The organism is Luedemannella flava, from assembly GCF_039528515.1.
Taxonomy (GTDB): Bacteria; Actinomycetota; Actinomycetes; order Mycobacteriales; family Micromonosporaceae; genus Luedemannella; species Luedemannella flava.
The window spans coordinates 1-50,954 of the sequence record NZ_BAAALT010000064.1 but is presented as its reverse complement, the minus strand read 5'-3'; the positions used below and the strand labels follow the sequence as shown (position 1 = coordinate 50,954).

Below are 50,954 nucleotides of genomic sequence, written 5' to 3'. Positions count from 1 at the left end.
ACGATCGACCCGTGCAACCTGCAGTTGCTCTACCAGGGCAAGTCCCCGAGCGCGGGCGGTGACTACAACAACCTGCCGTGGCGCCCGGGCGTCCTGACCCTGCAGCGGTAGTCAGCACAACCAGCGAAACCGTGGCCGGCGCTCCGACCCCCTGTGGGAGCGCCGGCCACCTCGAATGCGCTCACCACGAAAGAGGCTGAACATGCGTACTCGCACGCGATGGCTCATCGCCGCGACACTCACCGCAGCTCTGGGCGTCACCGGCGTGGTGGCGAACCTGAGCGTCGCCAGCGCCGAGTCCAACGGCGGCGTTCGCGTCATGCCGCTCGGTGACTCGATCACCGAGGGCACCCAGGTTCCCGGGGGATACCGGATCGGCCTGTGGCAACGGATGGCCGCCGCCGGCTACCGGGTCGACCTCGTCGGCTCGCAGTACAACGGGCCGTCATCGCTCTGGGACCACGACCACGAGGGGCACCCAGGTTGGCGTATCGACCAGATCGACGCCAACATCAGCCGGTGGCTGGGCTCCTACCAGCCGCGCACCGTGCTGCTGCACATCGGCACGAACGACGTACTGCAGAACTACAACGTCTCCGGCGCGCCGGGGCGCCTGTCGACGCTGATCGACCGCATCACGTCCGCGGTGCCGAACGCCGACGTGTTCGTCGCCACCATCATCCCGCTGTCGAACTACGGGCAGGAGCAGGCCGCCCGCACCTTCAACGCGACGATTCCCGGCATCGTGCAGAGCAAGGTGAGCGCGGGTAAGCGCGTGCACCTCGTCGACATGCACTCCGCGCTGACCACCGCCGATCTCATCGACGGCATCCACCCCACGGCGACCGGCTACGACAAGATGGCCGCGACCTGGTACGCGGCTCTGCAGAAGGTCCCCGGCAGCATCGGCAACGGCGGCTCGACCGGCGGCCCGACCAGTGGCCCGGCCACCGGCTCCGGCACGACGACGCTCGTGGGCGTGGCCTCAGGCAAGTGCCTGGACGTGCCGGGCAGCAACACGACGAACGGCACCCAGCCGATCATCTGGGCCTGCAGCGGCGCGTCCAACCAGCGGTGGACCCTCAACAACCAGACCCTGCAGGCGCTGGGCAAGTGTCTGGACGCGCCGACGGGTGCCGCCGCCGGGTCGAAGGTGCAGCTATGGGACTGCAGTGGCGGGCCCAACCAACGGTGGAACCTCAACTCCAACGGCACGATCAGCAGCGTGTCGTCCGGCTTGTGCCTGGACGTCTCCGGCGCCTCCACCGCGAACGGAGCGACCGTCATCCTCTGGACGTGCACCGGCGCCGGCAACCAACGGTGGAACCGGGTCTAGTGCCCTGACCAACCTACGAATATCCCGTTGCGAACGGGGTAGACAGCCCAGATGGCCGAGCTGACGTCGTACTGGACAGCAACGAGCGCCACCACCGATCACCCGAGGCTGGCCGCGGACATCGAGGTCGACGTCGCGGTGATCGGTGGTGGCATTGCCGGCATCTGCACCGCCTGGGAACTGGCCCGGGCGGGGCGGGGCGTTGTCGTGCTGGAGGCCGACCGGGTGGCGGCCTCCACCACGGGGAACACCACGGCCAAGGTCAGCGCCGCGCACGGCCTCGTCTACGACCGGCTGCGTTCGTCGATGGGCGCCGAGGTCGCCCGGCTCTACGCGAGCGCCCAGCTCGACGCCCTCGGACGGGTACGCGAGACGGTCGCCGATCTCGGCATCGCCTGCGACCTGGAGGAGCGGGCGTCGTACTGCTACGTGACCGATCCCGGGCAGGTCGGTCCGCTGCGGGACGAGGCCGACGCCGCCTCGGCGGCCGGCCTGCCGGCCTCGCTGGTCACCGCGACGGGGCTGCCCTTCGCGGTGGCCGCCGCGGTGCGCGTGGACGGGCAGGCGCAGTTCCATCCGCGCGGCTACCTGCTCGCGCTCGCCGACGACCTGGTCGCGCGGGGCGGTCAGATCGTGGAGCGGACCCGCGTCACGTCGATGGACGCAGGCGAGCCCTGCCGGCTCGTCACCGAGGCCGGCGCCACCGTCACCGCGACCGACGTCGTCGTGGCGACGCACTACCCCTTCGTGGACCGGGTCGGGCTGTTCAGCCGCCTGAAACCGCGCCGGGAGCTGGTCGTGGCCGGCACGATACCGGCTGACGCGGACCCCGAGGGCATGTACCTGACCACCGAGGAGAACACCCGCTCGGTACGCACCGCACCGTACCGGGAGGGACAGCGGTTGCTGATCGTGACCGGTGAGCACTTCACGCCCGGGGACGGGGACGTCGAGAGCCGGTGGGCGCGGCTGGCCGACTGGGCGACGGCGAACTTCGGTGTCGAGGGCCTGTCGTACCGGTGGGCGGCGCAGGACAACCTCACGCCGGACCGGATGCCGTTCGTCGGGGCACTGCCGCACGGGAAGGACCACGCGTACGTCGCGACCGGGTTCAACGCGTGGGGCATGACCAACGGGGTGATGGCCGGTCGGTTGCTGGCGGCACTGTTGACGGGCCGGTCGCTGCCGTGGGCCCCCACCTTCGACCCAAGCCGGGTACGCCCGCTCGTCGAAGGACCGGCGGTCGTGCGTGCCAACACGGCCGTGGCCGCGCACTTCGTCGGCGACCGCATGACCACCGGCGCGGGCTCGGTAGCTGAGCTACCGGCCGGGGCGGGCGCGGTGATCCGGGTCGACGGGCAGCGCCGCGCCGTGTACCGCGACGACGCCGGTCAGCTGCACGCGGTGTCCGCGACCTGCACGCATCTCGGCTGCACGGTCGCGTTCAACGACGCGGAACGCACGTGGGACTGCCCGTGCCACGGCTCCCGCTTCGACCCCGACGGGGCGGTCCTCCACGGCCCGGCCACCACCGCCCTGCCACCCGCGCCGGAGGACCTCACGTCCCGCTGACCAGCACGATCTCGTTGCCTTCGGGGTCGGCGACCCGCCAGCGACCCTCGGACTCGTCGAGGAGCCGGCCACCGGCTGCGACGATCGTGGCGAGGCGCGCCTGCGGGAGGTCCGACGGCACCGCGAGCTCGACGTGAATGCGGTTACGCTGCCGGCGCCGTTCCGTCTCCGAAGCGTCGATCTGTTGGAAGACCAGCACCGGGTTCAGCCGCCGCGGGTCGTGGATGTCGCTGGTTTCGGTCCGCCGGTCGGGGGTGTACCCGAGCGCGGCGACCCAGAACGCGCGGACCGCGGCGACGTCCGCGGCGTCGAGGAAGAGCTGGACGAAGCGCGGCAGCCCCGGATCCGCAGTGGCCCCGAGCTCGCGCGCAGCGCTCTGGAGGTCTGCGGCGAGGTCGGTGAAGTCGAGCCCGAGGCCATGGGCGTCGGCCTCCCACCGGTCCTTACCGCTGTCGATGATCACGAGCCCGGGGCGAAGGTCGATCAGCAGCGGGAAGCCCGCGTCGTCGGCCAGTGTCGCGGCCGCGGCGGCCAGGTCACGCTGCTGCGTCGGCGAGGCGACGCGGTAGCACGCCATCGCGCTGAACACCGCCTGCCAGTCGGCTGTCCCGGTCGTCTCGCCGAGCGCCGCGCCCGGCACCAGGTCGACCTCGTTGCCGTCAGGGTCGGCGTGGCGGACCCCGTACGGTCCCGACGCCTCACCAGGACCCGCCTGCTCGACCGCCGCGGCCGGGCGTACCACGTCGAGGTGGATGCGGTTGCGCAACGGCCGTGGTTCGGTCGACTGCCGGATCCGTATCGCGGGGTCGCGCCGGAGCGGATCCGTCAGACCGCCGTCGTCCCCCGGCGCATAGTCGAGTACGCGCTGCCAGAACGGCCTCACCAGGGACGGGTCCCCGGACTCGAACACGACGCTCAGGTGCTGCGGCACGGTGGGGTCCCCGGCCAGCCCGAGATCCCGCGCGGCCGCCGACACCGCCGCGGCGTGCTCGTCCGAGTCGAGGCGCACCCGGACGCCTGTCGCGCGCACGTCGACAACGACCTCGGCCGGCAGCGCCACGACGCGCCCGGCCAGCGCGGCCCCCTCGATCAGCGAAGGCGCGTCGAACCATGCCGTCGCGACGCCGTCGACCACCCGCCAGTCCGTACCGATCGCCATGCCCGGCACTGTAGAGCCCATTCCGGATGATCGCCTTCCCTCGGCCATGGAACCGGCGGGGGATCGGTCGGGTGACGGCGGTGTGGGCGGCTCGTTGGTCAACGGGAGTGACGGCCACCGTTCGCGGGAGGCGCCATGATGCGGATACGGCTGGCCGCGGTGGTCCTACTGGTCGTGGGTGTGCCGGCAGGTGCGGCAGCCGCGCCGCCATCGGGCGCGATGGTGGCGGCCGCCGACCGGGAGATCGTGTTTCCCGTTGAGGGAACGGCTACGTACGGCACGCTGCACGTGCCGCGCCACCGCGTCGGGCAGCGGTTGGTGGCGGCGCTGCTGCTGCAGGGCGGTGGGCTGGTGGACCGCAACGGCGACCTGCCGCCGGAGCGGGTCTGGCGCACCGGGGCGCAGCTCGCCGCGGCGCTGGGCCGCGACGGGGTGATGACCCTGCGGTTCGACAAGTACGGCGCCGGACGCACCGGTGCCGTCCGCGACGTCGACTACCCCGCGCTCGTACGTCAGGCGGCGGCCGCCTACCAGGTGCTGCGCGACCGGCCGGAAACGGACCGGGCCCGGATGCTGATCGCGGGGCACAGCGAGGGCAGCCTGACCGCACTGCTGGTGGCCACGGGTGCGACCCGGCCGCGGCCCGCCGGCCTCGTGCTGTTCGAGCCGACGTCGCTGCGCTTTCTCGACCAGGTCCGGCGGCAGTCGCACGCCCGGGTCGCGGGGTTGGTAAGCAGGGGCGACCTCGCGCGTCGTCGGCAGCGCGTCGTCGTCGCCGCGATCGACCGCGCCGTGGCGGACCTGCGGGCGGGCCGGCGTCCCGCCCTCGCGGGGCTGCCGGCCGGAATGGCGGCGATGTTCGCGTCGATCCGCGACGCGGGCGCCCGCTACGTCGTCACCGCCGACGCGGTCGACCCGCTGACCGTGGCCCGCCGGGTCCGACCCGGCACGCGCGTGCTGCTCACCTGTGGGACCCGCGAGGTGACCGTCAGCTGCGCCCAGACCCGTCACCTCGCGGCCGTCCTGCGTCAGGCGCGGACGGCCGGTCCGGGCCGGGTCGTGATCCGCGGGACGGACCACTTCCTGTCGATCAGGCGGCGCCCGGGCGTCGTGGCGGCGCCGGTGTTGGCCCGGCTGCACGACTTCGTCACCGATGGGCGGTACGGGTCCTCGCAAGGTGCCGCCGGCCTGCGGAATCTGGCACTCTTGGTCGTCCCATACGTGGCGCGCCCGCCGTGGGCCGTGGAGAGGAGCCGCCGATGCCGGAGACCAGCACCGAGGGGTACGTTGCCGACGAGGCGAACGTGCAGGGCCTGGTGCGCAACCTCTGCGCGTACGCGTTGAGTGAGCCCGACCCGCTGCAACGCTACGACGACCTCACCCACCAGCAGGTCCTCTTCGAGGGGGTGGTGGCCGCGATCCGGCTGGCGCGCGGCCGTGCGTTGGCCGACGCGCTGGTGGACGGTATGCCGGTCGACCAGGTGGCGCAGAAGACCAACCTGAGGACCGCGCCGAAGGTCCGCAAGCTCATCGCCGACGCGGGCGAGACCGAACGGGTGAAGCAGGCCAGCGCGGCGGCGAGGCGGAAAGGGCGGAAGACCGCGCCCAAGCCACCTGACCTGCTGGAAGTGCTGGCCCAGCTGCCGGTGCCCGCCGGACGGCGGTTGCTCACCGCAGACGAGCGGGCGGCCCTGATGCTGCCGGAGTCGGCGAAGCCCCGACCGGCCAGGGCGGCGAGCGGGTCGCGCCGTCCCCGCGTCCGAGCCACCGAGGCGCCCGCGCCGCGGTGACTAGGCTGGCGCCATGGCTGACCTGCTCGCCCGCGTACGGGCGATCTGCGTGGCGTTTCCCGAGGTGACCGAGCGGCCCAGCCACGGCGCGCCGACCTGGTTCGTGCGGGACCGCAAGACGTTCGTGATGTTGTGGGCCGACGGTCACCACGACAACGGGTTCCCCCACCTGTGGTGTGCCGCGCCGTCAGGCGCGCAACAGGAGCTCATCGCCTCCGACGGGCAACGCTTCTTCCGGCCGCCGTACGTGGGTCATCGCGGCTGGGTCGGCGTGCGCCTGGACGGTGACGTGGACTGGGCCGAGATCGGCGAGGTCTGCGAGGACGCCTACCGGACCATCGCGCCCGCGTCGCTCGTCGCGCGACTGGGGCCCGACGCCTGATCCGCTCCCCGGCCCGGTCAGGTGACCCGGTAGGCGCGGTAGTGGACGCGGTCGGCGTCGCGGATGGCCGACGCGATGAAGATCGACTGTTGGAGGGTGTCGAGGGATGGCGCCGCGGATTCCAGGTGGACGCTCATGCGGAAGTAGTACGTGCTGGCGTCGACCGGGGCACCCTCGAGGAGTGCCTGCAGGACGTCGGGTGGTCCGCTGCGCACGCCGAAGGTCCGGATGTTCACGTACTCGCCCTCGGGGGTCTGGGCGGTGTAGCGGGCGGAGATCTCGACGGCGCCGTCGGGGCGCACCAGTTGCCAGTCGCCGCCTCCGGGCAGGATGTCGGCGGTGAACAGGCCGTGGACGTGGCCGCCGGTGACGGGGACGACGCGGCGGTGGCCGGCGCGGGTGTTGCCGTGGTCCTGCAGCGGGGCCAGGTGGACCTCGACGTCGAAGGCCGGAGCCAGGCCGGGAGTGGGTGCGGTGGCGGTCATCGCGTTTCCTTCGGGCCGGGGTGGGTGGGCTGACGCCGGACGGTGATGGCGTCGCGCAGTCGTTCCAGGGCCGGGACCGCGCCAGCGAGGGCACGCCGGTCGGCGGCGGGCAGGGTCGCGACCGCGTCGGCGACCAGGGCGGTGCCGGCGCGGTCGAAGCGGTCGAACAGGTCCAGCGCCTTCGCGGAGGCGGCGACCGCGACCTGACGTCGATCGTCGGAGCGCGGACTGCGGGTGATCAGATCCGCGGATTCCATGACGCGCAACAGGTTGCTGATCGTGGGGCGGCTCAGTCCCAGCCGCTGCGCGAGTTCGCCGGGGGTCGCGGCCGTGCCGCGGGGCAGTACTCGGATGATCTCGATCTGCGGGTCGGGGATCTCCGGCAGGCGTTCGGCGGTGCGGGCGGCGGCCAGCAGCGTACGCCGCAGCGGTGAGATGACGGCGGCGAGCCGGGCCGCGTCCACGGTGCTCACGGTCGACCCGGTGGGGTCAGCGAGGCGCGGCTGTTGAGCGCGTCGGGATGGAACCCGGCGGCCCGTTTGTAGGAGGCCGCGATGTCGGCCAACTCGCCGGGACCGAAGACGTCGCCGATGTCGGCGAACCCGTCGGGTGCGCGTTCGTGGGCCAGCACCATGACCTGCTCGGGGCCTTGGCGGCGGTTGCTCAGAACCAGGGCGGTGGTCGCCGGCCGCCGGTCGGCCTCATACCCGGCCAGGGCCCGGGCGATGTCCGGGGTGGTGGCGAGGTGCCAGGCGAGGGTCCGGGCGTCGAGGATGGCCTGCGACGCGCCGTTGGATCCGTTGGGGTACATCGGGTGGGCGGCGTCGCCGAGCAGGGTCGTGCGGCCGTGGGTCCAGCTGTCGATGGGGTCGCGGTCGACCATCGGGTACTCGAGGATCTGTTCGGCGGCGGCGATGACGGCCGGCACGTCCAGCCAGTCGAAGCGCCAGCCGGTGAACATCTCGACGATCGGACCCGGGTCGACGGCCCGGTTCCAGTCGGCGGTCTGCTGCGCGCCGTCGTCGCGGCGTTCGGCGATGAAGTTGACCCGCGCGGTGCCGTCGGGGTCGGGCGGGCTGAGGGGGTACGCGACGAACTTCTGCTGGCCGTCCCCGGCCATGATCATTGTTCGTCCGTCGAGATAGGACGGAACGCGGGCGGTGCCACGCCACAAGGTCAGCCCGTTCCACTTCGGCGGCCCCTCATCAGGGTGGCGCTGTCGGCGCAGGGCGGAGTGGATGCCGTCGGCCCCGACGATCACGTCCGCCTCGACGCGCACAGGCCCGTCGGCGGTGTCGAAGCAGGCGATGTCGCGGTGGTCGCCGTGTTCGACGGCCGTCAGCGAGTGCCCGGTGCGTACGGCGTCGGCGCCGAGGCGTTCGCGTACGGCGTCGAGGAGCATCCCCTGCAGCCGGCCGCGGTAGACCGACACCTGCGGCCACCGGTAGCCGGCCTCCAGGCCGCGTGGCTCCGTCCAGATCTGCTGCCCGTGCCGGTTGAAGTAGGCCAGCGTGCTGGGGGCGACGCCCAGCGTCGCGACGAGGTCGCCGAGACCGAGCTCGGTCAGTTCCCGCACCGCGTGGGGGAGCAGGTTGATGCCGACACCCAGCGGTCGCAGCTCGCTGACCCGTTCGTAGACGGTCACGTCGCTGATTCCGGCCGCGTGCAGGCTCAGGGCGGTGGTGAGGCCGCCGATGCCGGCACCGGCGATCACGATCGTCATCGGTCGTCCTTCGGTCCGAACGCGGTCCTCATAGTTTTGATACAAAACCATCGGTCGGTCAAGACCCCGCCCCGGAACATCGACAGCAGCCGCTTGACGCACATCATACGTGTGATCTATGTTCCACGGCATGACCCGCGCCGCCCGGTACCTCGGTGCCCGTACGCTCGCCGTCGCGGAGGCCCGCCCGGTGCCGCCCGCGCCCGGACAGGTGCGCATCGACGTGGCGTACACCGGCATCTGCGGCACGGACCTGCACATCCTGCACGGCGCGATGGACCATCGGGTACGCGTGCCGGCCGTCATCGGGCACGAGATGTCCGGTCGGATCGCCGAACTGGGCGAGGGCGTACGCGGCCACGCGGTCGGCGACCCCGTGACGGTGATGCCACTGGACTGGTGTGGGCAGTGCCCCGCCTGCCGGGTCGGCCACACCCACATCTGCCACCGGCTCAACTTCATCGGCGTCGACTCCACCGGCTCGATGCAGGGTTCCTGGACCGTGCCGGCGACCATCCTGGTGCCCCTGCCGGCGGACCTGGCGCTCGAGCACGCGGCGCTCATCGAGCCGACCGCGGTGGCGGTCCACGACGTGCGCCGCTCCCGCCTCGCCGCCGGCGAGCACGCCGTCGTCATCGGGGCCGGCCCCGTCGGCCTGCTCATCGCCACGGTGGCGCGGGCCCGCGGCGCGGCGGTGACCGTGCTGGAACTGGACGCGCACCGACGTGCCGTCGCCGCCGGCCTCGGGCTGACCACGGTGGACCCCGCGGCCGTGGATGTCGCCCGACAGGTGCGCGAGCAGACCGGCGACGCCGGCGCCGACGTGGTGTTCGAGGTCTCCGGCTCCGCCGCCGCCGTGCGCACCGCCACCGATCTGTTGGCCGTGCGTGGGCGCCTGGTCATGGTGGCGATCCATTCGCGGCCGCGTGAGGTGGATCTGCACCGCGTCTTCTGGCGGGAGCTGGAGATGATCGGCGTCCGGGTGTACCAGCGCGATGACTACGAGGAGGCGATCCGGCTGGTCCGCGACGGGCATGTGCCGTCGGACCGGTTGATCTCCCGCATCGTGGCGCTCGACGACGTCGCCGAGGCGTTCGAGGCCCTGGAGGCCGGCGGCGACGTCAAGATCCTGCTCGACTGCGGGGGAGCCCGGTGAAGCTGTTCGACCTGTCCGGCCGGTTGGCCGTCGTGACCGGCTGTCGTCGCGGCATTGGGCTCGCCATGGCCGAGGCGCTCGCCGCGGCCGGTGCGGACATCGTCGGCGTGAGCGCGGCGCTGGAGGACCACGGCAGCGAGGCGGCCGGGCGGGTGGCGGCGCACGGACGTGCGTTCCTGCCCCGCCGCGCGGACCTGTCCGACCGGACCCAGGTCCGGGAGCTCGTGGGCTGGCTCGGCGGGTTGGACCGGCCAGTCGACATCCTGGTCAACAATGCCGGGACCATCCGCCGGGCGCCCGCGGCCACGCACACCGACGAGGACTGGGACCACGTGCTCGAGGTGAACCTCACCGCGCAGTTCGTGCTCGCCCGCGAGCTCGGCCGCGGCATGGTGGGCCGGGGTGCGGGGCGCATCATCTTCACCGCGTCGATGTTGAGCTTCCAGGGGGGCATCACGGTGCCCGGCTACGCCGCCGCCAAGTCGGGCATCGCGGGCATCACCCGGGCACTGGCCAACGAGTGGGCCGCCAGCGGCGTCAACGTCAACGCGATCGCCCCCGGTTACATCGCCACCGACAACACCCGCGCGCTCCAGGACGACCCGGAGCGCAACCGCGCGATCCTCGGCCGGATCCCCGCCGGTCGATGGGGGCTGCCGCAGGACCTCGCCGGTGTGACCGTGTTCCTGGCCTCGGACGCCGCGGCCTACGTCAACGGCGCCATCATCCCGGTCGACGGCGGCTGGCTCGCCCGCTGACCGACTTCGGGGGTGGGCCGTTCGTTACGGCAACAGCGCTCCGGTCCCACTATGCGGGCGGGATTGTTATCGACGGTATACCGCGCGATCGATCGGGTGGAGTCCTCCGCATATACTGAGCGCCTGTTGTAAGGCCATCGGAGGACATATGGCGGCATCGCAGCGATCAACCGCCAGCGCTCTGTCGCCTCCGGCCTGGGCACGGCGCCCCGCCAACCTCGCCAGCGCGCTGACCGCCGAGCTGGTGGAGCGGATCGTCCGGGGTCAGTATGAGCCCGGTACGCCCCTTCCGCCCGAGCCCGCCCTCAGCGAGACCTTCTCCGTGAGCCGCACGGTGGTGCGCGAAGCCGTGAAGATGCTTCAGGAGAAGGGCCTGGTCCAGGTCCGCCACGGGGCGGGCACGACGGTGACCTCACCGACCATGTGGAACATGCTGGACGAGCTGGTCCTGGCCGCGAGCATCGCGGAGGACGAGGGCCTGTCGATCCTCGACGATCTGGTCGCCACCCGGCGCGTGCTGGAGTCGGACATGGCCAACGTGGCCGCCCGGCTGGCCACCGAGGACCTCATCGCGGCCCTCCGGGCGCAGGTCGAGCGGATGGACGAGCTGGTCAGCGACCATGTCACCTACGCCGTGCACGACCGGACCTTCCACGATCTGATCATGCAGGCGTCCGGCAACCGCCTCGCCCGCGCGGTCGTGCGCGCGCTGGAGAGCCAGGTCCTCAACACCGCCCGGTACATGGGCCGGCGCGAACGTGCCCTGTGCGAGGCGTCCAACCAGGGCCACCGGCGCATCTACGAGCGCATTGCCGCGCACGACCCCACCGGTGCCGCGGAAGCGATGTTCAACCACATCACGGAGGCCTGGCTCGTGCGCCGCGGCGAACCCGGCGGCCCGGGTCGGCTCGAGCGTTAGCCGCGTTGTCATCAGGAACCCGGCAACGCGCTATTCGCATCCATTGACATCATACGTCTTATGACCTAGCTTGGTCGTCACCTAGCGGACGGCCGGGTCCGGCCACCTTCTCGAAAGGTGAGCAAAAGATGAACCAGCGAGCACTGTGGTCGGTCGCCGTCGTGGCGGCGCTGGCCTTGACGGGCTGTGGAAGTGCCTCAGGAACCGATAAGTCCAACGGCGAGAGCGGCAAGCTCGTCGTCTGGGACTGGAAGTCCAGCGACAAGACCGCGGCCAACTACGTCGAGAAGGCGAAGGCCGACTTCGCGAAGAAGCACCCCGGCGTGTCCGTCGAGTTCGTGGCGCAGCCGTTCGATCAGTACTACACGCTGCTCGGGACGGCGATCCAGTCGGGCAAGGGTCCGGACGTCATGATGTTCAACGGGGGCGGCCAGCTCCGTGACCGGGTGGACGCGCTCGTTGCTCTCGACGACTACGTCGCCCCCGACAGGCAGCGGCTGGCCGGGTGGGACGCGTTCAGCAAGGCCGGCAAGATCTACGGCGCGCCGGTGACCCTGCAGGGTCACCCCATCTACTACAACAAGACGCTGTACCAGAAGGCCGGCCTCGACGCGGACAAGCCGCCGACGACGTGGACCGGGTTCGTCAGCGACTGCGCCGCCATCAAGAAGGCGACCGGCGCGACGTGCTTCGCGCTGGGCAACAAGGAGGGCATCGGCATCCAGTTCTGGCTCTCCGCGCTGGGCTCCGGCGTGCTGACCCCCCAGGAGTACGACGCCTGGATCGCCGGCAAGCGCGACTGGACCTCCCCGAACGTGAAGCGGATCTTCCAGCTGTGGAAGGAGGCGAACGACGCCGGCCTGAACAACAAGGGCGCCAACTCCACCACGATGTTCACCGACATCTTCAGCGTCTTCGACACCGCCAAGGCGGCCAACATCATCGGGCTGATGTCCGACATCGGCCACTGGAAGGACTTCGGTGAGTTCCTGGGGGCACAGAACGTCGGGGTGATGGTCTCACCCGTGGTGACCGAGGGCTCGACGCCCAGCCTCCCCTTCGACGGCGGCATCGGGTACGCCGTGGCGAAGTGGACGAAGGACCCGGCCGTCGCCGCCGACCTCGTGCGCTCGCTGACCACCACCGACGCTCTGCAGGCGTTCTACAAGGACGCCGGCGCGATCGCCTCCGATACGACGATCTCCACAGCGGACGCCGGACCCGCGGTCGCGACCATCGTGTCAGCGCTCAAGACCGGCAAGCCCGCGCTGCATGTCGCGCTGTCCTCGAAGACGATCGACCTGATGGGCAAGCTGTCGCAGCAGATCCTCGAGGGGTCGGTGACCGTCGACGACGCGCTCAAGCAGCTCGCCGCCTCGGACAAGGCCTGACCCTGTGCCCCTCGGAGAAACGCCGTCGTTGGTCCGCCCCGCCCCGGCGGGGCGGACCAACGACGCGGACGGGACGCCCCGCCGGGCCCGACGACCGCTGGGCGATCGGCTCGCGCCCTTCGTCCTGCTCCTGCCCGCGATCCTGATCATCCTGGTATTCCGGCTGTGGCCGTTGGCGCTCGGCGTGAACTTCTCCTTCACCGGCGACGGCGACCGGGACGGGACTTCGGTCGGGTTCGACAACTACGTCGAACTGTTCGACGACCCGGTGTTCCGCATCGCCCTGCGCAACGTCGGGTGGCTGGTGCTGCTGCTGCCCGTCGCCGTCGCGATCCCGGGCCTGTTGGCGACCTTCATCTTCCTCCGGGTGCCCGGACACCGGTTCTACCGCAGCGTCTACTTCTTCCCCGCCGTGCTGTCGCCGGTGATCGTCGGTTCGATCTTCAACCTGCTCCTGGCCTTCGACGGGCCGCTCAACCGGGTGCTCGGGGCGGTGGGGATCGCGCCGGTGGACTGGCTCGGCGACTCGAAAGTCGCGATCTTCACCGTGGTCGGCGTCCACGTGTGGGCCACGTTCGGCATGGCGCTGGTGGTCTTCCTCGCCGGGTTCGCGACGTTGGACCCGGCGCTGCTGGACGCGGCGCGCTCGGACGGCGCGTCCCTGCCGCAGGTGATCCGGCACGTGATCGTGCCGGGTCTGTCCCGCACGATCCAGTTCGTCTTCGTGACGACCATGATCGGGATGCTGACGTCGATGTTCGGCCTGATCTTCGTGATGACGAGCGGCGGGCCCGGCGGGTCGACCTACCTGCCTGAGTACTACATCTGGATCCAACAGGGTCAGCTGAACCGGCCCGCGCTGGCCTCCGCCGCGTCGACCGTCCTGTTCCTGCTGATGCTCGTCGTCGGTCTCGCGCAGGTCGCCCTGCTGCGGCGGTCGGGGAGGGAGGACTGATGCGCGGTGCCCGGATCGGCCGGTGGGTTGTCGCCGGGTTGATGACCGCGCTCGCGTTGGCCACCATCTATCCGCTGCTGTTCACCGCCAACGCCGCCATGAAGACCCGCCACGAGTACATCCTGGACAGGTTCTCGCCGGCGACCTCGGTGCGCTGGGAGAACCTGGCCACCGCGTGGACGAGCGCGGGCATGGCCCGCTACCTCGCCAACTCGTTCATCGTCGTCACCGGGGCCGTCCTGCTGCTCCTCCTGTTCGGGTCCATGGCCGGCTTCGCGTTGAGCCATGTGCGCTTCCGGGGGTCACGGGCGTTGTTCCTGGGCTGCCTCGCGGCACTCTTCGTGCCGTTTCAGGTGATCATGGTGCCGCTCGTGCGCACCATGGCGGACGTCGGCCTGGTCGACACCTATCCGGGCCTGATCCTGGCCTACGTCGCGCAGTTCCTGCCGTTCACGATCTTTCTGATGACGACGTACTACAGCGGTGTCCCGGCGGACCTCGTCGACGCCGCCCGCATCGACGGGAACAGCCTGTACGGCGTCTACCGCCGGATCATGCTGCCCATCGGCGCGCCCGCGCTGCTGTCCGTCGGCGTTCTCGACGCGTTGTTCTGCTGGAACGACGTGCTCATCGCGCTGCTGATGATGCCGTCCGCCGAGCACCGGACCCTCATGGTCGGGGTGACCGTCCTGCGCGGGCAGTACTCCGCTGACATCCCCACCTTCGCCTCGGGCGTCCTCATCGCCGCGGTACCCGTACTGGCGGTCTATCTGTTCTTCCAGCGCCGGATCGCCGACGCCGTCACCGCTGGTTCAACGAAGGGCTGACATGCGAATCACTGGGTTTCACGCCCTGACGACCGTGCACGACTGGGGCCGGGCCGTTGGCGACGCCAACGGGGTCGTCCCCGACGGCGTCACGGCCATGCCGCTCGTCGTGGTGACCACGGACGAAGGGATCAACGGCGTCGGGCTGGGCCCGCACGTCGAGCTGGCGGAGATCTTCACCGCCATCGAGGGCGAGGACCCGCGCTCCGTGACGGCCCTGTACGACCGGATGCTGCGGCACAGCTTCAAGGCCGGTCACGCGGGCGCCGTCTTCGGCACGATCGGCGCGCTGGACACCGCGCTGTGGGACATCAAGGCGCAGGCGGCGGGCGAGCCACTGTGGCGCCTGCTGGGTGGGCGCGACCCCAGAGTGCCGGCGTACGCGTCAGGCCTCGACATCGGCCTGACCGACGATGAGCTGGTCGACCTTTACCGGGCGTACGCCGAACTGGGCCTGCGGACGGCCAAGATCAAGGGAGGCCTTGACGTCGAACGCGACCGCCACCGGCTGACCCTGGTGCGCGACGTGCTCACCGAGGCCGGCCGGGGGAAGCGGCCCGGACTCATGCTCGACGCCAACGAGACGTGGAGCCGCAAGCAGGCGGTCCGCTACGTCGGCGAGCTGGAGCGGACGCTCGACCTCATCTGGGTCGAGGAACCCGTCCGCCGTTGGGACGCCGAGGGTCACGCCGCGGTGGGACGGTCGATCCGCGCGTCGGTCGCCACCGGGGAGAACCTGAGCGGGCTGGAACAGTACCGCCACCTCCTGTCCGCCGGCGCGGTCGACATCGTCCAGGCGGCCGCGGTGTGGGGCGTGACCCACTTCCTGCGCGTCGCGGCCCTCGCCCATGCCCACGACCTGCCGGTCAGCCCGATCGGCACGACTCCGATCGGTCTGCTGCACGCCGCGACCTCGGTGCCCAACCACATCGCCAGCGAGCTGCAGATCCTGCGGCCCCCGGTCGGCGTGACCGTCGACGTGCACGTCGAGGACGGCGCGTTCGTTCTCGGCGACTCCGCGGGGCTGGGCGTCCGCGTCGACGAGGACGCGATCCACGCCTGCGAGCGCCGGCCGACCACGCCGACGTTCGACGGGCCCGGCGTCCGTCCGGAGCGGGCGGGACACCGACTGCTCGCGGCGTCCTGAGACGGCGCCTCATCCGCCGGGCCGGGCCGGGGTCGGCTTCCGGTTCAGCAGGGCGTGGAACTCCGCGTCGGACCCGGCCAGGAGGGCGTCGTGCACCCGGTGGTACGTCTCATAACTGCGGTTCGCCGGCCACTGCTCGTCCATGAACACGCGCGGCAGGCGGGGGTCCACCCGCAGCAAGGCCAGCCAGTCCGCCACCAGCATCGCGCGCATGCTGAGGGCGGCGCGGCCGTTCATCGACAGCGGGCCGGTCCAGGTCTCGATGAAGCTGAGGTGCTCGCCGCGGATGGCCTCGATATCCCAGGCCGCCCGGACGCTCTCCGCGACGGGGTAGCCGGGCAGCTCCCTGGCGTGGAAGGCCAGAACGGCGTTGGGCGGCAGGTCCCCGCGCAACGGTTCCAGGGCGGCCGCGAGATCAACTTTGCCGGGTGCGAGCCAGAGCCCGTCGCGCAGTGGCGCGAACCCGGCCCACGTCAGGGTGGACCGGAGGCGATGCCGCAGCGTGCGGTGCTCCTCGGGAATGGAGAAGGTCACGAGTGTCCAGCCGCTGCCCACCGGATCGAACGGATGCGAGCTGTGCACGCGCCCGGCGCCTTCCCTCAGCACCGCGGTGCCGTGCTCCGTGAGCGAGAAGAGGATCTCCCGTCCGCTACGGGTCCGTTCGAGGAAGCCGGAGGCGACGAGGCGGTCCAGGGTGGCGCGGGTCGCGGGGGCCGCTACGCCCGCCCCGTCGAGCACGTTGATGAGGATGCTCGCACGGATCGGGCCGGGATCGGCGTCGAGGACGTGCTCGCCCAGGAACGCGAAGATGAGCTGCCTCGGCTGACGACTCCGCACGGTCATGCCGTTCCCGCCAACAGCTTGATCAACGAGGTTCCTTCGCCCGCTTGATCTGACCGTATACATGCGTACGGAGCTCGGTGAACCGCGGCAGCGCCCGGGTCGTGATCTGATCCCGGTCAGCGGGGAGGTCGACGTCCAGGGTCTCCTGAACGCGCGTCGGGGACGCGGACAGGACCAGAACGCGTTCGCCCAGGTACACCGACTCGTCGATGTCGTGGGTGACGAACAGGACCGACACGCCCCGGGTTCGGTGCAGGTCACGGACGAGATCCTCCAGGTCCGCGCGGGTCTGCGCGTCGACCGCGGCGAAGGGCTCATCCATGATCAGGATTTCCGGCTCGTAGGCGATGGCGCGGGCGATCGCGACCCGCTGCTGCATGCCGCCCGACAACTGCCAGGGGTGGCTCTTCGCGGCGTGGGCCAGGCCGACCGCCTCCAGCGAGTCGGTGACGAGCCGGGCGCGCTGGGTGCGGGTGAGCTTCTTGTGCCGCAGCGGAAGCTCGACGTTGCCCCGCACGGTCAGCCAGGGGTAGAGGCTCCGGCCGTACTCCTGGAAGACCAGTGCCATCGACGGCGTCGGTCCGGTGACGCGTACGCCGTCCATCGTGACCTGGCCGCCGCTGGGCCGCAGCAGGCCGGCGATGCACTTGAGCAGCGTCGTCTTGCCGCACCCGGACGGGCCCACGATGCAGAGCAGCTCACCCGCGTCCATCGTGAAGCTCAGGTCCCCGATGGCCTCGACGCCGCCCTTCGCCGACTCGTAGACCTTGCGCAGGTTGTCCACCCGCAACATGGGGTTCCGCTCAGCCACGCTCGACCTCCCGCATGCCGTGATACCAACGGAGGACCCGACGCTCGACGACGCCGAAGACGACCGCGAGCAGCACGCCGGTCAGCCCGAGCAGCACGATGCCACTCCAGCTCTCGGCGATGAGGAAGTTGCGTTGGAAATAGACGATCCGGTAGCCGAGGCCGGATGACGAGGCGAACATCTCCGAGATGACCATCAGGATCAACGCGACCGACAGGCCCTGTCGCGTACCGGTGAAGATGCGTGGGCTGGCCGCCGGCAGCACGACGAACCACAGCCGTTGCCACCAGGTGATCCGGAACGACGCGGCGGTCTCCGTCATGACGCTGTCGGTGCCCCGTACGCCGTCGATGGTGTTCAGCAGGATGGGCCACACCGCGCCCGAGACGATGACCGCGATCTTCATGGTGTCGGTGATGCCGAGCAGCAGCATGACGATCGGGATGAGGGCCGGGGGCGGGACGGCGCGGAAGAACTCCAGCACCGGTTCGGTGAGGTCGCGCAGCCACGGCAGGAGGCCGATGACGGTGCCGGCGGTGACGCCGAGCACGATGGACGCGACGATGCCGATGCCGAGCCGGTAGAGGCTCGGCAGCACCTCGTCGGCGAACGCGGGGCCGATCCAGCTGTCGGCGAACGCCCGGCCGACCGTCAGCGGGTCCGGGTAGAACTTCTCGGCGCCGACCGCCTCATCGGGCTTCCTGGCCACGAGCGCCCAGACCACGAGGATCAACGCCGGCAGGCCGACCGCGAACGCGATGCTCGCGGTGATGCTCCTGACCCGGGCAGCCAAGGCACTCATCGGGCTTCCTCCCCGCGGACCGATTGGTGCCAGTGCAGCGCCCGGCGCTCGATGAGGCGGAAGACCGCGTTGACGGTGATGCCGAGCAGACCCGCGACCACGACAAAGGCGTAGAGGCCCGCCGCGTCGCCGGGCGTCGAGCGGGACAACATGATGAGCGTGCCCAACCCCGGGTTGCCGATGACCATCTCGGCGGTGATGGCGAGGATCAGCGCCACGGACGCGGCCAGGCGCAGACCCGTCATCACGTACGGCAGGGCCGTGGGCAGGACCAGCATCGTCAGCCGTTCGGTCGGCGTCAGCCCGAAGGCGCGGGCGGTGTCGCGGGCGACCACGTCGACGTCCGCGACGCCGTAGAGGACCTGGACGAACATCTGCCAGAACGACGCGTAGACGGTGATGATCAGTGCCGCCTCGATGCTGATGCCCTGGATGATCACGGCGATGGGCACGATGGCCACCGACGGGACGGGCCGCAGGAACTCCACCGTGGTGTGCGTGGCGCGCCGCAGGAACGGCACCAGGCCGATGACCGTGCCGAGCACGAGAGCCGCGACGGTCGCCATGGTCAGGCCGATCGCCCACGCCTGCATCGTGAGGCCGAGTCGACGCCAGAAGGCCAGGTCCACGACCTCCTGCGCGAGCCGTGCCCCGACGTCGGTGACGTACGGCAGGTACTCCCGGTCGACCACGTCGAGCATCGGCATCAGTTGCCAGATGGTCAGGAAACCGAGCAGGCCGATGGCGCCGAGCACCGGCCGACGGGCGCGCGGTTCAGAGAACATGTCGCTCCACGATGGTGCGCGTCCTCCTCCGGGGCGTACCGGAGGAGGACGCGTCGGGCGGTGGCTACTTCTGTTGGACGAGCCGGTCGAGGTTCGGCGACTTCGGGAGCACCTTGTACTTGACGGCGAGGTCGATCAGTTTCTGCAGGCTCGCCTTGTCGATCGTCCAGGTGTAGTCGGGCAGGCGCAACGAGTCGGCGACCGCCGGCGGCAGCGAGGTCATCTTGGCCTTGAGCGCCTGGCGTAGGGCCGCGTTGTTCGCCGGGTCCTTCGCCCACGCGAGGGTTTCCTTCATCGCCGCGGCGAAGTCGTTGACCAGCGCCGGCTGCTCGGTCGTGAGCTTCGCGGTGGTGAACGCGGTCAACGTGGGCAGACCGGGGATCGTCTTCTGGTAGGGCGCCACGATGAAGGTGTCCCCACGTGCCTTGAGCTGCGACACGAAGGGCTCGGTCACCCAGCCGGCGTCGATGTTCCCCGCCTGGAGCTGGGCCGGCACGTCGGGAAACGCGACCTCGACGAACTTGATGGTGCTGGGGTCGCCGCCGTCCTGAGCCACGGACTCCATGATGGTCACGTCCCCGGCGGCCCCGAGGCTGTTGACGGAGACCTTGCGACCGGCCAGATCCCTGGGGCGGGTGATGCCGGACGCCTTGGCCGCGACGACCGCGTTGATGTCGTCTCCACCGGCATAGGACGAGGCGTAGTTCCCGACGATCACCACACCGAGGTCCTGAAGATCCGCGCGGAACGGTCCGAACGGCTGCCCGATCGCGAACTCGAGGTCACCCTTGGTCAGGGCAGGGATGGCGAGCGCGCCGCCCTGGGCCGGCAGCACCTCCACCTCGAGGCCGTGACGCGCGAAGATGCCCTGCGAGATGCCGGCCCAGAGAGCGGCGGTCTCGGCGATGGGCAGGGCCGCGACGCGTACATGGCGCAGACCGGGGCTGGTGGTGGCACTGGTCGTCGGCGAGTCGGAGTCCGTGCATCCACTGAGGCCGATCGCCATGGTGGCGATCAGGGAAAGAGCAAGAACCTTCTTCATAGGAGGCCCTTCCAAGGGACGTGTTGGTGGCCAATCGTGGGCTCAGCCCGGACCGAAAGTCAAGGTTTCCCGAACGCTCGTCATGATTCGGTTGAACGACGACGGTGGACGGAAACCCAGTAACATCCGCGCCATGCCTGAGCTGCTCTACCAACTTGCCCCCGAGCGGGTCGAGCGGGCCCGGGTCAGAGACTTCCAGCGCTGGCTGGCGACCGAGCGGCAGCGTGAGTTCCCGACCTACGCCGAACTGCACGCGTGGTCGGTGTCCGATCTGGAGGGCTTCTGGGCGGCGGTCTGGCAGTACTTCGAAGTCCGCGCGTCCACGCCGTACGACCAGGTGCTGAGCGGGCGGACGATGCCGGGCGCCCGCTGGTTCGCAGGCGCCACCCTCAACTACGCCCAGCACTGCTTCGGCCGACCCGAGGACGCGGACGTCGTCGCCGTGACCGCCTGGTCGCAGACCCGGGCGCCCGTGCAGCTGACCTTCGCCGAACTCGCCGAGCAGGTGCGCCGGCTGCGCGACGGCCTGCGCCGCCTGGGGGTGCGGCGCGGCGACCGGGTGGTCGGCTACCTACCCAACTGTCCCGAGGCGCTCATCGCCTTCCTCGCGACCGCCAGCCTGGGGGCCATCTGGGCCAGCTGCGCGCCCGAGTTCGGTCCGCACAGCGTCGTCGACCGGTTCGCCCAGATCGAACCGACCGTCATGTTCGCCGTCGCGGGTTACACCTACGGCGATGAGCACCTCGACCGACGTCGCGAGGTCGCCCAGGTCCGTGCCCGGATGCCGTCACTGCGGCACGTCGTGCAGGTCCCGTACGGAGCGCACGACCTCGCCGGCGCGCTCGCCTGGGCCGACCTGACGGCGCCCACGCGGTCGCCGTTGGAGTTCGAGCCGGTGCCGTTCGACCACCCGCTCTACGTCCTGTTCTCGTCCGGCACGACCGGTCCGGCGAAGGCGATCGTGCACGGCCACGGCGGCATTCTGCTGGAGCATCTGAAGAGCCTGGGCCTGCACTGGGATCTCGGGCCGGGCGACCGGTTGCTCTGGTTCACCACGACCGCCTGGATGTTGTGGAACCTGCTGGTCTCCGCGCCGCTCGTGCGGGCCTCGCTCGTGATGATCGACGGAAACCCGCTGTACCCCGACGTTGCGGAGCAGTGGCGCGTGGCGGAGCAGACCGGCGCCACGCTCATGGGTGCGAGCCCGGGCTACCTGATGGCGTGCCGCAAGGCGGGCCTGCGCCCGGCGCGCGAGTTCGATCTGTCCCGGCTGCGGCAGATCGGCGTGGCGGGCAGTCCGTTTCCCGCCGAAGGCTTCCGGTGGGTGGCTGAGCAGTTCGGCGACGCGGTGCTGCTCAACGTGGGCAGCGGTGGCACGGATGTCTGCACCGGCCTGGTCCAGGCCTCGCCCCTGCTGCCTGTCTGGGCCGGCGAGATGTCGGGACCGAGCCTCGGGGTGGACGTCAGGGCTTTCGACGAACGTGGCCGCACCGTGGTCGGTGAGCTCGGCGAGCTCGTCATCACGTCGCCGATGCCGTCCATGCCCGTCGGTCTGTGGGGCGACGCCGACGGCAGCCGGCTGTGGGAGTCGTACTTCTCGGACTACCCGGGCGCGTTCCGGTTCGGTGACTGGTGCCGCTTCTCGACCGCCGGGACCTGCGTCATCACAGGCCGTTCCGACGCCACCCTCAACCGCGGGGGAGTACGTCTGGGCACGGGGGAGTTCTACCAGGTGCTGCAGGACCTCCCAGGGGTGGCGGACAGCGTCGTGGTGCACCTGGAGGACGCCGCCGGCGGGCCCGGCGAGCTGCTGCTGTTCGTGGTGCCGCAACCGGGCGTCACCGTCGACGACGACCTGCGCCGGCGGCTCGCGGACGAGATCCGCGCGGCTCTGTCGCCCCGCCACGTTCCGGACGACGTCGTCGCCGTACCGGCGATCCCCTACTCCCGTACCGGCAAGAAGTTGGAGGTACCCGTCAAGAAGATCCTGCGCGGCGCCGACCCTCGGGCCGTGGCGTCCCCGGACGCCCTGCTCGACCCCGGTGCGCTCGACGCGTTCGTCGCGTACTACCGCGAGCGGCGGCACGTCGGGCCATGAGGGCCGCGGCTCCGCGCCCGGCCCTTCGCCGGTAGTTTCATCCCCGCCGAAATCAGCGACAGCAGGTACTCCCGCCACCACCGGACCGGAGACCGACGTCGTCGAGTTCGCCGTACGGACGGGCCACCAGCGCCATTGACGGGCGTCAGTTCGGTCCTTAACGTCGGACGTCGTACGTCTTTCGTGGCAATGCCTTTTTTCAGCGCGAAGACGGGACTGCGACGGGTCGGACCGTCGTCGATCGAGGAGGAATCGCACTGATGAACGACGTTCCCGTTCGCCCGAGACGCCGTGCCGGCGGTCGCGCCCGGCTGCTGGTCGGCGGTGCCTGCGCCATGGTGATCGCCGTGTCCTCGGTGGCCATGGCCACCTTCGCCCACGCCGATCTCCCCGGCCCGGCCGGGACCACATTGAAGGCCGCCGCCGAGCGGAGCGGCCGGTACTTCGGCTTTGCCATGGGGGCGGACCGCCTCAACGACTCAGGCTTCCAGACGATCGCGCGTCGCGAGTTCGACATGTTGACGGCCGTCAACGAGATGAAGCCCGACGCGACCGAGCCGAGCCAGGGTCGGTTCGACTTCAGCAGGGGTGACGCGCTCTACAACTGGGCCGTCCAGAACGGCATGCGGGTGCGTGGTCACACCCTCGCCTGGCACGCGCAGCAGCCGAGCTTCTGGCGCAATCTGAGTGGCAGCGCCCTGCGCTCCGCGATGATCAGCCACATCAACGGTGTCCTGGCCCACTACAAAGGCAAGATCTTCCAGTGGGACGTGGTCAACGAGGCCTTCGAGGAGAACGGCAGCCGGCGGTCGTCGAATCTGCAGGCGACCGGCAACGACTGGATCGAAGCGGCGTTCCGGGCCGCCCGCACCGCCGACCCGGCCGCGCAGTTGTGCTACAACGACTACAACATCGAGAACTGGACCTACGGCAAGACGCAGGGCGTCTACCGCATGATCCAGGACTTCAAGTCCCGTGGCGTGCCGATCGACTGCGTCGGCCTGCAGACCCACTTCACCGGGGGTAGCTCGCTGCCGGGCAACTTCCAGCAGACGCTGTCGAGCTTCGCCGCCCTCGGGGTGGACGTGGTGCTGACCGAGGTCGACGTCACGAACGCGTCGAGCAGTCAGTACCAGGGGCTGACCCAGGCGTGCATGAACGTCCCCCGCTGCCTCGGCATCACGACGTGGGGCGTACGCGACAGTGACTCCTGGCGCAGCAACGAGAGCCCGCTGCTGTTCGACAGCGGCAGCAACAAGAAGGCCGCGTACACGTCGGTCCTCAACGCACTCAACGCCGCCTCCACCACGGTGCCGGGGACGACCACGCCGACCAGCGGCACGCCGCCGACGAGCGTGCCGCCGAGCAGCAGGCCGCCGACGAGCACGCCGCCGACGAGTACGCCGCCGACCAGCAGGCCGCCGACCAGTGCGCCGCCCGTCACCGGGCAGTGGAGCGCCTGCACCGCGACATTCCGCATGGTCAACAGCTGGGGCGGTGGCTACCAGGGCGAGGTCATCGTGACCAACAACGGCTCTGCCGCGCTCAGCGGCTGGACCGTGCGGCTGACGCTGGCCAGCGGGCAGACCCTCGCCCAGGTCTGGAACGGCGTCAACACCGGCACCAGCGGCGCGATCAGCGTCCGCAACGCCTCGTACAACGGCACCGTCGGCGGGAACGCCGCGACCAACTTCGGCTTCCTGGTCAACGGGAGTACCAACGCGGCGCCCGGCAACATCTCGTGCACCAGCCCCTGACCGACGCACTTCGTAGCAGGACGCTGGCAGGGCCCGGAGCCACCCGCTCCGGGCCCTGTGCCGTCGTGGCTGGCAGGGCAAGGAAGCCCATTGACGGTTATCAGTTGAAGCCCTAGCGTCAGACATCTTACGTCTTACCTCGTTCAGGGAGTTTGCGAATGTCCGGACGTAGATCTGTGATGGGGGCTGTCGTGGCCGTCGCCGTGCTCCTCTCCGCCGTACTGGCAGGTGCATTTATGAGCTCAACGCCGGCCTCGGGCGCGACCCAGGCGACCTACTACGTCGCGCCCAACGGCAACGACGCGGATCCGGGAACGCTCACCTCGCCGTTCAGGACCCTGCAGCGCGCCCGGGACGTCGTCCGGACGGTCAACGCGAACATGACCGGCGACATCTACGTGTACCTGCGGGGCGGGAGCTATCCGGTCAGCAGCACCGTCGAGTTCGGTCCCGCTGACTCCGGCACCAACGGCTTCCGCGTTGTGTACGCCGCGTACCCGAACGAGCGGCCGGTCCTCGAGGGCGGCGTCCAGGTGACCGGCTGGACGCAGCACAGCGGCAACATCTGGAAAGCCCCGCTCGACCGGAGCAACAAGCTGCGCGCGCTCTATGTCAACAACAAGCGGGCCTACATGGCCTCGAAAACGGTAGGTTCGGCCGGCTGCCACGGGACGTACAACATCACGGCCGGGCAGGCCGCGTGGGCCTGGGAGTCCGGGTCTCAGTGTGACGGCGCCAGATACAGCCTGTCTGACTTCCCGTCCATCGCCCGCAACCAGGACGATATCGAGATCGAGACGGCGACGACCTGGACCACGGCCATCGTGGGCGTCCGCCAGGTCACCAGCGACGGCTCGAACCGGATAGCGCTGTTCCAGCAGCCGGGCGCGGCCATCGCGCAGGGTGCGTACAACGGCAACGCCCAGGTCGGCGGAACGCACAAGCTCATGAACGCGTACGAGTTCCTGGACGCGCCGGGCGAGTTCTACTTCGACAAGGGCAGCCGGACGCTGTACTACTACCGGGCCAGCTCCGAGGACATGTCGACCGCGACGGTCTTCGCGCCGAACAACGTCACCACCGTGCTGCGGGTGGCGGGCACCTCGACGAGCAGCCACGCCCGCAACATCACGTTCTCCGGTCTCACGGTGCGCCACTCCGACTGGAACCTCTTCAACGTGGCCGGCTCCGAGTTCAAGCAGGCGCAGCAGGGCAACCTGGGTGCCACCGCGTACGCGAGGCGCAACTTCCACGACTACTACTACCGCAACGTGGACGTCACCCCCGGCATCATCCACGTCCAGAACGCCGACGGGATCCTGTTTTCGCGCAACCGGGTGGAGCACACCGGTGCCGACGGCATCAGTCTGGTCAACGACGTGCAGAGCTCGCAGTTGATCGGGAACTACACCAACGACGTCGCCGGCTCCGCCATCTCGGTGGGCCATCCCCAGCACGTCTACATCGGCGACCACACGTCGAGCAACCGCGAGAAGTACCCGACCCAGGTCGAGGGACTCCCCAGGAACATCGAGATCAGGAACAACTACCTCTACGACAGCGCCGTGCTGTTCAACGGGCACAGTCCGATCTCGGCATACTTCGTCGACACCCTGACCGTGCAGCGCAACCGGATCGAGAAGGCGCCGTGGTCGGGCATCACCCTCGGGTGGGGGTGGTGGAACTTCGACGGATCGTCAGGGTCGATCGCGCCCAACCGGCCGACCACGACGGCCAGGAACAACAACATCAGCTACAACCACATCATCGACACGGTCCAGCGCCTGGCCGATACGGCTCCCATCTACACGCTCGGCAGCCAGCCCGGAACCGTCATCGCCAACAACTATCTCCAGGGAGTGCCGTCCGGACACAAGTACGGGCTGCACCCGGATGAGGGCTCGGCGTACATCACCTTCCGCGACAACGTCCTGAGCGTGGACAAGAACGTCACCTGGCTCATCAACTCCGACGACTTCGGGCGCAAGCACGATCTGAGCATCACGCAGACGTACGGCCCGATCAACAAGGTCTCCAACAAGAGCCTGCCGAACAGCACGGTCCAGGACATCCTCGTCTACTCCGACTATGTCTGGCCGGCGGCGGCCTACGGCATCGCCGTGAACTCCGGGCTCGAGGACGCCTACCGGGACATCGTGCCGGCAGGCAACCTCTCCCTGCCGGACTACGCCCTGCCGGCCAGCACCTTCGTCGGCAGCGGGACGTCGTCGGTGCCGATCCGGAGCACCGGTGACGCGACCAGGTCGATCTGGTTGGCTCCCTCCGGCACGACGACGTTCGTCGCGGGCGCGACGATGACCAGGGCCGACGGCACCGCCACGTCGATAGCCGTGCCCACGTCGTCGGGCGACTACCGGCTCTACGTCCTCGACGCGCAGGGCAACCGATCGGCTGAGTCGAAGTCCATCGTCAGGCGGCAGGGCAGCGGCGGCGGCCAGCAGAACGTGCAGCTCGTGGGCGGCCAGTCGGGTCGTTGCGTCGACGTGCCGAACTCCACGACCGCCAACGGCACCCAGGCGCAGCTGTGGGACTGCTCCGGCGGCACGAACCAGCGGTGGACGTACACCGCGGCCAAGCAGCTGACCGTGTACGGCAGCAAGTGCCTGGACGCGTCCGGGGCGGGCACCACCAACGGCACCCAGGTCATCATCTGGGACTGCCACGGTGGGCTCAACCAGCAGTGGAACCTCAACGCCAACGGCACCGTCACGAATGTCCAGTCCGGACTCTGCGTTGACGCCTTCGGCGCCGCCACCGCGAACGGCACGAAGATAATTCTATGGTCCTGCAACGGCGGCACGAACCAGCAGTGGAGCCTGCGCAGCTGAGCACATCCGGGGCCGGGCAGAACCTCTGCCCGGCCCCTCCGGCTCAAGCCCGCGTGAGCGCTATTCCGGACGGCGGAACAGCGCGTCGACGTCGGGCAGGCCGTCGAAGCGGGTGAACGTACCGGCATCCTTGATCTCGTGGGCCGCCTGCAGGAGTGCGCCCCACGCGACCCGCGCGAGGGTCCCGCCGACACTGATGCGTCGGACGCCGAGTGCCGCCGCCTCGGCGACCGTGATGAACGGTGCGTTGATAAGGAGGTTCACGGGTTTGGGGGCCACGGCCCCGACGATCGCGGCAACGTGCTCGTGGGTGCTGACCCGTGGCGCGTAGAGACAGTCGGCGCCCGCGTCGGCGTAGGCACGCAGCCGTCGCAGCGTCTCGTCGATGTCCGGGCGGCCGACCACGAATCCCTCCGACCGGCCGGTCAGGACGACGCCGGTGCCGCTCGCGTCGATCGCTTCGCGTGCGGCGCGGACGCGCTCCACCGCCAGGTCGAAGTCGTGCAGCGGATGGTCCGTGTCGCCGGTGGAGTCCTCGATGGACAGCCCGGCGATCCCGGTGCCCGCCGCCAACCGCACGTTCGTCGCGACGTGTTCGGGATCGACCGCGTAGCCGCCCTCGAAGTCGGCGTTCACCGGCACCGACACGGACGCGGCGGTGACGCGCAGGTGCTCGGTCACGTCCTCGATCGTCACCTGGTTGTCCGCACGACCCGTCGTCCACGCGAAGCCGGCGCTGGTCGTGGCGAGCGCCGGAAAGCCGAGTTGTGCCAGCGCGCGGGCGGTTCCCGCGTCCCAGTAGTTCGGCATGACGAAGGTGCCGGTCGCGTGCAGACGGCGGAACTCGGCGACTCGCTCGTCCTGCGTGCTCATGTCGTCCCCCCCAAGGGCCGCGGCGGTGTGGACACACACTAACCGGCGAACGGACCGCGAGACCCCACGCCTCGTGCCGAACCTCCAATGCCTTTCTTCGGCACGGTGTCGTAGGTGTTGCCGGCCCGAGGACCGGCGTTTGAACGTGGCTGTAATGAGGGTCAAGAGGGTCACCAACAAGTATTTCTCATGGTCGATGCGCTGTGAAACGGCAACTGTCCGACCAGCCGTTTCGCGATGCCTCTCTGGACAATGAAACGCCGAAGAAACGCCGAGTTCGGCTCAGCGAAAGAGCGGCGCCAACCGAATCACGTCATCGCGAAGAAACGTGGTTCCGAACCCTCGTGTAATTCCGCGGCCGGCATCCTCTGGGACGCGAGGGCCGACTTCGCGACGTGGTTCAATGCCAAACCGGAGTCGATGGCGGTGCTCGCGCATGATCGGCGCCGGTCCGGCCGTCAGACACGCGACCAGTCGATCGTGGCGGTTTCCGGGCTGTCCGGCAGGTAGGACACCGGCACCGGCCGGCCGGGGGCCAGCAGGTGCTCCTTGCCGTCGGGGAGGTGGACCAGGGCCGTCGTCTGCAGCTCCGTGCCGTTCGGCCCGACGTAGCTCAAGCCGACCTGGACCGGCGGGTCCTCGTCCCCGTCGGCATCCGGGTGCCCGGCCAGCTCCAGGGACAGGACCTGGCCGTACGAGGCCACCCCGGCGGCGACGATGTCGTCCGCGGTGACCGTGGTGACCGTCGCCCCGGCCGTTGGCGCGGTCACCAGGTCGTACAGGGTCGGCTCCGCCTCGACCGGGGCAACCGCGACGGTGCCCGGGTTCGCCCGGTCCACGCGGACGGGCACCACCATGCCGGGCCGTAGCGAACTCCACGCCGTGCGGCCCTGCAGCACGTGCCGGATCGCCGCCCGGTACGGCGGCCGGCCGGGCAGCGTCACGCGCAGGTGGAGCTGGACCACCAGGTTCACGTCGCCGATGGTCGTGCCCGTGTCCCGCACCGACAGCACCTGCGCCGTGCCCGGCATGCCGTCGCGGAGCAGGGCGGACGTGTCCAGCTTGGCTACGGACCGCGCGCCGCCCAGGAGGAGGAGGCCGACCGGGATCAACACCACCGCCGTGAACACCAGGCTGCCCGACCCTCCGGACGAGGCGACGAGTGCCCACACGCCGCAGAGCACGCCGGCCGTCAGGCAGGCGCTACCGACGATGTTCAGGCTCCACCGGCTGGCGCGCATACGTGTCCCACTCCCGATCGAATCGACCGAAGCGTATGGCGGCCTCACGTGGGCGGCGCGCCTGCGTCCCCAACGCGACAGCCGTGGAGGGCCGTCGGCGTCCTGCGGGTACTGTCGAAACCCATCGAACGACACCGATGGAGCTTGCGGGGAGGGTGATGGGCGCGGACGACGCGACGGGGGTGTCGCCCGACCGCCTGGCGTCGGTGACGACGCTCGCCGAGCTGGCCGAGGTGTTGCACGCCTTGCGGCGCCGGTACGCGCGCCGCACCGGGCAGCCGGTGCCGACCTACCGCGACATCGCCGCCCGTGCCGGGTGGTCGCACAGCATCATCGGACAGTACTTCACCGGGCAGACGCTGCCGCCGCCGGACCGGTTCGACGTGCTGGTCCGCCTGCTCGGCGCGTCCCCCGGAGAGCAGGGCGGGCTGGCCACCGCGCTCGACCGCGTCGCCGACGGCCGTCGGCAGCGCCCGGCCGCGGACCCCAGCCGATCCGCGGTGCCGGCACAGCTGCCCATGGACGTGGCCGACTTCGTCGGGCGCGGGACCGAACTGGCCCGACTCGACGAACTGGCTGTCGCCGCGAGCCGGCTGATCGTCATCGTCGGCACCGGCGGCGTCGGCAAGACGTCGCTCGCCGTGCGCTTCGCCCACCGGTCCAGGGCGGCCTTCCCGGACGGGCAGCTGTTCGTCGACCTGCGCGGCTACCACCCGGAGCGACCGCTGCAGCCGGCCGACGCGCTGGCCGGCTTCCTGCGCGCGCTCGGCGTGCCCTCGCACGAGATCCCCGTCGACGAGCAGGAACGCGCGTCGCGCTACCGCACGGAGCTGGAGCACAAGCGCGCCCTCGTGGTGCTCGACAACGCGGCGACGGCCGAACAGGTGCGACCGCTCCTGCCCGGCTGCGGGACGTGCCTCGTGCTGGTCACGAGCCGGGACACGCAGGCCGGGCTGGTGGTGCGGCACGGCGCGCACCGGGTGGCCCTCGACGTGCTGCCGGACGCGGACGCCCTCGACCTGCTGCGGCGGCTGGCGGCCGAGCAGGTGAGGCGCGACCCGCCCGCGGCCCGGCAGCTCGTCGACCAGTGTGCCCGGCTGCCACTCGCCCTGCGCATCGCGGCGGAGATCGCCGTCGCCCGCCCGTCCGCCGGTCTGGTCGAGCTCGTCACCGACCTGACGGACGAGCAGCGCCGGCTGCGCCGGCTCAGCGCCGGCACCGACCGTCTCACCGCCGTTGACGCGGTCTTCTCCTGGTCGTACCGGCAGCTGGCGCCGGCCGCACGGCGCCTGTTGCGGACCCTGGGCCTGCACCCGGGGCGGGACTTCGACCGTTACGCCGCGGCCGCGCTCGCCGGTGTGCCCGTCGACCAGGCGGGGGACCTGCTCGACACGCTCACGCGCGCCCACCTCGTGCAGGTCGCCGCCGCCGGAACGGACGCCTCCCGCCGGTACCAGATGCATGATCTTCTGCGGGCCTACGCGGCGAGCCTGGCGCTCGCGCGCAACGCCCGGCCCGCTCCCGACACGGCGCGCGAGCGCCTCTACGGGCACTACGTGCGCGCCGCCGACCAGGCGGTGCACGCGCTCTATCCGGCCGATGTGGACCGGCGACCGCCGGCCGGGCGCGGGGCCGTCGCCTGCCCGCCGCTGGAGAACCCCACCGACGCGCTCGCCTGGCTCGACGTTGAGCGCGCCAACCTGGTCGCGGTGGTCGACGACGCCGTGGCCCACGACCGGTACGGGCACGCGGTGATGCTGGCCCGGGTCCTGTTCCGCTATCTGGACGGCGGCCACCCGCGCGAGGCCGTCGCCGTGCACACCCGCGCCGTGGAGGCCGCCCGGCAGCTCGCCGAACCGGCCGCCGAGGCCCGCGCACTCGGCGATCTCGGCAGCGCGTACTGGCAGCGCAGCGAACTGGCCCGGGCGGCCGACCACTTTCAGCGGGCACACGACCTGCTGACCGCGCTCGGCGACGAGGCCGGCCGCGTCCGGATGATGAACAGCCTGGGCATCGTGCACTGGCGGCAGGGTGCGCTGGCGGAGGCCGCCCGCTACTGCGGCGAGGCTATGGCCGGCTTCGCGCGGCTCGGCGATCCGCACGGTGAGGCCCGCGCGATGACGAACCTCGGCGTGGTCCGCCTGCGTCAGCACCGACTCGACGAGGCCGCCGACCTGCTGCGCCGCGCGCTGGTGACGCACCGCGACATCGGCTGCCGCGACGGCGGCGCGTACACGCTGACGAGCCTGGGGGAGGTGCTGGCGCGCCAGGGCCGGCCCGACGAGGCGGCCGCGCACCACCGTCGCGCCATCGAGGAGTTCCGCCAGGTGGGCGACGGCACGGGCGAGACGTACGCGCTGGACAACCTCGGCGCGGCCGAGCGCGACCTGGGCCGGCTGGCCGAGTCGGCCGAGTGCCACGTGCGGGCCCTGCGCCGGTTCACCCAGCGCGGCGACCTCTACGGCCAGGCCCGCTGCGTGCTCAACCTGGCGGCGCTGGCCGACCGGCGGGGTGGCCACGGGGAGGCGGTGCGGCACTACCGCCGGGCGATCGAGCTGGCCCGGCGCGTCGGCGACCGCGCCAGCGAGGCCGAGGCGCTCGACGGACTGGCTCTCGTGTCAGCCGGTGAGCCGTAGCCGGCGTCCGACACCCCGTGGGCGGTCGGACGCCGGCCGGTCGCGCGGGACGCTAACAGCTCAGGCCCTTGCGGCCGGTCCAACCGCCGATCAGGTACCACTCCTTGCGCCAGCTGCAGTACCCGACGTAGCTGAGGCTGCCGCCGGTCGGCGCGACCCAGTGCCGGCCCCGGTAGTAGCACGTCAACGTGTACAACCCGTCGCCCGAGCTTCCGGTCCGTGCCCCGGTATCCACGCCCTCGGCACCGCCCATGCCGCCGCCGATGAGAAAGCCCGGGTCCGTGGCCGGGCAGGTTGTTGCCGCCTGTGCCGGCGACGCCGACAGCAGAACCGTGCCGGCCGTTGCCAACATCAGCGTCACTCCTGCGAGAGCTACCCGCCGAACCATCTTCATACGCCTTCCCCTCGTCCATTCGCCGACGCGGCTGAGCCCGTCGCCGGAACCGATGACGGCCATTGTGGAGAGTCGATGTCCGCGGCTGGCTCGGTTCTGGACAGCGACGGACAGCGCTGGACAGGGCGGCGGTCGTCAACCGCGCCTCCCTGAGGACGGGCGTGCTTAGATCTGTCGAGCGTGCCGGATCAGCTTGGAGGCGTTCATGGTGTCGACACCACCGCTGCGACTGACCGAACGGATCCCGGCCGACCTGCCGTTGGTGGTGCACCACAACGTCCGTAAGCGGCTGCTCGTGTACGGGTCGGCGTACTTCGCGTGGTGCCTGGTGCTGCTCGGTCCGGCGGCGCTACTGGTTCCCACCACCGCCGGCCGCGGCGTGATCGCCGTCGTCGTCGCCGGTGGCTGCCTGGTGCCGGTCGTGGGTTTCCTGCTCGGGGTGTACCTGTGGGCGCTGGCCTCGCGCGGCCCGGTGCTCGCCGCCGGGCCGGATGGCATGTGGGTCAAATGCCGGTCGGTGCCCGTGCGGGCGGTCTGGCTGCCGTGGGAGTCGATCGAGCTGGTGAGCCGGAGCCGCTGGTGGGCGTTCGAAAGGATGATCAAGATCCGGCCACGCGACCCGGACATCCGCCGGCAGTTCGGCCCGGCCGGTACGTTCGACGCCACGATCGGCTGGTGGTACTTCGGCCCACCGCTCAGCGCGCTGCTCAGCTTCACCGACCGCGCCGAGTCGGAGGTCCTGGCCGCGATCGAGCGCTACAGCGCGGGCCGGCTAACGTAGCGGCATGCGACTTCATGTCGGCTGCGCCATGTGGACGCACAAGGCGTGGCAGGCGCGGTGGCAGACCGGCCCGGACCGGCTGCGCGCCTACGCCAGCCGCTGCACCGCGGTCGAGGGCAACACGACGTTCTACGCGACCCCGACCAGCGAGACCGTGGCGTCCTGGGCGCGGCAGACCGGGCCCGACTTCCGGTTCGTGGTCAAGCTGCCGAGGACTGTCACCCACGAGCGCCGCCTCGCCGGTGCCGACGCCGAGTTGGGCGCGTTCCTGCGCGCCATCGAGCCGCTCGGCCCCCGGACGCACGCCGTGTGGGTCCAGTTGCCGGGGTCGTTCGGGCCCCCGGACGTGGGCGTGCTCGCCAGCTTCCTGCGCCGCCTGCCGACCGCCCACCGCTACGCGGTCGAGGTGCGCCATCCCGACTTCTTCACCAGTCCCGGCGCGGCGCGGCTGCTGGAGGAGGCGCTCGCCGTGGTGGCCGCCGAGTGGGTGCCGTTCGACACCACGGCGTTCTTCCGGCACCCGCCGACCAGCGACGCGGAACGCGACGCGTGGACCAGGAAGCCGCGCCTCCCGTTGCGTACGACGGCGCTGACCGACCGGCCGATCGTGCGCTACCTGGGACGCGACGCCGACGAGGACACGATCGCGGGGTGGCTGCCCTGGGTCGACGTCGTGGTGGGCTGGCTGCGCGAAGGGCGCTCGCCGACCGTGTTCGTCCACACGCCCGACGACGCGCGGGCCCCGGATCTGGCCCGCCGCTTCCACGACGACGTGCGGGTCAGGGTGCCGGACCTGGCGCCGCTGCCCGACCCGATCGAAACGGCGCCACTCACGCTCTTCTAGATCCGTCGCGTCATCGGCTCGGCAACATGATCAGCCAGAGCGCCGGATGCAGGTCTACCGGGACACTCGTCACCGGCCGGCGGTATGGCCGGACCTCATGAGGTACTCATGGACCAGGCGGACCGCCATCGATCCCTCACCGACCGCTGACGCCACCCGTTTGATCGATCCGCTTCGGACATCGCCGGCGGCGAGTACGCCGGCTCGGCTGGTCTCAAGTGCGAACCGCTGGTGGCCACCGGTGCGCACGTATCCGTGGTCGTCGAGGTCGAGGCTGCCGCGCAGCCATCCGGTGCACGGTTGCGCGCCGATGAAGACGAACAGCAGGGCTGCCGCCAGCCGCCGGACTTCGCCGGTCCTGTTGTCCACGACGGCCAGCGCCTCCAGCACGCCGTCCCGGCCCACCGGTGCAGACACCTCGGTGTGGGGTGACACCTCGATGTCCGGGTCGCGCTCGATCTGGTCGACCAGGTAGCGGGACATGTCGCGGCCGAGGTCGTCGTGGCGGATGAGCAGCTGGATGCGCGACGCGTGCCGAGCCAGGTAGAGCGTTGCCTGTCCGGCGGAGTTGCCGCCGCCGACGACCACCACGGGCTGGCTCTGGCAGAACCGGGCTTCCATGGCCGTGGCGGCGTAGTACACGCTGGTGCCTTCGAACTCGGCCAGGCGTGGTACGTCGAGCCGGCGGTACCGGGCGCCGGTGGCGATCAGGACGGTGCGGGCGGTGATCTCGTCCGCCCCGTCGAGGTCGACCGTGTGGTACCCGTCGCGTCGGTCAAGCCGGACCGCCTCGGCCGGGACGCTGAAGCTGGCGCCGAACTTCTCGGCCTGGATCACCGCCCGGTCGGCCAGCTCGGCGCCAGAGATACCGGTGGGGAAGCCGAGGTAGTTCTCGATACGCGACGACGTGCCGGCCTGGCCACCGGTCGCGACCGCGTCGAGGACGACGGTCGACAGGCCCTCGGACGCGCCGTAGACCGCGGCGGCCAGCCCGGCCGGCCCGGCACCGATGACGATGAGATCCCGGATCGCGTGCGGGGCACCGGACAGTGGCAGGCCCACGACCCGCGCCAGCTCGGCGTTGCTCGGGTTGCGCAGCACCTGGGCACTGCGCCAGACCACCACCGGGGCCTGCTCGGGCGGCACGCCGATCCGTTGTAGCAGCGCCTCGGCGGCGGGGTCGTGCTCCAGGTCGATCCAGGTGTGCGGTACCCGGTTGCGGGCGGCGAACTCCCGCAGCCGTCGGGTGTCCGGTGAGTACCCCGAACCGATGATCCGAATGCCGGCCACCGACCCGGCGAGCAGGTCCCGCCGGCAGACGAAGGCGCGCAGGATCAGGTCACCCAGTACCGGGTGCCGGCTCACCAGCCGGCCCAGGTCCGGCACCGGGACCTCGAGCACCTCGCCCGGCTCGTCGACCACCGACGACACGAACGCCGGCTGGCCGGTGAGCAAACCGACCTCGTCGAGGAACCGGCCGGGACCGTGTACCCGCACCAGCCGCTGGGATTCGGTGCCGTATCCGTCGTACACGGCCACCTTCCCGGCGAGGACGACGATGAAGTCCCGGTCTCGCTGGCCCTCGTGGATGAGGACATCTCCCCGCTCGGTGCGCCGGGTCCGGCCACACTCCCGCAGCAGGGCGATCTGCTCCTCGTCCAGCCGGGGGAACGCACCACCCTGGTCGGGTGTCTCGGCGGTCATGCGGCGCCGCCCGGCTGCCCGGCCGTGGCCCTCTCGCCCAGGGCTGCCTCGACCCAGGTGCGCAGCGCGGCCGCCGGAGCGGCACCGGTCTGGCGCGCGACGACCTGCCCGTTGTCCAGCACGAGAAGCGTCGGTACCGCCTGCACCCCGAACCGCGCCGCGAGCTCGGGCGACTCATCGACGTTGACCTTCACCAGCTTCACCGTGCCGGCAAGTTCGGTGGCGACGCGGTCGAGTGCGGGGCTGACGGTCCGGCACGGTGCGCACCACGGCGCCCACAGGTCGACGACCACCGGTACGGTGGACTGCCCGGCGACCTCGGCGAAGTCGTCGTCGCCGGCCCTGGCCACCCACGGCAGGCGGCGATGGCAGTTGCCGCACCGGGGCGTCCCGGTGGCGACGGCCGGCACCCGGTTCTTGCGCCCGCAGTTCGGGCACTGCATGATCTCGGTCGCCACGTCAGGCCTCCGGAGTTGTCATGGGCGCCGGTCGGCTCGTCACCATCGATGTCGATCCGGATCAGTGCGCCGCTGCGGACCTCTTTCTGTGGCAGCGCCCAGCCGATGCATATCTCTGCCGCGCGGGTGGCCGCGCTCCGTACACGGGGTCGTAGCCACGCTTGGCGATGGACCGACGGCGTGTGAAGTTCACTACCCACCGGGGAGCCACCTAACCCAACAATCGCCCGCTACGTGAAGATTGCGCCGCCACTCCGGATGGCGGGGCCGGTCATCCGGGTCATGGGGCCGACCGCGGGCCGGTTGTCGTAGGCATTGAGGCTGAGCCAACCGGGGGACCTCGCCGAGCAGCTGCACCGACAGGGACTCACCGTGATCTGTGAGGAGAACAGCTATGACTTCGCTCCAGCTGACCAACCGGATCGTGATGGCGATGCAGGCCGCCGAAGTTCAGCACCGTCTTGTCGCGGTCGGCGGATGGTATGACGACGTCAACGTGCCAGGCCCACAGCTAGGGCTGTTGGACGGTTGCCGGTCATCGCGGGGTGGCGACGTCGTTGGCGACGGCAAGACCTCACATCGACGTGCATGATGGGAGATATGGCGGACGAGCGTTCTACGAACGCGACGGATTCACCGCACCGTCCGCTGACGTGGCAGGCGGCCTTCGACGATCCGGTGGAGTGGGTCGCGGCGGTCCAAGCGCGGTTGCCCGACCAACCGGCGGTGGCGTCGGGTTCAGCCTCGCGGACCAGGATCGGGTTGGCGTTTGAGCTCGCGGTCGGCCTCGTTCTCGTGGTCGATGCGTACCAGGACCGGATCGCTCGCCTCCCGGTCGAGCGGGCCGAATGGATACGGGCCCAGGTTGAGCTCTATCGGTTGGCCGGCGGTCATGATCAGGTCGGCTCGCTGCTGCAGGCCGCGTGCTACATGGCTGCGCTGGATGAGTTCGTCGTCAAGTACGGGTTGTGGGGTTCCGCGGAGCAGGCTCTGCAGATCACGACCATGCTGATAGGCATGGACTGGCCGGCGAAGCTGTGGACCGCGGCAGAAGGGGAGCTGCGAGCACTATGGTCGGTGCATTGCGCGTCTGGTCGCGAGGAATTGCACAGCTGGGGTGACGTCGTGGTGAGCGTGCCGCTGCAGCGCAGCACTGGCGTGTGTGGCGAGTTCGTGTCGGCGTACGCGGACCTGATCGTCGGCCCGCTTCTCGTTGAGATTAAGACAGGTCATGTCAGCTCTGACTGGGATCTGCGCGACGCTTATGACCAGCTCGCTCGATACGCCAGACTCGCCCCCGCAGCGGGCCATCCCATCACGACCTTGGGCCTGTACCTCGCCCGGTACGGGCAGTTGCTGACCTGGCCGGTGAAGTGAGTAGAAGCTGTCCCACGCTGTCCGCCCCAGGCACACTGAAGGTGGTGGGGAGCCGGTCGAGCAGGGCCCGGATCCACCCGGCGCGCGCACCGCGCGTGCCCGTCACAGTAGGTCGACCAGGACCCGTTCGGCGAGTTCGACGGCCAGCGCCCGCGGGTCGCCCTCGCGCACCCTCTTGGTGGAGATGCCGAGGTTGACGATCAGCAGGTCTCGGTCGACCGCGACCATGAGCTTCGCGCCGCGCTCCTGCCATCTGGCGCGCATCCCGGAAACCGTCGTTTCCGCACCGGCTGCGGTCACGTCGACGCTGCCGGCCGTGCCGGTCTGGTACTGCACGTAGATTGCCGCCGACGTGCGGTCGGCGCCGTGGTGGTAGGCGCAGGCGATGTAGTTCTGGCCGCGCTCGGCGCGGTGGAACGGGATGTCGGTGCCGGCCGCGTCCGCCACCTCGGCACGGCTCAGCAGCGCGCACAGGTCCGGCAGCGCGGCCGCGGTAGTGGACCCGGGCGGGCTAGCGGTAGCCCGTGCGAACGGGTTCGCCACCCGCCCGTCCCCGGGCGACTTGCATGCCGCCAGGCTGAGCGAGCCGAGCAGGGCGAGCACCGCCAACGTGCGGGACGGGCACGGAGCGTGAGTCATCCGTACATGACAGAAGACGATCTTCCCTACGGCAACTCCCAGTCGGTTACAGGACACGCGTCGGCAGCCAGCGGGGCAGCCCGAAGCACGGGGGCGGGTGCGGGATGAACCGGTGGTCAGACCCGATGTTTGTGCCGGCGTCGGCGTTGATGCGATGTTGGGGTGGCGTACCGCTGAGGATCGCCTTCGCGTTCGGGTCGCTAGGGTGAAGATGATCGCGTACCTGGATGATTTGGGAGCTCCGATGCCACGAGTCGAGTTCGACGTCAGTAGTGGAGTTTCACCCGACCGGTTCCTTGCTGCCCTTACCGACTTCTCGCCGAAGCGCGCCGAGATCTGGCCCAACATTGATGCGCAGCACCTGAAGATTCACGAGGTCGGCGCGAACTCGGCCGACGTTACCGAGGGCTCCTCGATCGCGGGCGGGGTGTGGGAACGCAACTGCTACGACTGGTCCACGCCTGGCACCGTGCGGGTGGAGACGATCGAGTCGAATGCCTGGCGCCCTGGCAGTTTCTGGCTGTACCACGTGAAGCCGACCGACACCGGAAGCCACATCCATGTCACTGTCGATCGCCGGCCCGCGAGCTTCAAGGGGAGGTTGATCGCGGTGGTGCTTGTTATCGGTGGGCGTCGCGTCCTGCGCCGGGCCACAGAGCAGGTCTTGCAAAGGCTGCAACAACCAGCCGATTGAGTCGAGTTCGGGGCCTGTGCGGCCCGACACGAGCCGCGTTTCTGCCACCGCCAACGCTGCTGCGCCCATAGTGGCGCCCGGAGCGGACGACCTCATCAAGGAGTGTGATCGAAAGATCGCACGCTACCGGGCAGCGCTCGACGCCGGAGCCGACCCCGCCCTGGTCGCTGGATGGATAGCCGAAACACAGGCCGAGCGCAGCAACGCCCTCGCCCTTAGTAAGGCGGTCAGCCCGCGTGAGCCGCTCCAGGCCCAGCTAAACACCGAAGAGATCACCGAGCTTCTCAATCGGCTCGGCAACATGATCACTGTGCTTGAGCAGGCCCAGCCTGAGCACAAGATGGAGGTCTACCGGGCATTGGGGCTCAAACTCACATACCGCCCAGAAACACAAACGGTGCACGCCGAGATCGATCTTGGCATGCACCGTTGGGATATGGTTCGTGTCGAAGGGGGGACTTGAACCCCCACGTCCCTAAGGACACTAGCACCTCAAGCTAGCGCGTCTGCCATTCCGCCACTTCGACGTGTCACCCATGGTACCCACGCTGGGAACTTCCGTCCCCGCGTGTGCCCCAGGCGCACGAGGGAACACTGTACACGGCGCCGTAGCCGGGGTGCGAGCGGGATCCACAGCGCGTCCCCGGGGCGTTCGGGCTGTCCACAGGACAGACGGTGAGGGTGGCGCGACACGGCGCAACGAGGCAGCATGGCGGACATGCCTGGGGAGCCGCACCGCGTCACGCCTGCCGAACCGCTGGCCGGAGTGCTCGCGCAGGCGCGGCGGCGGGCGGAGGCCGGCGACCTGACGGGGGCCCGGTCGGCGGTGGAGGCCGGTCTTGCCGCCGCGGAGGCCGATCTCGGTCAGTTCCACCCCGATCTCACGTACGCCATGGTGGATCTTGCCACGATCGCCCGTGAGCTGGGCAATCTCACCGAGGCGCAGCGCCAGCTCGGTCGGGCGCACCGGATCCTGATCGCCACCGTGGGTCGCGACGACGCCCGCACGTTCGCGATCGAGATCCGCATGACGCGGGTCAACCTCGAGCTGGGCGACTCGACCTATGAGCTGGACCGGCATCTCGTCGAGGTCGGCGCCCGCGTGCTGGGCGAGGACAACGCCGCGGTGGTCCAGGCCCGCGTCCGCCTCGGCCCCGCGTGGATTCCCCCAGGGAGTACGCCGCCGGAGCCCACCCCGGCGCCCCACCCGGCCCCGGCGGCCGCGCCGGTGATCGATCTTGGCGGCGAGCCCGACCGGGCCGCATCCGAACCGGCCGCACCCGCACCCGCACCCGAACCCGGGCCGCCGCCCCAGCAGGCCGCCGAGGTGACGCCCTCGGCCTGGGCGGACGCGGGGGAGTGGTCGGACCCGACGGGCTGGTCCGGCTCCGGCTGGACCGCACCCGACCCGTCCACCAGCACCGAGCCGTACGCCCCGGTGCCCGGCGCGCCGGGCGTCTTCGGCCTGCACCCGGACCGTCAACCCGCCCAGCCGGGGCCGGCCGCCGGTCCTTCCGGGAGGCCACCGGGCGGACCCGCCACACCGCGTGACGACCCCAACCAGCGGCCGGCGCCGATCCCGCCCGACGCCCCGCTGTACATCCCCGAGCAGTACGACTCGGGTGGGTGGGCCGCCGCGGCCAGCAACGAGCAGACCGAGCCGCAGACCTGGAGCCCGCCGCGCCAGGCGGGCGCCGCCCAGCCGCAGGTATGGGCGCCACCCGGGTGGCAGGGGCCGGCCGAGCCGGCCTGGGAGACGGACCGGTCCAGGGGCCGCCGGACGTTGCTCATCGTCGCGTCCATCGTCGGCCTCATAGTGCTGGCGGCGGGCACCGTCGTCGCGATGCAGGCATTGGCCCCGTCGGCGACGGACGCGAACCGTGGCGGGGCCACCGGGGCGCCACCGGCGTCCGCGAGCCCACCGCCGGCGTCGCCGTCGGCGGCCCCGTCCGCGCCGCCGACGAAGAAGCCGCGCAGCACCCCGCCGCCGACGACCGTCGCGTCCGGACAGACGCCGGCGACCGGCACGACGCCGACCCGGCTCAAGCTCACCGACGAGGGCACGTCGGTCACGATCACCTGGCAGGACCCGTCGGACGGGACGGTGCCGTTCATCGTCGCGGGCGCCCGCTCCGGCGAGGAGTCGCACCCGATGCAGAGCATCCCGGCGGGCCGCACCCGGTCGACGATCCACGGCCTCAACACGAGGTACGACTACTGCTTCACGGTCGCCGCGGTGTACTCGATCGATGTTGTCGCGCGCAGTACGCAGGTGTGCACGCACCGGCTATCCACAGCAACTACGCCATAGGGTTTCGCCTATACCCAATCCGCCCCTATGATGGGCGGCGCCTCTGGGGGAGGACCAACGAGTGGGGGCCCGGACATGAGCGACCTACGGGCAGAGGACGACGTCCGAGTGGACGACGCACGCACCGAGGGCGACGAAGTCCCGCCGGTGGACGGCACGACCAGCGAAAAGCGCGCGAGCCGGGGCAGTCTCGTCACGCTCACCACCGTTATCGCGCTGCTCGCCGCGACCGGTCTCACGCTGCTCGGTCTGGGCGCGGCCGACAACGCGGTGGCCAACTTCGACGCGAACTCCTGGGTGTGGAGCTCCGGCAAGGGCGAGGTCGACCGCATCAACGGCATCACCGCCAAGGTGGACACGCGTCAGCAGGTCAAGGACGCCCGCAACCACGACCTGCAGGTCACCCAGAACGACCGCTTCCTCATCCTCCGCGACCTGCAGACCGGGCAGGTCACCGCGATGGACCTGGCCACCCTTCAGGTCGCCTCGGTGATGAAGACCATGCCCGGCGTCGGCGTCACGGTCGTGCTGCACGACGACGTCGCGTTCGTCATCGACACGACGCTGGGCCAGGTGCGCCAGCTCGACCCGCGCACGCTCGCGCCCACCGGTGACATGCTCGCCTTCCCCCGCGGCATCACCTCCGGCGAGTTCGACGGCAAGGGCGTGCTGTGGCTGGCCGTGCCGCAGGAGGGCACGGTCGTGGCGATCACGCCCGGTAAGAACGGCGAGAGCCCCAAGGTGAGCCGCACGGTCAACGTCGCGCCGCCCAACCACGACCTCGCCCTGACCGTGCTCGACAACGGCGTGGCCGTGCTCGACAACACCGCCGGCACGCTGACCCGGGTGTCCGGTCAGGACAAAGTCGACGGCCAGAAGGGCGACGCCGGCACGACGCCGTCGGCGCTGCCGCTGACCGGCCCCGGCGTCCTGCCGCCCCGCTCCAGCGGCGGTCCGATCGCGGTGACCGTGAGCGCCGACCGGCACGTGGTCGTGCTCGACGGCGAGCGGCTCGTCGAGTTCGACGTGCCCGGCAGCGGGGCGCTGCAGCCCGTCGTCGCGTTCGCCGGCCACTTCTACTGCGCCGACCCCGACGCGGGCGTCGTCTACGAGTTCGACGGCAACGGCAAGCAGGTCAACCAGATCAGCATCGCGGCCGCCGGCGGCCCGCTGGAGCTGGAGGTCCGCGAGGACCACCTGTTCATCAACGCGCCGGACGGATCGACCGCCCGCGTCGTCGACGACAAGCACAAGGTCAGCAACGTCGACAAGTACCAGAACGAGATCCTCGGCGGCGACCCGCCGCCGCCACCGCCGGAGCCGCCGACGCCGCCCAAGCCGGTGGTGACCGTGCCCGGCCCGCCGCAGCGGGTCAACGCCTCCGCGGGTGACAAGTCGGTGCGCCTGACGTGGCGCAAGGGCCGCGAGAACGGCGCGGCCATCACGAAGTACGTCATCACCGGTGGTCCCGGCGGGCCGGTCGAGGTCGGCGCCAACCAGCGCTCCGTGCTGATCGAGGGCCTGACCAACGGCGAGACGTACCGGTTCAAGATCCATGCGGTGAACAAGAAGGGCGCCGGGCCGGACGCGACCAGCAACGCGGTCATGCCCACGTCCGACGTGCCCGACCCGCCGACCGGCCTGGTCGCGAAGGAGCAGCCCGACGGCACGGTCGACCTCACCTGGAAGGCCGCCAACGGCCAGGGCCGCAAGATCGTGCGGTACACGGTGACGTCGGTGGCCGGCGGGACGCAGACCCCGGTCGGCGACGTGAAGACCACCAAGATGACGGTCGCGGCCGGCACCCTGGAGTACGGCACGCAGGTCGCGTTCACCGTCGTCTCCGTCAACGACAAGGGCGGCGGCAGCGCCCCGTCCGAGGTCAGCAACGTCGTCATCCCGTTCACGAAGCCGGGCGCCCCGGGCAACGTCAGCGCGGCCACGGTCGCCAACAAGCAGGGGTCGGTCCAGGTCAGCTGGGAGAAGGCCGACGACAACGGCCGACCCGTCACCGCATACGTGGTGAAGGCGAACGACACCGAGACCGAGGTGACCGACACGTCGGCGACGCTGAGCGGCTTCGGCGACGACACGGCCGTCACGGTCACCGTCGCCGCGGTGAACGAGGCAGGCTCCGGCCCGACCGGCACCGCCACCGCGCGCACCATCGGCAAGCCGACCGTGACGTTCACCCGGGACACGTCCGACTACAACTCGGTGTCGGTCACGTTCACGCCCAACAACAAGGGCGGCACGGCCACCTGCAAGGTCGCGGTCAGCGGCGCGGGCAGCAAGTCCGCGAAATGCACCACGTCACCGATCACCATGACGGTCACCGGGCTGTGGCCCAACGGCTCGTACGACTACACGATCACGGTGACCAACGCGGCCGGCACGGCCTCCGTGAGCCGGACGAAGAAGACCAGCACCATGAAGGCCACCACGATCTGCAAGGTCGCGTCGTACTGCAAGGACGATGTGTGGGCGTACTTCTCGCCCTCGCAGACGAGCACCGCCGCCCGGGCCTACGGCGACGGCGACACGATCACGCCCGTGTGCGGCGTGACGGGCAACGCGACGATCAACGCCGAGCCGTACGGCGGCAAGAAGTCCAACAAGTGGATCGGGTACACCTACAGCGGCAAGCGGGAGTACTTCCCGTGGGCGTGGGCCACTCTCGACGGCGGGGACGACATCAAGATGCTGCCGGCGTGTTGACCCAAGGGCGGGCGTCCGCCCGCCCTTGGTCAACTTTCGGTCACCCGCTGGCGCGGGCCTGCCGGCACCACTAACCTTCGGCGCCGTGTCGTCTACCGTGGACGGCCCCCACCTGGAGGAATTCAATGCAGGGTGCAGAGCCGAAGCTCATCAAGGCGTGGCACGGCAAGTCGGCGCAGGAGCTCGCCGACGCCCCCGTCACCGCGATCTACGGCGTCTCCGAGGGCGACGCTGAGCTGCTGGCCCAGGCCTTCGGCATCAAGACCGTCCGTGACTTCGGCACGAACAAGTACTTCCGGGCGGCGCAGGCGATCTCGGCGCTCGCCGACTGACCTTTACAGCGTCACGCGGGCACCGGACCGGCGTCCGGTGCCCGTCGCGTATCCCGCCCCCACAGTCGCGCCTCGATCGACTACGGTGTCGTTGATCACGTCCACTGTGGATGTATAGCTGATTGTGTCCGGCCCGTCACCGGTGGCACAGTCTTCCGGACCAGCGCGGCACGCCCGCGCGACGACCACCTGAAGGGGTGTGGCGACCATGATGGGGCCGTCCCACGCACTGTCCGGCGCTGCCGTGTGGCTCGCCGGTTCGTGGGCCCTGGAGGCCACCGGGGCGATCAATCCGCAGACGCCGCTGGAGATCGCCGTCGGCACCGCCGTCTGCGCCGGTGGCGCGCTGCTGCCCGACCTCGACCTGTCCGGCCGGGTCACCACCGGTCAGGGCGGCGCGACCGTGGCGCACACGTTCGGCCGGGTCACCATGTTCCTCGCCGAGGTGATCGAGAAGTTCTCCCTGGGCGTCTACAACGTCACCCGGCTGGGCCGCGACCCCGAGCGCCACAACGGGCACCGCACGCTCACCCACACGCTCATCTTCAACATCGGCGTGGGCGTCGGCACGTGGCAGCTCGCGCTGCACTACGGCAAGTGGGCCGTCATCGGCATCATGTTCTTCATGGTCGGCCTCGCGCTGCGCGGCCTGTTCGACAAGTGGGCCGCCCGCGCCGGCTGGGTCATCGTCACCCTCGTCTCCGGCTGGGCCGCCTTCTTCACGTACGCGAACATGCACGGTGACCGGGGCTACCCACTGCTCGGCGTCGCCGTGGGCGTGGGTGGCCTGGTCCATCTCGCCGGCGACGTGGTGACGAGCCACGGCTGCCCGCTGTTCTGGCCCGTGCCCACAGGCAACCGGCTGTGGCGCAACATCGGCGTGCCCGACGCGCTCGTCGTAGAGGTCGGCGGCAAGGTGGAGACCGTCGTCCTGCGGATCGTCTTCACGGCCGTCGCTCTGATCTCCATCGCCGGGCTCGGCGTGCCGTTCCTGATGGACCGGTTCAACATCCAGTGGTGAGCCGCGTGGCGGTAAGGTGTGCCGGCAGGCGTGGCGACGAGCTGGAGACGACGTGCGGGTGAGGCTTCGGTGCGGGTGAGGCGGCCGTGACGGCGGGGCCCCACGGCGACGGCGAGGTGCCGGCCTTCTGGCAGGCGCTCGGGCTGCCGGGCCTCGCCGACATCCACGTCCACTTCCTGCCGGCGCGCAACCTGCAGCGCATGTGGCTGCGCGCGGACGAGGACTCGCTGGCCGGCGGGCACCTGCCCGCGTACGTGTACCGGTGGTCCGACGAGGAGCGCGTCGCCCACCTACGCGAGCTGGGCGTACGGGCGTTCACCGCCCTCGCGTACGCCCACCAGCCCGGCATGGCCGACGGGCTCAACGCCTGGACGCTCGACTTCGCCGCGCACAACCCGGGCTGCATCCCGTCGGCGACGATCTACCCCGAGCCGGGCGTCAACCGGTACACGAAGGCCGCCCTGGACGCGGGCGCCCGCGTGTTCAAGGTGCACGTGCCGGGCGGCGGCTTCGACCTGACCCACGCCCGGCTCGACCCGGTCTGGGGCATGCTGGCCGACGCGGGCGTGCCCGTCGTCATCCACGTCGGCGGCGAGGCCCGCACGACCGGCCCCGACCCGCTGGAGGCGGTGCTGCGCCGCCACCCGACCCTGCGGGCCGTGGTCGCGCACCTCGGGGCCCCGGACTACGAGCACTTCGTCGCGCTCGCCGAGCACTACGAGCGGGTGTGCCTGGACACCGCGGCCGTGTTCACCCCCGGCTACGACGCCGCGTCGGGGGCGTGCCCGCGCCGTCTCCTGCCGCACCTGCGCGACCTCGGCCTGGCCGGCAAGGTGCTGCTCGGCTCCGACTTCCCCGCCATCGCGTACCCGTACGCGGAGCAGCTCGCCGGGCTTGCCGCCCTCGACCTCGGCGACGACTGGCTGCGGGCGGTGTGCTGGGACAACACCGCCCGTCTGCTCGAACTCTCCTAGCCCTCCGACTTCCCGCGCCGCCAGTAGCCCATGAACGCGGCCGTCTGGCGGGTCAGCACGCCCGACGCGAGCAGCTCGCGCCGCAGCGACATGACCACGCCCGACTCGCCCGCGATCCAGCCGTACAGGCGCCCGGTCGCCTCGCCCGGCACCTCCCACAGGTCGTCGTACTCGAGATCGGTGTTGATCAGCGACGTGTCCACGGGCCCGGCCGCGCCGACCCCCGTGGGCACCGGGGCCAACCGCGCGCCCGCCTCGAGGACGGCCGGCGCGAGCAGCTCGCCATGCGCCCGCGCCCCCCGGGCCAGCCACGTCACGGTCAGCCCGGGCGGCGCCGCCACCGGCAGCCCGTCGTCGGGGTGCGGCACCTCCAGAATCGCGGTCCCGCTCACCCCGGTCGGCAGTCGTTCCACAATCGAGAGTACGGCCGGAACGGCGCTCTCGTCCCCGGCGAGCAGGACGCCCGACGTGGCGAGGTCGGCGGTGCCGACCCGGCGCGAGAACTCCAGGCCGCCGTGCTCGCCCGGGTAGCCGGCGTCCGGCCCGAGCACGGCCACCGTGTCGCCCGGGCGCGCGCCCAGCGCCCACCGGGAGGCGGGCCCGATGTCGCCGTGCAGCGCCAGGTCGACGTCGAGCTCCCGCTCCGCCGGCCGCACGGCCCGCACCGTGTAGGTGCGCACCGGGTTGCGCAGCTCGTCGGGCAGGGCGCGCCACTGCGCGTACCAGTCGGGGCCCATCGGCATGTCCGCGAGCCCGCGCCCGTCGATCGGCAGGATCAGCTTGATCCGCTGGTCGTACCCGTTGTCGGCCAGCCGGTCGAGGTCCGGCCCGGTGAGCGTGGCCCGCACGAACGTGGGGCTCAGGCGCGTCATCCGCGCCACCCGTACGACGAAGAAACGCCACGGCTCGATCACTGCGACCTCCCGGTCAGCTGATGTCGACGGCGTTGAGGCGGGAGCGCCACAACAACCAGATGAAGTACGGGGTGCCGACCATCGCCGTGACGAGGCCGGCCGGGATCTGCGCCGGGGCGATCACGGTGCGTCCCAACGTGTCGGAGAGGCTGACCAGCAGGGCCCCGAGCAGGGCCGCCACCGGTAGCAGACGGGCGTGCGAGCCGCCGACCAGCGCCCGCGCGGCGTGCGGGGCGACCAGGCCGACGAACCCGATGACCCCGACCGCCGAGACGGCGGTGGACGCGAGCAGCGCCGCCGCCCCGAGCGCCAGCAGCCGGCTCCGCTCCACCCGCACGCCCAGCAGGCGTGGGGTGTCGTCGTCGAGCTGCAGCAGGTCCAGGTCGCGCCGCGCGACCGCGACGAGCGGCGTGAGGACGAGCAGCGCCACGGCCACGGGCGCCACCTGCTCGGCCGTACGCCCGTAGGTGGAGCCGGACAGCCAGGTCAGCGCCTTGCCCGTGTTCCACGGGTCGGTCGCGATGATGATGAACGTGATGACCGCGGCGCACGCGGACGAGACGCCCACGCCGATGAGGATCAGCCGGTCCGCGTCCAGCCCGCGCCGCCACGCCAGGCCGTACACCAGGGCGAACGCGGCGAGCGCGCCCGCGCCGGCGACGCCGGTCATGGCCCAGATCCCGGCGGTCGGCACGAGGCTGATGAGGGCGACCGCGCCGACCCCGGCGCCGCCGGTGACGCCCAGGATGCTGGGCTCGGCGAGCGGGTTGCGGCACACGGCCTGCACGGTGGCGCCCGCGATGGCGAGCGCGGCCCCGGCGAGCAGCGCGGCGACCACGCGCGGCCAGCGCGCGTCGAGCACGAACGTGTACGCCGGCCCGGTCTGGTCGCGCAGCCAGTTGACCACGTCGCCGAGCAGCACCCACGTGTCGCCGGCGAGCATGCCGAGCACCCCGGCGGCCACGGTCGCCACGGCACACCCGACGACCACCGCGACCGCGAAGCGGCCCGACCGCAGCCGGGCGGGGCGGGTGCCGGCGGCGCGGGCCGCGCGGCCCGAGTCGCGGTGCCGGCGGGCGAGCCAGATGAGCACGGCCCCGCCGACGAGGGTGGTGACGACGCCGGTGGGGATGTCGACGCCCGCCTGACCGCCGAGGGCGGCGCGCAGCAGCACGTCGGCGGCGACCAGGACGAGCAGGCCGGCGAGCCCGGCCAGCGGCAGCAGGACGCGGTGGCGCCGCAGGCCGGGCGCGAGCGGCGTGGCCAGCCGGGCGACGGCGGGCGCGCACAGGCCGACGAAGCCGATCGGCCCGACGAGGGTCACCGCGGCGGCGCAGAGCCCGACGGCCAGCAGCACGGCGACGACCCGTACGCGGCGCACGTCGAGGCCGAGGGTGGCGGCGCTGTCGTCGCCCAGGCGCAGGATGTCCAGGCGGCGGCCGAGCAGCACCACGCCCGCCAGGGCGGCCGCGATCACCGGGCCGACCAGCTTGATGGCGCCCAGGTCGGCGAGGTTCAGGGAGCCGTTGCCCCACGCGTACAGGCCGACGGTCTCCTGCTCGAACAGCAGGAACAGCAGCGTCGTCAGCGAGCTGAGCGCGAGCGTGGTGGCCGAGCCGGCGAGGATGAGCCGGGTGGGCCCGGAGCGGCCGCCGGCCGACAGCGCCAGCACGAGGCCGGCGGGGGCGAGGCCGCCGGCCGTCAGCACCGGCAGGGTGAGCCCGAACGCGGCGGCGGCCGTGACGGCCAGGTGGGCGCCGGACGTCACCGCGAGCGTGTCCGGCGAGGCCAGGGGGTTGCGGGCGATCGACTGCAGCGCGGCGCCGGCGACGCCGAGGCACAGCCCGGCGGCCAGGGCGGCGAGCAGGCGCGGCAGCCGGGAGGCGAGCAGGACCCGCGCGGTCTCGTCGCTCTCGCCGCCGGTGAGCAGGCGGGCGAGGTCGCCCACGCCCACCGACGAGGTGCCCTGGGTCAGGTGCACCGCGACGATCAGCGCGACCTTCGCGACCGCGACCGCGAACACCGCCACGAGCCGGGTGCCCCGGGCCCGGGGCGCGGGCGCGGGGGCCGGCGCGACGGCCGGCCCCTGCACCGAAAGAACCTGACTCACGCCCCGTACGCCTTGACCAGCTCGTTGATGTACTGGATGCAGGACTTCGGGCCGCCGAAGGTCCAGATGCCGTTGGGCAGCTTCGTGACCTGCTTGTTCTTCACGAACGTCAGCGACTCCCAGATCTTGTTGCCGGCCAGGCCGTCGGCGAACACGTCGTCGCCGTCGGAGGCGTTGTAGAAGAACGTGAGGTCGGCGTCCTTGAGCGCGAGCACGCCCTCGACGTCGGTGGTGCCGAGGCCCCACGCCGGGTCGACCTCGCCCTTCCACGCGTTGGTCAGGCCGAGCGAGATGGCCAGCTGCGACACCAGCGCGCCCTGGCCGAACATGCGGATGCTGATCGCGCTGCCCTGCTTCCAGCCGTCGGCCATGGCGTAGCCCTTGCCGGCGTTGCCGGCCGCGGCGATCTTCGCCTTGCCGTCCGCGATGGCCTTGTCCAGCTCGGCGAGGAGCGCCGTGGCCTTGTCGGTGGTGCCGGTCGCCTGGGCGATCATGGTGAGGTCGGTGCGCAGCCGGCCGAGGTTGTCGGTCGCGTCGCTGCCCTTGGTGACGATGACCGGGACGTACTTCTCGAGCTGGGCGACCAGCGGCGCGTCCCGCTCGGCCTCCATCACCACGAGGTCGGGCTGCAGGGCGACGATCGAGTCGACGCTGGGCTCCTGGCGGGTGCCGACGTCCTTGACGTCCGCCGGGAGGGGCGCGGCGGTGACCCAGGTGGCGTACCCCTTCGGGTCGGCCGCGCCGACCGGCTGGACGCCCAGGCTGACGAGCATCTCCAGCTCGCCCCACTCGAGGCCGACGACCCGCTTGGCCGGGGCCTTCAGCTCGACGGCCTTGCCGCGCGAGTCCGTGACGGTGACCGGGCCGCTGCCGGCGGTCGGCGTCTCCGTGCCGGTCTTCTCCTCGGTGGTGCCGCAGCCGGCGAGCGCGCCGGCGGCGATGGCCACGGCCGCGACGGCCGCGACGGCCCGGGTCCGCAGTCGGTTCATGGTGATCTTCTCCTGTATGGGGGTGCGCGGCATCGCCGCGGCTGCCGTCCGGCAGCTACGTGGTGGTGCTTTCCGTTGTTGAGCTACGCGGCCGCGTGCAGCCGCGCGGTGTGGCGCCCGACCGGGCGGGTGGTGACGTGCCCGGTGCCGGGGTCGACGCTGACCTCGATGCGGATGCCGTACGTGTCGGTGAGCGCGTCCCCGGTAAGGACGTCGGCGGGGGAGCCGGTCGCGCGGACGCGGCCGGCGTGCAGCAGGACGACCTCGTCGGCGACCGCGGCCGCCTGGTTGAGGTCGTGCAGCACCACGCCGATCGCCACCTCGTGGACGTCGGCGAGCTCGCGGATGAGGTCCAACAGCTCGACCTGGTAGCGCAGGTCGAGGAAGGTGGTCGGCTCGTCCAGCAGGAGTACGGCCGTCTGCTGGGCGAGGCAGGTCGCGAGCCACACGCGCTGCAGCTCGCCGCCGGACAGCTCGTCGACCGGCCGGTCGGCCATCGGCGTCACGCCGGTGACCTCCATGGCGTGCGCGACGGCCGCGGGGCCGTCGGGGTCGGCGCCGCTGAACCGGGCCCGGTGCGGATGGCGGCCGTACCCGACGACGTCGCGGACGCACACGCCGCTCGGCGTGGGGCGGCTCTGCGCCAGCATGGTCACCTGCCGCGCGTACGCCTTGGCGGGCAGGTCGAGCGCGTTCGCGCCGTCGGCGAGCAGGATCTCGCCGCGGTCCGGCCGGTGCAGCCGGGCGAGCGCGCGCAACAGCGTGGACTTGCCGCTGCCGTTCGGCCCGACGAGCGCGGTGACCCGACCGGGTCGGAGCGCGACGCGTGCGGAGTCGACGACGGGGTGCCCCTGGTAGCCCAGGCACAGGTCGACCCCACTGAGCAGCGGAGCGGAGGGGAGCGGCATGCGGTTAGGTTAGCCTAACCTCCTCAGGTGTCAACTGCCGCGAACTCCGCGCACCGTGCCCTTGTGGCGCGGGAGCCGGCGCGGAATTGGCCTTATGTGTCGAATGTCGGCCCGAGATTCCGTACGTAATTGGCCAAACCGCGTCCGGCCTGCCGCCGAAGGCGGGGGTCAGGCCACCACGAGGATGACGATGATCACGGCGGCGAGGACCGCCGCGCCGATCGCCCAGGGCGCCACGCGGCGGGCCACGCTGCCGCCCGCGAGCGCGAGCAGGTCCACGGGCTCCGGTTCGGCGGCCGCGACAGTGGCCGCTCCGGCGGACGTGGCGGCCGCTGACGGGGCGGCCCCTGACGGGGCGGCCGCGGACGCGGCGGCTGATGATGTGGCGGCTGCTGACGTGGCCGGCGCCACCGACGTGCCCGCGGCGGGGGTGGCGGGCGCGGACGTGG

The 50,954-nt window shown here is 71.1% G+C and carries 46 protein-coding genes, 1 tRNA gene and 1 pseudogene; 27 read left to right on the top strand and 21 right to left on the bottom strand.

Features of this window, described 5'->3' with window-relative positions:
* Positions 1–202: 202 nt before the first annotated feature.
* Both ABD211_RS12945 and ABD211_RS12940 read left to right on the top strand, forming a co-directional pair.
* Positions 203–1,336, top strand: coding sequence for an RICIN domain-containing protein (locus tag ABD211_RS12945; protein ID WP_344129974.1), 1,134 nt, complete (start codon positions 203–205; stop codon positions 1,334–1,336).
* Positions 1,337–1,387: 51 nt separating this feature from the next.
* On the top strand, positions 1,388–2,908 hold the full coding sequence (locus tag ABD211_RS12940) for an FAD-dependent oxidoreductase (protein ID WP_344129971.1): 1,521 nt from the start codon (positions 1,388–1,390) through the stop codon (positions 2,906–2,908).
* Here ABD211_RS12940 and ABD211_RS12935 read toward each other — a convergent pair.
* Complete coding sequence (locus tag ABD211_RS12935) at positions 2,895–4,067, bottom strand: VOC family protein (protein WP_344129968.1); 1,173 nt, start codon at positions 4,065–4,067, stop codon at positions 2,895–2,897. The two genes, ABD211_RS12940 and ABD211_RS12935, sit on opposite strands and share 14 nt — an antisense overlap.
* Positions 4,068–4,202: 135 nt before the next feature.
* Here ABD211_RS12935 and ABD211_RS12930 point away from each other — a divergent pair, with 135 nt between their 5' ends.
* Genes ABD211_RS12930 through ABD211_RS12920 form a run of 3 tightly spaced genes read left to right on the top strand, consistent with a single transcriptional unit; the run spans position 4,203 to position 6,239 of the window.
* A complete protein-coding gene (locus tag ABD211_RS12930; protein WP_344129966.1) occupies positions 4,203–5,411 on the top strand; it encodes a serine aminopeptidase domain-containing protein in 1,209 nt (402 codons plus the stop codon).
* The gene (locus tag ABD211_RS12925) at positions 5,327–5,857 is read left to right on the top strand and encodes a hypothetical protein (RefSeq protein WP_344129964.1); all 531 of its coding nucleotides are present in this window, start codon (positions 5,327–5,329) and stop codon (positions 5,855–5,857) included. Before ABD211_RS12930 ends, ABD211_RS12925 begins: the two co-directional genes overlap by 85 nt.
* A 13-nt stretch (positions 5,858–5,870) precedes the next feature.
* On the top strand, positions 5,871–6,239 hold the full coding sequence (locus ABD211_RS12920) for an MmcQ/YjbR family DNA-binding protein (protein WP_344129962.1): 369 nt from the start codon (positions 5,871–5,873) through the stop codon (positions 6,237–6,239).
* A gap of 17 nt (positions 6,240–6,256) precedes the next feature.
* On the opposite strand, the gene ABD211_RS12915 is transcribed toward ABD211_RS12920, so the two are convergent.
* From ABD211_RS12915 to ABD211_RS12905, 3 genes are read right to left on the bottom strand one after another with little or no spacing between them, the layout of a single operon-like run.
* The gene (locus ABD211_RS12915; RefSeq protein ID WP_344129959.1) at positions 6,257–6,724 is read right to left on the bottom strand and encodes a DUF3237 domain-containing protein; all 468 of its coding nucleotides are present in this window, start codon (positions 6,722–6,724) and stop codon (positions 6,257–6,259) included.
* Positions 6,721–7,197: a MarR family winged helix-turn-helix transcriptional regulator gene (locus ABD211_RS12910; RefSeq protein WP_344129956.1), complete on the bottom strand. Its 477-nt coding sequence runs from the start codon at positions 7,195–7,197 to the stop codon at positions 6,721–6,723. Before ABD211_RS12910 ends, ABD211_RS12915 begins: the two co-directional genes overlap by 4 nt.
* Positions 7,194–8,447, bottom strand: coding sequence for a flavin-dependent oxidoreductase (locus tag ABD211_RS12905; RefSeq protein WP_344129953.1), 1,254 nt, complete (start codon positions 8,445–8,447; stop codon positions 7,194–7,196). Before ABD211_RS12905 ends, ABD211_RS12910 begins: the two co-directional genes overlap by 4 nt.
* A gap of 130 nt (positions 8,448–8,577) precedes the next feature.
* On the opposite strand from ABD211_RS12905, the gene ABD211_RS12900 reads away from it, so the two are divergent.
* The 7 genes from ABD211_RS12900 to ABD211_RS12870 all read left to right on the top strand — a co-directional run bounded on the left by ABD211_RS12900 (position 8,578) and on the right by ABD211_RS12870 (position 15,600).
* A complete protein-coding gene (locus ABD211_RS12900) occupies positions 8,578–9,603 on the top strand; it encodes a zinc-dependent alcohol dehydrogenase (RefSeq protein ID WP_344129950.1) in 1,026 nt (341 codons plus the stop codon).
* Positions 9,600–10,361, top strand: coding sequence for an SDR family oxidoreductase (locus ABD211_RS12895; RefSeq protein ID WP_344129947.1), 762 nt, complete (start codon positions 9,600–9,602; stop codon positions 10,359–10,361). Before ABD211_RS12900 ends, ABD211_RS12895 begins: the two co-directional genes overlap by 4 nt.
* 148 nt (positions 10,362–10,509) lie before the next feature.
* Entirely contained in the window at positions 10,510–11,280 is a 771-nt protein-coding gene (locus tag ABD211_RS12890; RefSeq protein ID WP_344129944.1) for a FadR/GntR family transcriptional regulator, read from the top strand.
* Between the two features lie 128 nt (positions 11,281–11,408).
* Positions 11,409–12,671 (top strand): ABC transporter substrate-binding protein, encoded by a 1,263-nt coding sequence (locus ABD211_RS12885; protein ID WP_344129942.1) that lies wholly within the window; start codon positions 11,409–11,411, stop codon positions 12,669–12,671.
* A 4-nt stretch (positions 12,672–12,675) separates the two neighbouring features.
* A complete protein-coding gene (locus ABD211_RS12880; protein ID WP_344129940.1) occupies positions 12,676–13,626 on the top strand; it encodes a carbohydrate ABC transporter permease in 951 nt (316 codons plus the stop codon).
* Positions 13,626–14,453 carry a carbohydrate ABC transporter permease gene (locus ABD211_RS12875; protein ID WP_344129938.1) on the top strand — a complete coding sequence of 276 codons (828 nt, stop codon included), beginning with the start codon at positions 13,626–13,628 and terminating at the stop codon, positions 14,451–14,453. The genes ABD211_RS12880 and ABD211_RS12875 overlap by 1 nt, the downstream gene beginning before the upstream one ends.
* A 1-nt stretch (position 14,454) precedes the next feature.
* Positions 14,455–15,600 (top strand): mandelate racemase/muconate lactonizing enzyme family protein, encoded by a 1,146-nt coding sequence (locus tag ABD211_RS12870; RefSeq protein ID WP_344129936.1) that lies wholly within the window; start codon positions 14,455–14,457, stop codon positions 15,598–15,600.
* A 9-nt stretch (positions 15,601–15,609) separates the two neighbouring features.
* Here the strand turns inward: ABD211_RS12870 and ABD211_RS12865 are convergent, their stop codons facing one another.
* From ABD211_RS12865 to ABD211_RS12845, 5 genes are all read right to left on the bottom strand, one after another.
* Entirely contained in the window at positions 15,610–16,443 is an 834-nt protein-coding gene (locus ABD211_RS12865) for a PaaX family transcriptional regulator (protein WP_344129933.1), read from the bottom strand.
* A 22-nt stretch (positions 16,444–16,465) separates the two neighbouring features.
* Positions 16,466–17,254, bottom strand: a complete 789-nt coding sequence (locus tag ABD211_RS12860) for an ABC transporter ATP-binding protein (RefSeq protein ID WP_344129930.1) — start codon at positions 17,252–17,254, stop codon at positions 16,466–16,468.
* Positions 17,247–18,056, bottom strand: coding sequence for an ABC transporter permease (locus ABD211_RS12855; RefSeq protein WP_344129927.1), 810 nt, complete (start codon positions 18,054–18,056; stop codon positions 17,247–17,249). Before ABD211_RS12855 ends, ABD211_RS12860 begins: the two co-directional genes overlap by 8 nt.
* Complete coding sequence (locus tag ABD211_RS12850) at positions 18,053–18,841, bottom strand: ABC transporter permease (RefSeq protein WP_344129924.1); 789 nt, start codon at positions 18,839–18,841, stop codon at positions 18,053–18,055. The genes ABD211_RS12855 and ABD211_RS12850 overlap by 4 nt, the downstream gene beginning before the upstream one ends.
* A 64-nt stretch (positions 18,842–18,905) precedes the next feature.
* Positions 18,906–19,883: an ABC transporter substrate-binding protein gene (locus tag ABD211_RS12845; RefSeq protein ID WP_344129920.1), complete on the bottom strand. Its 978-nt coding sequence runs from the start codon at positions 19,881–19,883 to the stop codon at positions 18,906–18,908.
* A gap of 133 nt (positions 19,884–20,016) precedes the next feature.
* On the opposite strand from ABD211_RS12845, the gene ABD211_RS12840 reads away from it, so the two are divergent.
* From ABD211_RS12840 to ABD211_RS12830, 3 genes are all read left to right on the top strand, one after another.
* A complete protein-coding gene (locus ABD211_RS12840; protein WP_344129917.1) occupies positions 20,017–21,981 on the top strand; it encodes an acetoacetate--CoA ligase in 1,965 nt (654 codons plus the stop codon).
* A 260-nt stretch (positions 21,982–22,241) separates the two neighbouring features.
* Positions 22,242–23,738, top strand: a complete 1,497-nt coding sequence (locus tag ABD211_RS12835) for a glycoside hydrolase family 10 protein (protein ID WP_344129915.1) — start codon at positions 22,242–22,244, stop codon at positions 23,736–23,738.
* A 236-nt stretch (positions 23,739–23,974) separates the two neighbouring features.
* Positions 23,975–26,587, top strand: coding sequence for an RICIN domain-containing protein (locus ABD211_RS12830; RefSeq protein WP_344129912.1), 2,613 nt, complete (start codon positions 23,975–23,977; stop codon positions 26,585–26,587).
* A gap of 60 nt (positions 26,588–26,647) precedes the next feature.
* On the opposite strand, the gene ABD211_RS12825 is transcribed toward ABD211_RS12830, so the two are convergent.
* Complete coding sequence (locus tag ABD211_RS12825) at positions 26,648–27,460, bottom strand: isocitrate lyase/PEP mutase family protein (RefSeq protein ID WP_344129909.1); 813 nt, start codon at positions 27,458–27,460, stop codon at positions 26,648–26,650.
* A gap of 458 nt (positions 27,461–27,918) precedes the next feature.
* Positions 27,919–28,701, bottom strand: coding sequence for a DUF3592 domain-containing protein (locus ABD211_RS12820; RefSeq protein WP_344129906.1), 783 nt, complete (start codon positions 28,699–28,701; stop codon positions 27,919–27,921).
* Positions 28,702–28,859: 158 nt separating this feature from the next.
* Between ABD211_RS12820 and ABD211_RS12815 the strand changes: the two genes are divergently transcribed.
* A complete protein-coding gene (locus ABD211_RS12815; protein ID WP_344129903.1) occupies positions 28,860–31,337 on the top strand; it encodes an ATP-binding protein in 2,478 nt (825 codons plus the stop codon).
* Positions 31,338–31,389: 52 nt separating this feature from the next.
* Here ABD211_RS12815 and ABD211_RS12810 read toward each other — a convergent pair whose 3' ends face one another.
* Positions 31,390–31,689: a hypothetical protein gene (locus tag ABD211_RS12810; RefSeq protein WP_344129900.1), complete on the bottom strand. Its 300-nt coding sequence runs from the start codon at positions 31,687–31,689 to the stop codon at positions 31,390–31,392.
* A 247-nt stretch (positions 31,690–31,936) separates the two neighbouring features.
* Between ABD211_RS12810 and ABD211_RS12805 the strand changes: the two genes are divergently transcribed.
* On the top strand, positions 31,937–32,512 hold the full coding sequence (locus ABD211_RS12805; protein ID WP_344129897.1) for a hypothetical protein: 576 nt from the start codon (positions 31,937–31,939) through the stop codon (positions 32,510–32,512).
* Between the two features lie 28 nt (positions 32,513–32,540).
* Positions 32,541–33,356: a DUF72 domain-containing protein gene (locus tag ABD211_RS12800; RefSeq protein ID WP_344129979.1), complete on the top strand. Its 816-nt coding sequence runs from the start codon at positions 32,541–32,543 to the stop codon at positions 33,354–33,356.
* 69 nt (positions 33,357–33,425) lie between these two features.
* On the opposite strand, the gene ABD211_RS12795 is transcribed toward ABD211_RS12800, so the two are convergent.
* The gene (locus tag ABD211_RS12795; RefSeq protein ID WP_344129894.1) at positions 33,426–35,060 is read right to left on the bottom strand and encodes an FAD-dependent oxidoreductase; all 1,635 of its coding nucleotides are present in this window, start codon (positions 35,058–35,060) and stop codon (positions 33,426–33,428) included.
* Positions 35,057–35,518 (bottom strand): thioredoxin, encoded by a 462-nt coding sequence (gene trxA, locus ABD211_RS12790; protein ID WP_344129892.1) that lies wholly within the window; start codon positions 35,516–35,518, stop codon positions 35,057–35,059. Before trxA ends, ABD211_RS12795 begins: the two co-directional genes overlap by 4 nt.
* Before the next feature lie 394 nt (positions 35,519–35,912).
* Between trxA and ABD211_RS12785 the strand changes: the two genes are divergently transcribed.
* A complete protein-coding gene (locus ABD211_RS12785) occupies positions 35,913–36,110 on the top strand; it encodes a hypothetical protein (protein ID WP_344129890.1) in 198 nt (65 codons plus the stop codon).
* Between the two features lie 8 nt (positions 36,111–36,118).
* Positions 36,119–36,895 carry a hypothetical protein gene (locus ABD211_RS12780; RefSeq protein ID WP_344129887.1) on the top strand — a complete coding sequence of 259 codons (777 nt, stop codon included), beginning with the start codon at positions 36,119–36,121 and terminating at the stop codon, positions 36,893–36,895.
* A 102-nt stretch (positions 36,896–36,997) separates the two neighbouring features.
* On the opposite strand, the gene ABD211_RS12775 is transcribed toward ABD211_RS12780, so the two are convergent.
* Positions 36,998–37,534, bottom strand: coding sequence for a DUF3558 family protein (locus ABD211_RS12775; RefSeq protein WP_344129885.1), 537 nt, complete (start codon positions 37,532–37,534; stop codon positions 36,998–37,000).
* 205 nt (positions 37,535–37,739) lie between these two features.
* Here ABD211_RS12775 and ABD211_RS12770 point away from each other — a divergent pair, with 205 nt between their 5' ends.
* Both ABD211_RS12770 and ABD211_RS12765 read left to right on the top strand, forming a co-directional pair.
* Positions 37,740–38,228 carry a hypothetical protein gene (locus ABD211_RS12770; RefSeq protein ID WP_344129882.1) on the top strand — a complete coding sequence of 163 codons (489 nt, stop codon included), beginning with the start codon at positions 37,740–37,742 and terminating at the stop codon, positions 38,226–38,228.
* Between the two features lie 16 nt (positions 38,229–38,244).
* Positions 38,245–38,691 (top strand): hypothetical protein, encoded by a 447-nt coding sequence (locus ABD211_RS12765; protein ID WP_344129879.1) that lies wholly within the window; start codon positions 38,245–38,247, stop codon positions 38,689–38,691.
* On the opposite strand, the gene ABD211_RS12760 is transcribed toward ABD211_RS12765, so the two are convergent.
* Positions 38,673–38,755 (bottom strand) — tRNA-Leu (locus ABD211_RS12760). The two genes, ABD211_RS12765 and ABD211_RS12760, sit on opposite strands and share 19 nt — an antisense overlap.
* A gap of 182 nt (positions 38,756–38,937) precedes the next feature.
* Here ABD211_RS12760 and ABD211_RS12755 point away from each other — a divergent pair.
* The 5 genes from ABD211_RS12755 (at position 38,938) to ABD211_RS12735 (ending at position 45,584) form a co-directional block, all read left to right on the top strand.
* Positions 38,938–40,539 carry a hypothetical protein gene (locus tag ABD211_RS12755; protein WP_344129876.1) on the top strand — a complete coding sequence of 534 codons (1,602 nt, stop codon included), beginning with the start codon at positions 38,938–38,940 and terminating at the stop codon, positions 40,537–40,539.
* Between the two features lie 108 nt (positions 40,540–40,647).
* Positions 40,648–43,257 (top strand): fibronectin type III domain-containing protein, encoded by a 2,610-nt coding sequence (locus ABD211_RS12750; RefSeq protein WP_344129873.1) that lies wholly within the window; start codon positions 40,648–40,650, stop codon positions 43,255–43,257.
* Positions 43,258–43,382: 125 nt separating this feature from the next.
* Positions 43,383–43,589, top strand: a complete 207-nt coding sequence (locus tag ABD211_RS12745) for a hypothetical protein (RefSeq protein ID WP_344129869.1) — start codon at positions 43,383–43,385, stop codon at positions 43,587–43,589.
* A gap of 208 nt (positions 43,590–43,797) precedes the next feature.
* Complete coding sequence (locus ABD211_RS12740; RefSeq protein ID WP_344129866.1) at positions 43,798–44,610, top strand: metal-dependent hydrolase; 813 nt, start codon at positions 43,798–43,800, stop codon at positions 44,608–44,610.
* An 86-nt stretch (positions 44,611–44,696) separates the two neighbouring features.
* The gene (locus tag ABD211_RS12735; RefSeq protein WP_344129863.1) at positions 44,697–45,584 is read left to right on the top strand and encodes an amidohydrolase family protein; all 888 of its coding nucleotides are present in this window, start codon (positions 44,697–44,699) and stop codon (positions 45,582–45,584) included.
* On the opposite strand, the gene ABD211_RS12730 is transcribed toward ABD211_RS12735, so the two are convergent.
* The 5 genes and pseudogenes from ABD211_RS12730 to ABD211_RS12710 form a co-directional block, all read right to left on the bottom strand.
* Entirely contained in the window at positions 45,581–46,456 is an 876-nt protein-coding gene (locus tag ABD211_RS12730; protein WP_344129976.1) for a siderophore-interacting protein, read from the bottom strand. The two genes, ABD211_RS12735 and ABD211_RS12730, sit on opposite strands and share 4 nt — an antisense overlap.
* A gap of 55 nt (positions 46,457–46,511) precedes the next feature.
* The gene (locus ABD211_RS12725) at positions 46,512–48,608 is read right to left on the bottom strand and encodes an iron ABC transporter permease (protein WP_344129860.1); all 2,097 of its coding nucleotides are present in this window, start codon (positions 48,606–48,608) and stop codon (positions 46,512–46,514) included.
* Positions 48,605–49,597, bottom strand: a complete 993-nt coding sequence (locus tag ABD211_RS12720) for an ABC transporter substrate-binding protein (protein WP_344129857.1) — start codon at positions 49,595–49,597, stop codon at positions 48,605–48,607. Before ABD211_RS12720 ends, ABD211_RS12725 begins: the two co-directional genes overlap by 4 nt.
* Positions 49,598–49,680: 83 nt before the next feature.
* Positions 49,681–50,505, bottom strand: a complete 825-nt coding sequence (locus tag ABD211_RS12715) for an ABC transporter ATP-binding protein (RefSeq protein WP_344129855.1) — start codon at positions 50,503–50,505, stop codon at positions 49,681–49,683.
* A gap of 168 nt (positions 50,506–50,673) precedes the next feature.
* A pseudogene (locus ABD211_RS12710) lies at positions 50,674–50,954 on the bottom strand (SRPBCC family protein); the annotation flags it as partial.

Excerpts from the sequence above, each read along its gene's own strand:
- ABD211_RS12945 (WP_344129974.1), top strand. The coding sequence starts at position 203 with ATGCGTACTCGCACGCGATGGCTCATCGCCGCGACACTCACCGCAGCT.
- ABD211_RS12940 (WP_344129971.1), top strand. The coding sequence starts at position 1,388 with ATGGCCGAGCTGACGTCGTACTGGACAGCAACGAGCGCCACCACCGAT.
- ABD211_RS12935 (WP_344129968.1), bottom strand. The coding sequence starts at position 4,067 with ATGGCGATCGGTACGGACTGGCGGGTGGTCGACGGCGTCGCGACGGCA.
- ABD211_RS12930 (WP_344129966.1), top strand. The coding sequence starts at position 4,203 with ATGATGCGGATACGGCTGGCCGCGGTGGTCCTACTGGTCGTGGGTGTG.
- ABD211_RS12925 (WP_344129964.1), top strand. The coding sequence starts at position 5,327 with ATGCCGGAGACCAGCACCGAGGGGTACGTTGCCGACGAGGCGAACGTG.
- ABD211_RS12920 (WP_344129962.1), top strand. The coding sequence starts at position 5,871 with ATGGCTGACCTGCTCGCCCGCGTACGGGCGATCTGCGTGGCGTTTCCC.
- ABD211_RS12915 (WP_344129959.1), bottom strand. The coding sequence starts at position 6,724 with ATGACCGCCACCGCACCCACTCCCGGCCTGGCTCCGGCCTTCGACGTC.
- ABD211_RS12905 (WP_344129953.1), bottom strand. The coding sequence starts at position 8,447 with ATGACGATCGTGATCGCCGGTGCCGGCATCGGCGGCCTCACCACCGCC.
- ABD211_RS12900 (WP_344129950.1), top strand. The coding sequence starts at position 8,578 with ATGACCCGCGCCGCCCGGTACCTCGGTGCCCGTACGCTCGCCGTCGCG.
- ABD211_RS12890 (WP_344129944.1), top strand. The coding sequence starts at position 10,510 with ATGGCGGCATCGCAGCGATCAACCGCCAGCGCTCTGTCGCCTCCGGCC.
- ABD211_RS12885 (WP_344129942.1), top strand. The coding sequence starts at position 11,409 with ATGAACCAGCGAGCACTGTGGTCGGTCGCCGTCGTGGCGGCGCTGGCC.
- ABD211_RS12875 (WP_344129938.1), top strand. The coding sequence starts at position 13,626 with ATGCGCGGTGCCCGGATCGGCCGGTGGGTTGTCGCCGGGTTGATGACC.
- ABD211_RS12870 (WP_344129936.1), top strand. The coding sequence starts at position 14,455 with ATGCGAATCACTGGGTTTCACGCCCTGACGACCGTGCACGACTGGGGC.
- ABD211_RS12865 (WP_344129933.1), bottom strand. The coding sequence starts at position 16,443 with ATGACCGTGCGGAGTCGTCAGCCGAGGCAGCTCATCTTCGCGTTCCTG.
- ABD211_RS12855 (WP_344129927.1), bottom strand. The coding sequence starts at position 18,056 with ATGAGTGCCTTGGCTGCCCGGGTCAGGAGCATCACCGCGAGCATCGCG.
- ABD211_RS12850 (WP_344129924.1), bottom strand. The coding sequence starts at position 18,841 with ATGTTCTCTGAACCGCGCGCCCGTCGGCCGGTGCTCGGCGCCATCGGC.
- ABD211_RS12845 (WP_344129920.1), bottom strand. The coding sequence starts at position 19,883 with ATGAAGAAGGTTCTTGCTCTTTCCCTGATCGCCACCATGGCGATCGGC.
- ABD211_RS12840 (WP_344129917.1), top strand. The coding sequence starts at position 20,017 with ATGCCTGAGCTGCTCTACCAACTTGCCCCCGAGCGGGTCGAGCGGGCC.
- ABD211_RS12835 (WP_344129915.1), top strand. The coding sequence starts at position 22,242 with ATGAACGACGTTCCCGTTCGCCCGAGACGCCGTGCCGGCGGTCGCGCC.
- ABD211_RS12830 (WP_344129912.1), top strand. The coding sequence starts at position 23,975 with ATGAGCTCAACGCCGGCCTCGGGCGCGACCCAGGCGACCTACTACGTC.
- ABD211_RS12825 (WP_344129909.1), bottom strand. The coding sequence starts at position 27,460 with ATGAGCACGCAGGACGAGCGAGTCGCCGAGTTCCGCCGTCTGCACGCG.
- ABD211_RS12820 (WP_344129906.1), bottom strand. The coding sequence starts at position 28,701 with ATGCGCGCCAGCCGGTGGAGCCTGAACATCGTCGGTAGCGCCTGCCTG.
- ABD211_RS12815 (WP_344129903.1), top strand. The coding sequence starts at position 28,860 with ATGGGCGCGGACGACGCGACGGGGGTGTCGCCCGACCGCCTGGCGTCG.
- ABD211_RS12810 (WP_344129900.1), bottom strand. The coding sequence starts at position 31,689 with ATGTTGGCAACGGCCGGCACGGTTCTGCTGTCGGCGTCGCCGGCACAG.
- ABD211_RS12805 (WP_344129897.1), top strand. The coding sequence starts at position 31,937 with ATGGTGTCGACACCACCGCTGCGACTGACCGAACGGATCCCGGCCGAC.
- ABD211_RS12800 (WP_344129979.1), top strand. The coding sequence starts at position 32,541 with ATGTGGACGCACAAGGCGTGGCAGGCGCGGTGGCAGACCGGCCCGGAC.
- ABD211_RS12795 (WP_344129894.1), bottom strand. The coding sequence starts at position 35,060 with ATGACCGCCGAGACACCCGACCAGGGTGGTGCGTTCCCCCGGCTGGAC.
- ABD211_RS12785 (WP_344129890.1), top strand. The coding sequence starts at position 35,913 with ATGACTTCGCTCCAGCTGACCAACCGGATCGTGATGGCGATGCAGGCC.
- ABD211_RS12780 (WP_344129887.1), top strand. The coding sequence starts at position 36,119 with ATGGCGGACGAGCGTTCTACGAACGCGACGGATTCACCGCACCGTCCG.
- ABD211_RS12775 (WP_344129885.1), bottom strand. The coding sequence starts at position 37,534 with ATGACTCACGCTCCGTGCCCGTCCCGCACGTTGGCGGTGCTCGCCCTG.
- ABD211_RS12755 (WP_344129876.1), top strand. The coding sequence starts at position 38,938 with ATGGCGGACATGCCTGGGGAGCCGCACCGCGTCACGCCTGCCGAACCG.
- ABD211_RS12745 (WP_344129869.1), top strand. The coding sequence starts at position 43,383 with ATGCAGGGTGCAGAGCCGAAGCTCATCAAGGCGTGGCACGGCAAGTCG.
- ABD211_RS12740 (WP_344129866.1), top strand. The coding sequence starts at position 43,798 with ATGATGGGGCCGTCCCACGCACTGTCCGGCGCTGCCGTGTGGCTCGCC.
- ABD211_RS12730 (WP_344129976.1), bottom strand. The coding sequence starts at position 46,456 with ATGACGCGCCTGAGCCCCACGTTCGTGCGGGCCACGCTCACCGGGCCG.
- ABD211_RS12720 (WP_344129857.1), bottom strand. The coding sequence starts at position 49,597 with ATGAACCGACTGCGGACCCGGGCCGTCGCGGCCGTCGCGGCCGTGGCC.
- ABD211_RS12715 (WP_344129855.1), bottom strand. The coding sequence starts at position 50,505 with ATGCCGCTCCCCTCCGCTCCGCTGCTCAGTGGGGTCGACCTGTGCCTG.